The sequence below is a fragment of the Acidobacteriota bacterium genome (assembly GCA_039028635.1).
GTDB lineage: Bacteria > Acidobacteriota > Thermoanaerobaculia > Multivoradales > JBCCEF01 > JBCCEF01.
In genome coordinates this window covers 57,672-99,063 of record JBCCHV010000017.1, presented here as the reverse complement: position 1 = coordinate 99,063, position 41,392 = coordinate 57,672, and the positions used below count along the sequence as shown (strand labels likewise).

The following is a 41,392-nucleotide window of genomic DNA, read 5'->3' as shown; positions in this document are numbered from 1 at the left end:
GGGGCGCGCAGCCCCTCTCCGGCCCAAGAAGCGCGGTTCTTGGGCCTCCTCTCCCGTCGCGGCGGCTGAGCCGCCGCCGAGCCCTTCTGGGCTCGGTCGCAGGTTGCCGATGAGTTTTTCAGCAGCCTGCAAAAGAACTGCTCGATCGTCCGTTCGGGATGTGATGCTGGGGCGCCGATCCTTGCAGGCAATGCGAAAACCGCCTCGGTCGGGTACGGAGATGTTTCGCCGTTGGTGAGGGCCGGATAGGATCCGCGGCATCGTGATCAGCGCCGAAGAGACCGACCCGCTGCGCCGCGAGAGGGCCGTGCCCGCGGCGCGATCCCTGGTGGCGCTGCTGCGCCTCGGGGACTGGTGGCCTCACCTGGTGCCGGTGATTCTGGCCTGCCTTTACGCTTGCCTGGTGCTCGGTGCCGAGGCGGTGACGCTGGCACGGCGACTCCCCTGGTTTCTGGTGGCGCTGGTCGCGCTGGCCAGTTTCGGCTACCTGCTCAACGATCTGGCCGATGCCGAGCAGGATCGGCGCGTCGGGCGCCGCCGGGCGGCATTCCTGCGCCCCGCCCAGCACCGGGCACTGGTGGTGCTTTCGCTGTTGGTTGGGCTGCTCGGCTGGACGTTGCTCGCGGCGCCGCCGGCGGCGTCGCTGTTGTTGGCGCTGCAGCTCGCCCTGTTGGTCGCCTACAGCGTTCCGCCGCTTCGCCTCAAGGAGCGCGGTCTCCTCGGCGTGATCGCCGACGCCCTCTACGGACACGTCCTGCCGGTCGCCATCACCCTGCTGGTCTTCGCACCCGCACCGGGCGTCGCTCCGGTGGCCCTGGCGGTGGTCCTGTGGTCTCTCGCCAAAGGGCTGAGAAATATCCTTTTGCACCAGATCGAAGACCGTAAGCGAGACCGTCGGGCAGCGGTCCGCACGCTGTTGTCGCGTCGTCCTCCACTGGCCGTTCTGTCGGCGATCAACCGCGGGCTACTGCCCCTCGAGATTGTCGCCCTGTCGGTTCTTCTGGTGGTGCTGGCGCCGGCTTGGTGGGGGTTCGTGGCGTTTCTGGTCTTCACCTTCCTCAAGTTCTCGGCTTGGAAGCTCTGGTCCTTGCCGAAGCGTTACCGTCGGCTCAAGTTCCTCTGGTTCCTGAACGATTTTTACGAGGAGTGGATCGGCCCGATCTTGATTCTCATCCTGGCGGCTACGGATGGTCGTTGGCTGCTGCTGCTGCCGCTCCACCTGCTGCTCTTTCCGCGGCTACTGCGCCGCATGGGCCAGGACTTGCCGACCATCGGACGCAACCTGCAGTGAGTCGCGAGAGGGCCTGATCATGTGCGGCATCATTGGCGAGATCGCGCTGGCCGGAGCCATCGACGCGGTGGCCTTCGATCGACGGCGCGATCTGCTGAGCCACCGCGGGCCGGACGATGCCGGCACCTGGCTGTCGCCGACGGCGGCGGTCGCCCTGGGGAACCGGCGCCTCGCCCTGTGCGATCCCTCGCCCGCCGGCCGGCAGCCGATGGCGAGCCAGGACGGGGCGCTGCAGGTCACTTTCAACGGCGAGATCTACAACTTTCGTGAGCTGCGGCGGCAGCTCGAGGCTCTCGGCCATCGCTTTCGCTCGGCCTGCGACACGGAGGTGCTGGTGCACGGCTGGGAGGCCTGGGGTGAAGGCCTGCTCGCCAAGCTCGAGGGCATGTTCGCCTTCGGCCTGTGGGACGCGCGGCGAGGGCGGCTGGTGCTGGCCCGCGACCGCTTCGGGATCAAGCCGCTCTACTACTACCGGGACGACCGCCGCTTCGCCTTCGCCTCCGAGGCGCGGGCGCTGGTGGCGCATCCGGAGATTGCTGCCGAGCCCGACGCCGGGGCCCTTTGCGACTTCTTGGTCTACCGTTTCGTGCCCAGCCCAAAGTGCATTTGGCGCTCCCTGGCGAAGCTGCCTCCGGCCCACGCCCTGACCTTCGAGCCCGCCGGCGGATCTCTGCGCCTGTGGTGCCACTGGCAGCCCCCTTCGCGGTCGATGGAGGCTGCGGCCACCAGCGTCGAGGTCGGAGAATTGCTGGCCGATGCGGTTGCTTCCCACGGCACCGCCGATGTCGCCGTCGGGTCGCTGCTGAGCGGCGGGATGGACTCGGCCGCGATGGTTGCGAGCGCCGCCAGCCGGGGCATCTCCTTGCCGACCTTCTCGTTGGGTTTTTCCGACTGGCCAGCCAGCGAGCACGGCGCCGCGGCGGCCGTCGCCGCGGGCCTCGGACTGTCCCATCGCCAGTGGCTTCTCGGTCCCGAGAGCCTGGCCCTGGTGGAGCGCATGGCGACTGTTTTCGACGAGCCGTTGGCGGACATCTCGACCATCCCGACCTTCGCGGTCTGTGCCCTGGCGGGTGGCCACGTCAAGGGCGTGCTCTCCGGAGAGGGGTCCGACGAGCTTTTCGGAGGTTATGACTGGCACCATCGTCTCGCCGCCCGAGAGTCGCCGCCAGATCTGGTGTCCTTCTACGGCGAGGCCATGGCGATGGGATCCTTCGCCGGCGATGAGCTCGCGACATTGATTCATCCACGCCACCGCGAGGCGATTCCGGCGGACCCCCACTGGTTCTACCGCGCCTGTGCCGAGGCGGTGGCGGACCGACCTCTCCTCGAACGGCTGCGCTGGCTCGACCTGCGCTCTTTCATGGGGGAGCTGGTTCTCACCAAGGTCGACCGGGCGAGCATGGCGGCCTCCCTCGAAGCCCGGGTGCCGTTTCTCGATCAGCGGTTCTTCGACGCCGTGTTCCGCTTGCCGGCCGAGAAGCTCTGGCGCCGGGGAGAGCAGAAGCCGCTGCTGGCGGAGCTGTTGCGCCGCCTGCTGCCGGCGCGGCCGCCGGCGCGGCCGAAGCAGGGCTTCGTCGGTCCGGACCGCTACTACCGGGTCGGCGGACGCTGGCTCGACCTGCTGCGGCGATCGGCCCTGGTACGCGACCGCTGGTTCTCTGCCGGCGGCCTCGCGACGCTCCTCGAGCGGGGTGGACCATGGCGTCTCTGGAAGCTACTGGTCCTCGAGCTCTGGTACCGCCGCTGGGTGGCGCCATGAGGGCGCGCGAACGCTTCGTGCTGGCGGTGTGCGGCGAGTCGGCATATCTCGACCAGCTCGATCGGGCCTTGGAACATCTGGCTCGCTTCGCCGACCGGGAGGTGGTGGTGGTGACCGATGCCGGTCGCAACCAGCGGCCGATCCGCCACCACCGGGTCGTCGAGGTGGCGACGCCGGAGGCCCTCGACCACCGCCGCGCCGCCATCTGGCTCAAGACCTCGCTGCCGAAGCACCTCGATCCGACCTACCGCTACTGCTATCTCGACGCCGACGTGCTGGCGGTGAAACCTGGCGTCGAGCAGGTCTTTCTCTACGACTTCGCGCCGGCCGTCTTCGTCTCCGATCACTGCCGCCTGGACTACTTCAGTCCCTGTGCCGTCGACTGCGGCTGTTGGAACGCCGAGAAGGAGGCGCGGGCGCGCCAGCTCGACGCGCTGATCCAGTCCTTCGAGGCGGTGGAACCGGAGTTGCGCCCGCTGCGCCGGCAGGTGGAGGAGGCCCTTGAGCGCCACGAGCGCCGCTACCTTGAGCCGCCGCCGGAGATCGCCTGGCGGCGCGATCAGCTGCGCGACTATCTCGGCCGCTTCGAGGGTCGGCCGATCGCCCTCGCCTGGGGCATGATCACGCGCGTGCTGCGCCGCATCGGCCTGCAGCAGACCTGGGAGCTGTGGCGTCGGCGGGATCCCAACCTGGTCATCGACGCTCACCTCGGCCCGGTGACCGAGCGGATTCGCCGTCAGCTCGACGTCCACTGGCAGGAGTCCGAGCGTCACTGGCTGGACCGCCAGGGCCGCGTCGTGTTGCGGGATGTGCCTTGGCACGTCGCCGCCAGCAGCGAGTTCCGCCACGACGGCGCGCGGGAACGCTGGCTCGATGGCGGCGGCGAAGAGGTCTTTCACCGCCGCTGCGATCATCTGCGCCGCGCCATCGCCGAGCGCTTCGGGATCACCATCGCCGACGGCGACTGGCGGCACTGGAATGGCGGCGTCTTCCTGTTCGGGCCCGAGGCGGACCCTTTTTTCGAACGCTGGCACCGCATGACCTGCGAGATCTTCGACGACTCCCACTGGCTCGACCGTGACCAGGGAACCCTGGTGGCGGCGGCCTGGTCTCTCGGCCTCGAGGGGCAGAGCACCCTGCCCATCGAGTTCAACTTTCTGGCCGACTACCAGCGGCCGGATCTCGAGTTCGACCCCCGGCGAGGATTCTCCCTCGGCGGACGGGAAGACTGGGTTGAGCCCTTCCTGGTGCACGTCTACCACCACTGGGGGGACCGCGACTGGCCGGTCTGGCGCTGGCTCGATGAGCGCCTCGAGGGGGTTTCGTGAAGCGGGTCTACGACGGCCGCTCGAGCCACCGCCAGCTCTGGCGAGGCATGTTGCGCGATCTGCGGCGGGCGCCGCCGATGGCTCGCCTGTGGTTGCGGCGGGGCTTTGCCGCCGATCTGCGACCATCGCTCCTCGGTGGTCTGCTGCTCTTCCTACCGCCCCTCGGCCTGGTGCTCTGGGCGCTGCTGGCGCAGCGCGGTGAGCTGCTTCAGCCCGGTCCCCTCGCCATGGCCTTCCCGGTTTTCGTGCTGGTCGGGGTGGTTCTGTGGCAGACCTTTCTGGAAGCGCTCAATGTCCAGATCGAGACCCTCGGTCGGGAGCTCCCGACCCTCGCCAAGCTCGATCTACCGCCGGAGGCCTTCATCTTGGCGGGCCTCGGCCGGGTGCTGGTCCATCTGGCAGTCAAGATGCTGCTGGTGGTGGCGGCCCTGGCCTGGCTCGGCGTTCGCCCCGGCTGGGGACTACTGGCGGCACCCTTGGCGCTGGCGGCGCTCCTCGCTCTCGGCACCGCGTTGGGTCTGCTGCTGGCGCCCTTCGCCGCTCTCTACCGCGATGTCTCGCGCACGCTGCAGGCGGTCACACTGCTCTGGCTCTTCCTGACGCCGGTCTTCTACCAGGCGCCGGGGCAAGGCCCGCTGGCCGTGCTGATGCGCCTCAATCCGGTGAGTCCACTGCTCTCCCTGACGCGCGATCTGCTGGTGCTCGGTCGGCCGACGGCTTGGTCCTGGGAGCTGAACGCGGCGATTGGCCTGGTTGTTCTACTCCTTCCCGTCGGCTGGTTCCTCTATCGCCTCGCCCTGCCGATAGTGATCGAGCGCACCGGTGCCTGACAGCAGGGCGTGCAGCCGGCGATGGAAGAGCGGTTCGCAGACCCGAACGTCGAAGCCCCGACGAATCGTCTCGGCGGCAGCCTCCGCCAGCCGGTGGCGGCGATCGGGATCGCTTTGGAGGAGGGTGAGGGCGGCGGCGAGGGCCCGCGGATCCCGCGCCGGCACCAGCAGGCCGTCGTGGTCGTGGGTCACCAGCTCGGCAATCGAGCCTTCGCGGGTCGCCACCACCGGCAGGGCGGTGGCCATCGCCTCCATCAGGCTGGTCGGGATGCCGTCCTTGTCGCCGCTGGTAGTGGCGGCATAGGGGGCGACGAAGACATCGGCCTCGGTCAGCTCTCGGTAGACGCCGGTCGTCGGCTGAGCACCGAGGAAGTCCACCTGCTGCACGATGCCGAGGTGCTCCGCCTGGCGCTGTAGCTCGGCGGCGTGGTCCGGGGCACCGCCGTCGCGGCCCCCGACCAGGCGCAGCCGCCAAGGGAAGGGCAGCTGCGCGACCGCCTCCAGTAGTGTTGGCAGGCCCTTCTTGGGCTCGAGTCGGCACACCGACAGCAGCCGGAGAGGCCGAGACCCGGAGGGTGGTCGGCGCGGCACCGGGGAGAAACGCCGGCCATCGACGGCGTTGGGTTTGACCAGCAGACGCCCCGCGTCGATCTCCGGGGCCAGGGCTTGCAGCTCGTCGCGAACTCGCTGCGAGGTGGCGACCACCAAGGAAGCCTCGGCGAGCTGGAGGCGGACGGCTTTGAGGGCGTAATCGTCGAGCTGGTGGTCGGCGTAGCAGGTCATGCCTCGGGGCAGGTCGAGGAGGCGGGCGGCCACGAAGCAGGCCAGGCTGCCCTCGTAGAAGAAATAGCTGTGCAGGTAGTGAGCGCCGAGGTCTTCCGCCAGGCGGGCGAACAACAGGCCGCGGCCGAAGTCGCAATGGTTTTGAACTTGGTCCGGCTCGAGGCCGCTGGCGCTGGCGAGGTCGACGATCACCTCGGCGAGGCGGTCGGGATCGCGCCGGCGCCAGTTCTCGAGCTCCCGGCGCGCCACCGCAGGGGCCGAGGCCAGCCAGACCTTGGCCTGATCGAGGCCGCGGAAGGCGTCGTCGAGCTCCCAGCCGGCGCCCCTGCCGGAGTAGGCCATGTGGAGATCGAAACCGGCAGCGGCCAGGGAGCTCATTTCCTGGTACACGAAGGTTTGGGAATGAACCGGGAAGTTCCAGCCCGCGATGGTCAGCACTCGGGGTCCCGATCGGCGGGCGCGGCGCAGCCGCCATCGGCTGAGGCGGTGGCCGAAATGATGCCCGAAAGTGCGGGCGGCGCGACCCAGGCGGTGGCGTCCTGGAATGCTCAGGAGGGTCCGGCTTTCCGATCCGTTGCGAGGCCTCAAGGCGAGGTGGGCCCCGGCGCGCTGCCCAACAGGCTCCGTTCGATCTCGCCGAGGCCGGCGGCGGCGGCCGGCGGCGCTAGCCGTCGGGCCCTTGACAACACTTCACGGGCCTCCTCTCGGCGTCCGAGGGCGGCGGCGAGCAGAGCCCAGTCGCGCAGTGCCTGCCAGCGGGGAGGCTGGGCCGAGGCCATCGCGCCGAGGGTGTCCCGAACCCGCTCGTGATCGAGCTCGAGGGCCCGTCGCAGGGCGCTCTCGGCAGCCGTCGCTTGCTCCAGGTCGAGCAGAGCGCGGGCCCGCAGCAGGTGGCCGTCGGCGCTGCTCGGGCTCAGGGCGACGGCTGCGTCGAGGAGGGCGAGGGCTTGCCGCGGCTGGCCCTGCTCGAGCTCGAGGTTGGCCCACAGCCGCCGCAGTCGGGCGTCCGTCGGTGCGAGGGTGGCGGCGCGGGCGAAGTGCTCCCCGGCGCGCGACACCTGGCGGGCTCGGGTCTGGGGATCGCGGGCCCTCGACGAACGCCGCGCGGCGAGATAGGCGCGCTCGCGCGGGAAGCGGGCGTCGAAGCGGTTGCTCTTTTCGGCGGCGGCGATCTCGCCATCGAGATCGCGCTCCTCGCCCTGTCGAATTCGGGCCCGGAAGCTCGCCAGGCGACAGCTGTCGCAGTCGGGGAATCGCTCCACCGCCATGCGATAGAAGTCCGCCGCCGCCGCCATTCGGCGCTGCTCGAAGGCGGCATCGCCCCGGCGCATTTGGGCGAAGGCGTCGAACTTGGGGACGACCAGCCAAGCGCCGGCGAGCAAAGCCAGAGCCACCGTTGCGCCATTCCAGAGACGGTGAGGTGGAGCGTCCTCGACGCGGCCGCGAGTCGCGGTGGCCGGCGGCGCCAGGTGCCGGGCCCAGGCCCAGCAGGCGAGGACTAGGGTGGCGAGGAGGAGGCCGTGGAAGGTGCGAGGCGGAGCCTCGAGGGCGGCGCCGAAGCAGGCGATCGCTGCCAACACGGCGGCGGCACTCCAGGGGATCCAGCGCCGCCACGAGACGGTGAGGAGAGCAGCCGGCAGGAGGGTCGCGACAAGGGCGATCAGAAGGCCGAGGTGAGGCCAACCGTCGGCGCCTTCCTGGGGTGGCGTCCAGAGGCCGAAGGCGAGGGCCGTGAAACCCAAGGCGATCCAGGGGAAGGGCAGGCGGGCCGGGGCCGCCTCGGCCGGCGGCGGGGCCGACTCCCGGTCCGCGGCGTCCCCTCGGCGGCCGAGGGGGACGAAGACGGCGAGGAGAAGGAACAGCAGGGTTTCGGTGCCGGCGGTGCGGGGAGCGAAAAGGCCATGGACGAAGGCCGCCACCAAGGTGCCGAGGAGCGCTGCCTGGAAGGGGGCGAGGCGAGGATGACGCGTCAGGACGATAGCGAGCCCCGCCAGCAGGCCGAGGCCGCCGCCGAGGCCGACGAGGGCGGGCGCTTGCCAGAGGGCGAGACCGCCACCGGCGAGGGCACCGGTGGCGAGAATGGGCAGCCAGGCACGCGGTCGGCTCGCCGGCAGCAGTCGATGGAGCGCCGCCGCCAGCAGGGCGAGCCAAGCGAGCACACCGAAGGCGCCTTGCTCGATGGCGAGCTGCCAGCCGGTTTGGTGGGCGCGGTCGTAGGTGGCGTCCGGCCGGGCGGCTTGCGCCGGCAACTCCGCCGGAAGCCGGGGGCTGACCACCCAGAGAAAGGTCTCGGGACCGAAGCCGAAGACTTTTCGCTTCGCCGGCGCCTCGGCGTAGGTTTCGAGGGCGGTGTTCCAGATCAGCTGGCGCTCGCTGACGGTGCGCCAGCTCCGACCCGGTTCGGTGATCGCCAACAGGGTGGCGAGGAGGACGCCGGCGACGAGGCCGAAACCGAGCAGCCGACGAAGCCTTGGGCCGCGGTAGACGGCCACCAGGCCGGCGGCGAGGCCGAGTAAGGCGGCGAGCTGGGGTCCGCGGCTTGCGGTCCAAAACAGGGCGAGTCCCTGGAGCGCCAGCAGCAGCCCGAGGGCGAGACGCCGGCGTGTGGTCGTGGCTTGCGCCAGCAGCAGTGCGCTCCACGGCAGCCCAAGGGCCAGCAGGGCGCCGAAGAAGATGGGATTGCCCTGAGTACCGGTGACCCGGTCGGGCCAACCTCGGGCCAGGACGACGGGGTCGAGACCGAGGCGCTGGAAGAAGGCGTAGAGGGCCGCCGCGCAGAGGCCGAAGACCAGACCGACGGCGAGCCGACGTTGCCTCTCTGGATGCTTCGCCAGCGGTCGCAGGGCGAGGACGAGAACCGCCAGGGCGGTGATCGAGACAGCGCCGTGGAGGCGGGGAGGAACTCCCCACAGGCTGCGACTCGGCAGAATCGAGAGGGCGCTGCTCAGGGCGGCCACCGAGACCACGAGGAGCGCTGACCAGGCCAGCGGATCGCGCTGCAGCAGGGTCAGGGTGCGACGCGGGTCCTGGATCGTTGGCAGCAGCGCCAGCAGGGCCATCAGCCAGAGGAAAAGAAAGCGGTTTCCCTCGAAGCCTTCGGAGCTGTAGGGGTTGGTCCACAGCAGGGCACCGACCAGGGTGAGGCCGGCGACGGCCTCGAGCCAGCCCGCGGGGCGCCGGTTCACGCCGTCTCCGGAGGCGTCGCTCGCGGTGGCCCCGGTGCGACCGGAGGCGAGCCGGCTGGCACCGGGGTCAGCAGCGAGCGCAGAAAACCCGAGCCCCAGGCGAGGTGGAGAATGGCGAAGACCAACGGCAAGCGAACCACCGTGGCGGGGGCGTGCCGGCGCAGCGCCCACAGGCTGCTGAGGGCGGCGGTCAACGACCAGAGCAGGATCGGCAGCAGCGCCGCCCAGGCGAGCAGCGGCCGGGACGACAGCAAACCGAAGAGGCTCCCGGCGCCGCCGCCGGCGAGACTCGCCACGAAGGCTGGAGGCGCCAGCTGGCGCAGCTTCAGCGATTTCGGATGGCGGCGCAGCATGCGCCACTTCCAGAAGCCGTAGCTGGAGAACTGCGCCCACAGGGAGCGGCCATCGGGGCGGGTGAGGTAGCGGCAGTCGATGGCCGGGTCGACCACGATGCGTCCGCCGGCCTGGCAGATGCGGTAGTTCATCTCGTAGTCCTGATTGCGCAGCAAGCCCTCGTCGAAACCGCCGAGGCGGTCGAAGAGATTCATCGGGAAGGCTCCCAGATAGACGGTGTCGACCTCGCGGCGGCGGGTGGCGAAGCGGAAGGGCGCCGTGCCGATGCCGAAGCGGCTGACCATGGCGATGGCGACGGCCCGACCGAAGGCCGTCGAGCCGACCGGTCGCATCGGGCCGCCGACATTGTCGGCGCCGGTCTCGGCGAGCACCGCGAGACAGGTGCGGACGTAGTCCGGCGAGAGCAGAGTGTGGGCGTCGACGCGCACCAGGAAGTTTCCTCGCGCGACGGCGATGGCGCGATTGAGGGCACTCGAGACCAGGCCGGCGGGATTCTCCAGCAGTCGAAAGCGAGGATCTCGGGAACAGCGCTCGGCGACCCGCTCGCGACTACCGTCGCGGGAACCGCCGTCGACCACCAGAACCTCGTAGGCCGCGTCGAGATCCTGATCAGCGATGGTGTCGAGGCAGGCGTCGATCGAAGAGCGCTCGTTGAGCATCGGCACGACCACCGACACGTGTGGCTCTCGGTTGCGGGCTGACGGCGTGCCCGTTGGGCTCGGCGGCGTCTGGTGGGGGGTGCTCACCTCAGCTTCCGATAGACGGCGAGGGTGTCGGCGGCGATGGTCGGCCAGGCCCAGCGCTGCTCGGCCCAGGCGGCGCCGGCGGCCCCCAGGCGGTGGCAAAGGGAGCGATCCGCCAGCAGTTCCGCCAGCCGCTCTCCCAAGGCTGGGGAATCTGCCGCTGGCACCAGATCCCCGGTCTCCCCGCTCACGACCTGCTCCGGGAAGGCGCCGACGGCGGTCGCGAGCACCGGCCGGGCGAAGGTGTAGGCCATGGCCGGGATCATACTTTGGGAGGCCGCCGTGTAGGGTAGGACGACCAGGTCGGCGGCTTCGAACCAGAGCTGCGTCTCGGCGAGGGAGAGGTAGGCGAAGCGGCGATGGATGGCGTCTTCGAGCCTGTGGGTCGCCAGTCGGCCCTCGATGGCGCCGAGGGAGCTGCGTAGAGCGCCACAGAGGGCGAGCCGGGCGGCGGGTAAGCGCTGGCGACAGAGGGCGAAGGCGTCGAGCAAGGGGAGAATTCCCTTGTAGTCCTTGAGGAGACCGTAAAAGAGCGCCAGGGGAGCGTCGGGGGAAAGGCCGAGACGTTCCCGGGCCGCCGCCTGGCCGTGCCGAGGCCTGCTCCAGGGGCGATGATCGCCGAGCGGAATGACGGAAGTGCGGGGAGCCGTCTGCGGCGCGATGGCGGCGACCCGCGCGGCGGTGAAGCGGCTGGGAGCGATCAGGTGATCGGCGCTCGACCAGAGCCGGGCCCAGGCTCGTCGTCGCGTCGTCGGGCGGTCGTGCGGCAAGGCGTTGTGGGCGGTCAGGACCAGCGGCAGACCACGGCGCCGCAACGACTTCAGGGCGCCGCGGTCGAGCCACGGCAGCAGAGACCACTGCAGGTGGACGACGTCGGGCGGTCGCTCGGCCAGGAGGCGTCGCAAGCGCCGCCAGTCGCCGGGGTAGGCCAGGCCGCGGCGCAGTCGCCGCGCCCAGCGTTGCCCCGACGGCCCAGGTTTGGTGGCGAGAAACCGAGCGAAGGCATGATGGCGGCGAAACCCGCGGGCCGCCGGCAGGGGGAGATGGGGGAAGGGCGCCGTGTAGAGATCGACCTCGGCACCGGCCGCGGCGAGGGCGCTACAGAGGGCCTCGTCATAAAAGGGCGTCATGGCACCGGGATCGATCATGGCGATCTTCACGATGCCCCTCCGGCGCCGCCGGCGAGCAAGCGATCGTAGACCTCGGCGACGGCGCGTGCCATCGCCGAGGCGCTGTAGTGCTCCTCGACCCGCTGCTGCGCCCGCGAGGCCAGGTGGCGTCGCTCCGCGGGAGAGTCGAGGAGGGCCTCGAGGGCGTGGGTCAGGGCCTCGACGTCATCGGGCGGCACCAGCCGGCCGCAGCGCCCGTGGTCGAGCAGTCGTGGCAGGCCGCCGACCGGCGTGGTCACCAGCGGACGGCCGAGGGCCATCGCTTCGAGAGCGGCGTAGGGCAGTCCCTCCTGGCGCGAGGGCAGCGCCACCACCGTGGCGATGGTCAGCAGGTCGGCGACATCGCGGCGATGGCCGAGGAAGTGAACTCGTTCTGCCACCCCCAGCCGCTCGGCTTGTCGGCCCAGGGCCCGGCGTCGCGGACCCTCGCCGGCGAGCAGCAGTTGCACGCCTGGCGCGAGGCGGGCGATGGCCGCGATCAGGGTCGAAAAGCCTTTCTGCCGGCTGAGGCGGCCGATGCCGACGATTCGAGGCTCGTCCGCCGGTAGGCCGAGCTCGCGCAGCAGGTCGCGACCGGGCCTGCGACCGGCCGAGAAGCGTGCGCCATCGAAACCGTTCACAGCTCGATGCAGCCTCCCCCTGGTGACCCGCGCCAGGGCCGGGTCCTGTTGGCCGCGGTCAGCGATGTCGACGACGGCGTCGAAGCGGGCCAAGCGGCGGCGGTCGCGGTGGGCGTGGAGGACCAGGCGCCAGCTGCTCCGGGTGTGCAGGTGATAGGTGGCGACGGCCGGGATGCGGTGCCGCCGCGCCAGCCGCAGGGCCCAGTGATTCGCCTTGTAGCCGTGGCTGTGAACCAGAGCCGGTGCGAGCGCTTCGCAGGCCGCGTCGAGGGCGGCGTCGAAGCGATCGGGGACCCGCAAGGGATCGAGCTCGGCGAGGCGCTCGAAGGCCGTTACCGGCTGGCGGGTGAGCAGGACCGGGCGCAGGCGGTAGCCGGCAGTGGCCAGTCCCGGGGCGAGCTCCCAGAGATGGCGCTCCGGGCCGGCCCAGCCGCTGCTGGCCCGCAGGTGGAGGACGGTTCTCAAGCGGGCGGAGGTCATCGCTCGCCCTGCGCTTCCTGCCACCAGGCCAGATACTGCGCCTCCAGGGCCGCGGTGGTGCGGTCGGCGGTGAAGCGCTCGGTGAGGGTGCGTCGACCGGCGGCACCGCAGGCCTGGCCGCTCGCCGGCGCCCGCAGCAATTCGCTGAGGGCGTCGGCGAGGGCCTCCGGATCCCGGGGCGGAACCAACCGCCCTTCGCGACCGTCGGTGAGGGCCTCGGGGACCCCCCCAACGGCCGTGGCGACCACCGGTCGAGCGGCGGCGTAGGCTTCGAGCAGGGCCGCCGGGAGTCCCTCGCGATGGGATGGCAGGCAGACGACATCGGCTTCCGCCAGCAGTGCCGGGAGATCGTCGCGATGGCCCAAGAAGTGGATGCTGTCGCCGCAGCCGGCGGCCGCCACGGCGGCCTCCAAGGCGCTCCTTTCGGGTCCATCGCCGGCCAGGATGAGACGGATTTCGGGGACTTTGCGCTGTACCCGGCGATGAGCCGCGATCAAGTCGACATGGCCCTTCATGGGATGGAGCCGGGAGGGCACCAGAACGACCGGCCGCTCGCCGATGGCGTACTGCCGGCGCAGTGGCCCTTGGCGCGCGGTGCGAGCCGGCAGGTGGGCGAAGGGAGCCGGATCGATGCCGCTGTAGACCACCGCGATCGAAGCGGGATCGATGCCGGCGGCGATCAGCTCCTGGCGATGGAAGCGGGAGGTCGCCAGATAGCGGGATCCGCGGTTCAACGCCGCGTCGGCCCAGCGCCGCCGGCGGCGAGGCGGGGTCGGTCTGCCGAGCTCATGGGCAACGACCAAAGGAACGCCGGCGAGGCGGGCGGCGAGGCGGAAATAGGGAAATGCGCGCGAGTACAGCGGCAGGTGCAGGATCTCGGTTCGCCAGCGGCGCAGGTGGCGGCGAGCGTGGAAGACCGCTGCTGCGTCCCAGGAGCCTTCGAGGCGTCCCAGGGTGGCGACCGGCAGCTCGGCTCGGCGGGCCCGAGGGAGCCATCGTCCGCGGCCGCGAAGACACAGCAGGTGGGGCGCGAAGCGGCCGCGGTCGAGATGTCGGCAGGCGGTCAGGACGAGCTCCTGGGCGCCGCCGGCGGCAAAGTCCAGAAAGCCGAAGGTCAGGCGTCGGGGAGGGCCGTGGGAGTTGTCGTGCTGGGCCAAGGGGGAGTCGCCGTGAGGGGGTCTGGGTCGCAAGGGGGGACGGTGAATACGGGAATCTCGAAAGGTCGAAAAGAGACTACTAAATAAGGGACTTTCCGTGGCGATGACACTTGACAAGGGCTTTTTGCGATTCTATAAGTGTGATGATTTCTCTTGGAAGTTTGTGGTCTTGCAGGACACTTCGGCGCGTTTGTCGATCGAGTCTCGAAGGTTTCGTGGGAGGGCTGCACAGGTGTTGAGGCGTGTGACGGCAGGGGTGTCCCTGCAGCGCTGGATCTGGGTCTTCGTGGCCTGTTGTTTCGCAACCGGCTCGGCCCTCGCCGACGTCGAGAGTCTCCGCTCCGACCTGTCCGTCGAAAAGATCAACTGCAGTAACGCGGCGAGCTGTGCCGCCACCGAGCTTTCCACGGTGGTGCCCGGCGCTGCCGCCGGCTTCACCTACCAGGTGACGGTCACCAACGACGGCATTCATCCGGTCTTCGGAGCAACCGTCTCGGATCCGCTGCCGGCGGCCTTCAGCCCGACCTCTTCCTGGTCCTGTAGTGCCTCGCCGTCGACCAGCAGCGGCGAGATCGCCTTCGTCGATGTCCACAGCGGCGCGACCGGGGCGCGCGATGTCCTGATCAGCCCGGACGGCGCCTTCGTCTACGTCGCCGAAGCCGGCAACGATCGTGTCAGCGTTTGGAGCCGTGATGCCCTGTCCGGCTCCCTGACCTTCAGCTCCTCCCTGGCCCAGAGCGATCTCGGCTCCGGCGAAGACGGCCTCGACGGCCCCGCGGCCTTGGCCTTCAGCTCCGACGCCAGCTACCTTTTCGTCGCCGCCGAAGTCGGCGACACCATCGCCGCCTTTGCGCGCAACTCGGGCACCGGTGTCCTGACCTATTCCGATCACCGCACCAACGGGGCGATGGAGGGCTCGACGACGATCATCGGCCTCGAAGGTGCGCGCGGCGTCGCGGTGACCTCCGACGACGCTTTCGTGCTGGTCGCCGCGGGGGATTCCGACGCCGTTGCCTCCCTGTCCTTCTCGGCGGGCTCCCTGACCTGGGAGAGCTCCTTGGCGGACGGCGCGATTCAGGGCGTGAACATCGTCGACGGCCTGAACGGAGCGCGCGGGATCGACCTCTCTTCCGACGACGCCTTCGCCTACGTCGCCGCTGGCGACGACGACTCGGTCAGCGCCTTCGCGGTTTCCTCGGCGGACGGCTCTCTGACCTGGCTGCAGAGCCTGAAGGACAACTCTGTGGGCGGTACGGTGCCGCAGCTCAACGGTGCTCATGGGGTCTTGGTCGGCCCGAGCGGCTCGCAGGTCTACGTCGCGGCCGACGTCAACGACGCGGTGTCGTGGTTCAGCCGGGACTCCGGTACCGGCTTGTTGACCTTCGTCGATGACATCCAGGAATCGGACGCGGGCGTTTCCGGCCTCGAAGGGGCCGCCGGCCTCGCCGTCGACGATGCGGGTGGTCATCTCTTCGTGGCCTCCCAGGCCAGCGACGCCTTGGCGGTGCTCGCTCGCGATGGCTCCGGCGCCCTCAGCTTCGTGCAGGCGGTGACCGATGGCGACAGCCTCGGCAGCTTGACCGTCGACGGCCTGGACGAGGCGATCGCCGTGGCTTTCTACGGCGGCAGCGGCACCGGCAGCGACCTCGGCGACCATGTGGTCGCCGTCGGCGCCACCGACAACGCCGTCTCGACCTATCTGCGGGACATCGCCAGTAGCTGCTCCGGCGGCTTGGGGAGTGGCAACCTCTCGACCAGCGGCGACCTCGCCGTCGGTGGCTCGCTGACCTATCAGATCACCGGCACGGTGGGGGCGGCCGAGACCGGCACCCTCTCCAACACGGCGAGCGCTGCGGCGCCCACCGGCTACAGCGATACGGCCGGCAGCGCCAACGCCGGCTGCGACGGCGATGCCGACAACGATTCCTGCACCGACTCCGATGCCTTGATTCCGTCGGTCGATCTCGAGGTGGTCGGTTTCACTTCGACGCCCACCTCGGTGACGCCTGGCGAACGCCTGTCCTACAGCCTTACGGTGCGCAACAACGGCCCCAGCGTCAGCTCCGGGTTTCTGCTGCCGGCGCCGGTTCCGGCGGAGTTGTTGAGCCCGGTGTTCGCGGCCAGCGATGGCACCATCCAGCCCTTCGATCGTTGGGTCGACCTGAGCTTGGCCTCGGGCCAGCAGGTGACCTTGACGATCGAGGGCGTGGTCTCTCCGGGCATCGATTACCGGGTGACGCCGAGCCTCGATCACACCGTCACGGTCAGTGCCCTGGGCAGCGAATCGGACCCCTCGACGGGCAACAACAGCGGCAGCGAAAGCGACTCCTTGACGCCGGTGGGCGACGTTTCGATCACCAAGGACGATGGACTGACCTCGGTGCAGCCGCTGCAGGTCGTGTCCTACGTGATCGAAGTCTCGAACAGCGGTCCGAGTGATCTCTTCGGCGTGCGGGTGGTCGACGACTTCGACGACACGCTGCTGTCGGCGGTGTCCTACACCTGCAGCACCGGCGCCGCGCTGCTCACCCGCGGCGAGGCGCAGAACGGCATCGGCGGCGTCGATGGTCTGGGGTCGGTGACGGCGGTTGCGGTGGCACCCTCCGGTGACTTCATCTACGCCACCGGTCAGAGCGATCACGCGGTGGCGGTCCTGTCGCTGGCGAGCGATGGCAGCCTGGGCTTCGTCGAGAGCCGCACCGACGGCGTCGGCACCCTTCCCGATCAGCCCAATGGCCTCGAGGGCGCCACCGGGGTGGCGGTCTCGCCGGACGGTGAGCACGTCTATGTCACCGCCAACCTCGATCACGCCTTGACGGTGTTCGATCGCAATGGCACCGATGGCACTCTCACTCTGGTCGAGGAAAAGATCGACGGCGTGTCCGGCGTCGATGGCCTCGAAGGCGCCGCCGGAGTGGTGCTGACGCCCGACGGCCGATTCCTCTATGTCGCCGGCCAGGACGACGACCTGATCGCCCGCTTCGAGCGCACCGCCGCAAGCGGGGCGGTGAGCTTCCTCGGCACCACCGCCACCGGCAGCCTCACCGGCGTCGCCGCCCTCGCCATGCACCCGAGCGGTCGATATCTCTATGCTGCGGCGCCCACCGCCTCGGCGGTCAACGTCTACGCCATCGACTCGGCGAGCGGCGATCTGACGCTGGTCGAGACGGAGCTCGACGACGCCGGCCGGCGGCTCGGCGGGGTCACCGCCATTGCGGTCAGCCCGGCGGGCGACAACCTCTTCGCCAGCGGTACCTCGGAAGACGCCGTCGTCTCCTTCGACATCGCCTCCGCCGATGGCTCGTTGACCTTCCGGTCGGAGCGCTTTGCCGGTGACGGCGGCCTCGGCGGCTCGCCGACCAGTCTCTCCGGACCCGTCGGTCTGGCGGTGATCCCGGACGGCACCCAGGTGGTCGTCACCAGCCCCGGGAGCAACTCCGTCGTGCTGTTCTCGCGGGTCGGCCACGAGCTCACTTTCGTCAGCACTCAGACCGCCGGCGAGGCGGTCTCGACGGTGTTCAGCCCGGGCGGTGAGTTCCTCGTGCTGGCGGATCGCGGCGGTAGCTCGGTGTTCAGCCTGCGGGACACCTTCGGAGCGACCTGCCCGGCCGCCGGTAGCGGTGATCTCGATGCCGGCGTCGATCTCCCGGCAGGCGCCACGATCACCATTCAGGCCGATGCCACGGTGGCCGCCGGGGCGACCGGGACGCTCGTCAACACCGCCACTGCGACGGTTCCCGACGCCATCGTGACGGACGCCGCCAGCGCCCATCCGGCGGGTGTCTGCGATGGCGCCGCGAACAACAACGAGTGCACCGACACGGATGACATCGGGATCCTCATCGATGTCCAGATGACCAAGCTGGCACTCACCGATCCGGCGGTGCCGGGGCAGCCCTTCCAGTGGCAGATCGTGGCCTTCAACGCCGGCCCCTCGGCGGTCAGCGGAGCGCGCTTGGTCGACGACTTCGACGACACCCAGTTCACCGCCGTCACCTGGACCTGCACCGGCAGCGGGAATGCCAACGCGGTCTGCGGCACCACCACCGGTAGTGGCGATCTCGACATCAGCCTCGATCTCGAGCCCGGCTTCGGCGTCACCGTCATCGCCACCGGTGAGCTGCGCTCGAGTGCCGGCCTGCCCTGCACCTACGACGCCAGCCTGCCCTGCATGGTCAACACCGCCGAGGTGGAGCTGCCGGTGACCCATCTCGACAGCAACGGATCGAGCGTCACCACCGAGGTCGAGCTCTCGCCCCAGGGTGACCTGCAGATCGTCAAGACGGCGGGCAGCGTCGACGAGGACACCGGTGCCCTGGCCTTCGAGATCCGGGTCAAGAACTGCGGTCCGAGCGACGTCGTCGGCGCCGTCGTGCGCGACGACTTCCCGGGTACCTACAGCTCGCCGACCTGGACCTGTGCGGTGACCGGCGGCAGTGCCCCGGAGACCGCTTGCCCGGCCTCCGGCAGCGGCAACATCAACCTCACCGTCGACCTCGAAGCCGGCGACCCGAGCGACTGCAGCGGTGCCGGCGAAGTGACCTTCACCATCGACGGCACGGTCTCGGTGCTCAGCGGCGTGCTCAGCAACACCGCGACGGTGACCTCGCCGACGGGCTTTTTCGATCCCAATCCGGACAACTCTTCCTTCGTCAACGTCTTCCTGTCGGCGGAAGCGGATCTGTCGATCATCAAGGACGACGGCACCACCTCGGCGGTTCCCGGAGAGACTCTCGAGTACTCCATCGTGGTCAGCAACGAAGGGCCCGACGACGCCTTCCTGGCGACCGTCGAGGACCTCTTCCCGACGACGCTGACGGATGTCCGCTGGATCTGCTCGTCGGAGGCCCCGCCGCGTGGAACGCTGACCCTGATCGAGACCGAGATCCCGCTCGAAACGGCGCGTCAGGTCGCGATCAGCCCGGACGGCGGCTTCCTCTACCTGGTGCGTTCGCCAGGGGCGGTGGAAGTCTTCGAGCGCGATAGCGACAGCGGCGAGGTGACCTTCGTCGAGTCCCGCCTCGACGGCGTCGAAGGAGCCGGTGGCTCGAGCGATGTCGCCAATCATCTGGTCGGTGCGGCGGCGGTGCTGGTGAGCCACGATGGCGCCCATGTGCTGGTGGCCTCCGAGACCGATGGCGCGGTCACGGTCTTCGTGCGCGACCCCCTCGATGGCACCTTGACCTTCCTATCGGAACGGGTCGACGGCATCGCCGGTGCCGGCGGCACGCCCAATCTGCTGCTCGGTGCCAACGGTCTCGCCCTCTCCGCCGATGGCGATTTCCTCTACGTCAGCGCCCTCGGTAACGAGACCACCTTCGCGGGCTCGGGAATCACCGTCTTTGCCTTCGATGCCGGCACCGGCACCCTGAGCTTCGTTCAGGAGGTCGCCGACTCGGCTCCCAGCGATCTCCTCCTCGGGCTGCGTGCCCTGGCGCTGGCGCCGGACGGCGAGAACCTCTACGTCACCGCCGAAGAAGACGACGCCGTCTCCGCCTTCGCCATCGACGACAGCAGCGGCGAGCTCACCTTCCTGCAGGCCCTCGATACCGGCACCGACTTGGTCGACGGTGCCTTCGACCTGGTGGTCAGCCCGGAGGAGGGCCGGCACGTCTATGTCACCGGCCGCCTCGACCAGTCGATCGCGGTCTTCCAGCGCGAGAGCGACGGCACCCTGTCCTCGACCTCCCTGAGCCGGGTCAAGGGAGATTCGGGAGAGGGCGGTTCGGCGCAAGGCCTCGAGCAGCCCACCGGCATCGCCATGAGCCCGGACGGGATCCATCTCTACGTCGCCAGCACCGGCGACGACTCGGTGGGTGAGCCGAGCTCGATCGCCGTCTATCAGCGCAACCAGACTTCCGGCAGCCTGAAGTTCATCGAGGTCCTCAACGACGGCGCCGCCTCGGCCTTCATCAGCGGTGTGGTCGGTTTGGCTCTCGACGGCGACGGCGTGCACCTCTATGCCGCCTCGGTCTTCGACGACTCGCTCACCGTCTGGGAGCGCGCTCAGGCACCGCCGACCTTCGCCTTCGTCGACGCCATCGCCGATACGGACAGCGGCGCCGACGGCCTCGACGGCGCCTCCGATGTGCTGGTGGTCGGCGATCTCGGCGAGCACGTCTACCTGGCGAGCTCCTCCGAGAGCGCCGTCTCCGCCTGGGAGCGGGATCGCGACACCGGCGATCTCAGCTTGATCGAGGTCGAACGCGACGACCTCGGGGCCGATGGCCTCGAGTTCCCGGTGGCCTTGGCCGCCACTCAGACCGGCGGCACCGTCTACGTCGCCAGCCAGGGCGTGGCTTCTTCCGCCAACGGGCTGGCGGTCTTCGAGCGCAACGGCACCAGCGGCGAGCTGACCTTCATCGAGGTGCAGCGCGACGGCGCCGTCGAAGGCGACGGCGATACCGTCGACGGCCTCTTCGGGATCGCCGGCTTGGCGGTCAGCGCCGACGGTCGCTTCCTCTACGCCGCCAGCCGCTTCGCCGGCTTCGGTGGCGGCCTGACGGTGTTCGAGATCGTCGGGGCGAGCGGTGAGCTCGACTGGATCACCACCTACACCAGTGGCGTCGGCGGCATCGAAGGGCTGCAGGGAGCCCACGACGTGGTGGTGACCGCCGATGGTGAGCACCTCTATGTCGCCGCCTCGGAGGCCGACGCGGTGCTGGTCTTCGCGCGCGACACGGTGACCGGCGAGCTCACCCAGCAGCAGGTTCTGCAGGGGCCGTCTTCCCCCAGCCCGGTCGCCGGTTCGACGGCCATCGCGGCTCTCGATCGTCCCCTCGGCCTGGCCTTGAGCCCGGACGACGGCAATCTCTATGTCGCCAGCGGCGTCGCCGACTCCCTCGTCGCCCTGCTGCGCGCCACCGATTCGACCGGTGACGACTTCGGCGATCTGAGCGAGCTGCAGGCGGCGACGGATGGCGGGGTGCTCGGCTCGTCCACCGTCGACGGGCTCAACGGTGCCCGCGGCGTGGCAGTCGCCGACGACGGCAAATTCGTCTACGTGGCAGGTCAGGACGACCAGGCCCTGGCGGTCTTCGCTCGCGAGGCCACCACCGGCTCTTTGACCTTCCTCGAGGCCCGCGTCGATGGCTCCGACGGCGTCAGCGGATTGACCCAGCCCTACTCGGTGGCCGTCACCCGCGACACCCGCCACGTCTACGTGGCGGCCTTCCAGAGCGACAGCGTGGCGATCTTCTCGCGTTCGTCGGGCTCGCGCTGCACCAGCAGCGGCGTCGGCGATCTCGTCGACCAGGTGGATATCGCCGCCGGCGGCTCGGTGGTCTACACGATCAGCGCCACCGTCGATCCGGCGGCCACCGGTAGCCTGGTCAACACCGCCACCGTCGCCGCCGGCAGCAGCAGCGCGGTGAGCGACCCGGCGGATCCCCATCCCAGCGGCATCTGTGTCGGCGCCGCCGACAACAACACCTGCACGGACACCGACCTGCTGACTCCCGAGGCGGACCTCGAGGTGAGCAAGTCGAACCGCGTCGACGGCGTGGTGCCCGGCGAAGAGACCACCTACGAGATCGAGGTCTTCAACCGCGGACCGAGCAACGTCGTCGGCGGTACCGTGAGCGACGATCTCTGCCGCGAGTCGGACGGCGCTTGCACCCTGTTCGAGGGGGTGGCGCAGTGGACCTGCGTCGCCGAGCCCTCCGGCACCCTCGACTTCCGCCAGGCGCTGGTCGACGAGGAGGCCAGCGTCGCCGGCCTCGACGGCGCGGCGGCGACGGCGATCGATCCCAGCGGTCAGAACCTCTACGTCACAGGTCTGCTCGACGACGCGGTCAGCGTCTTCGAGATTCAGGGCGACGGCAGTCTGCTGTTCGTCGAGTCTCTCGCTCCCGCCGGCCTCGACGGTGCCAGCGCAGTCACCGTCAGTCCCGATGGCGCTCACGTCTATGTGGCGGCCCGTACCGACGATGCGCTGATGGTCTTCAGTCGCGCCGGCGACGGCACGCTGACCTTCGTGGCGCTCTTCCAGGACGATTCGGTGGCCTTGCCGGAGGCCGGCGCGACGGTGGTCGACGGGCTCGATTCGGCGGCCGGCCTGGCCTTCGATCCCAGCGGTCTCCATCTCTACGTGGCGGCCTCGAACGACAACTCCGTCAGCCACTACTCGCGCGATGCCGGCACCGGCGCCCTGACCTTCGAAGAGCTGGTGCGGGACGATGTCGCGGGCGTCGACGGCCTCGCCGGAGCGCGGGCGCTGGTGGCGACGGCGGGCGATGTCTACGTCGCCGGCGAGGCCGAGGATGCTCTGGCCCGCTTCACCCGCGACGGCACCAGCGGCGCCTTGAGCTTCGCCGGCCTCGAGCGCAACGGCTCCGGCACGGTCACCGACATGGTCGAGCCGCGCGGCCTGGCCCTCGCCGACGACGGCCTCAATCTCTACGTCGCGGCGGCCGGCTCGAATGCCCTGGTGGTGTTCAGTCGCGACACCAGCACCGGCAGCCTGAGCTTCCGTCAGAGCCTGGTGAGCGGAACCGACGCCGAGGGTCTGACCGGGGTGACGGCGTTGGCGGTGAGCGCCGATGGCTTCAACGTCTACACGGCGGCGACGGAGGGTGCGGTGGCGGTGTTCCGGCGCGAGTCGACGGCCTTCGGCGATCTCACCTTCGTCGAGCGCCAGCGCGACGGCATCGAGGCCGAGGGCCTGGACGGAGCCTCGGCTCTGGCCCTGACCCCCGATGGCCGGACGGTGCTGGTGGCCAGCCGCTTCGACGACAGCGTCGCGGTGTTCGACCGGCCGGCGGATTCGAGCTGCAACAGCGGCGTTTGCGATCCTGGCAGCTCGGGCCTCGACTGCGCCCTCGATGACACCATCGACGTCGCCGCCGGCACCCGCCTGCGGTACGAGGTGACGGGAACCGTCGCCGCCGATGCCTGTGCTCCGCCCTACCCCTGCGAAGACGAGCTGGTGAACGAGGTCTTCGTCGACGTGCCGCTGGGCACCACCGAAACCGATTCTTCGGACAACCGCGATAGCGACAGCGATCCCTTGTCGCCGCGGGTCGATCTCGAGATCACCAAGGCCGATCAGTTCGTCGAGGTCGTCGGTTTGGCCGGCGCCGCCGATGTCGCCATCGCCAGCGACGGGGCTCACGTCTATGCCGTCGGCGAGGTCGACGACGCGGTGGTGGTCTTCGAGCGCGACGGCCTGACCGGCGAGCTGACCTTCCTCGAGACTTACCGCGACGACACCGATCTCGACGGCCTCAACGGGGCACGGGCGGTAGCCCTCTCCCCGGACGGTGAGCACGTCTATGTCGCCGGTGCCGGCGACAACGCCTTGGCGGTGTTCCGTCGCGATGCCTCCGACGGCACTTTGAGCTTCCTGCAGCTGGTCCAGAACGGTCTCTCCGGGGTGACCGCTCTGCTCGCCCCGAGCGATCTGGTGGTGAGCGCCGATGGCAGCTACCTGCTGGTGGCGGTGGAGGGCAGTGATGCGGTCAGCGTCTTCGCCCGCGACACCGACTCGGGTGCGGCGACCTTCGGTGAGCTCAGCCAGGTCGAGGTCTACGAGGACGGCATGGCCGGCGTCGATGGCCTGGCCGGCGCGCGCGCCCTGACTCTGGTGGGGAGCGACCTCTACGTTTCCGGCGCTCTCGACCAGGCGGTGGCCCACTTCACCGTCGCCACCGGCGGATCGCCGGTCCTGACCTTCGATCGCGCCTGGTTCGAGGGTGCCGACGGCGTCTCTTCGCTGCTGTCGCCGGCCGGTCTGTCGGTCTCACCGGATGGGCTCCAGCTCTACGTCGCCGCCACCGGCGCCAACGGCGTGGTGGTCTTCAGCCGCGACACGGCAACCGGCTCCCTGACCTTCCTGGAAGCTCGGGTGGACGGCGATGGTGGCGCCGGCGGCAGCCCCGACGCGCTGCTCGCTCCGGCGGCGGTGCTGGTGACGCCGGATCCCGCCGGTGCCGATGCCGGTGGCCAGCACGTCTATGTCGCGGCGGCCGGCAGCAGCGCCGTGGCGGTGTTCGCTCGCGACGCCTCCAGCGGCGCCTTGACCTGGATCGGTGCCCTCGCCAATGGCGATCTGTCGGGTGGAGAGACGGTTGCCAGTCTCGCTGGGGTGAGAGCCCTGGCCTTCGCCGAAGACGGCATCTTCCTCTACAGCGCCGCGGCCACCGATGCCGCCGTTTCGGCCCTCGAACGGGACTGGGATTCGACCAGCGAAACCGGCAGCGGCGAGCTCGCCCTGGTCGCCGCGCAGAGCAACGGCGGCGGCGGCGTCGCCCCGGGTGCGACGGTGAACTACGTCATCCGGGTGACCAACCAGGGTCCGAGCGCGGTGGTCGGGGCTCGGGTGACGGACATCTTCCCGGTGGAGCTGGTCGACGTCAGCTTCACCTGCTCGATCATCACCGCGGGGGCGAGCTGCTTCGGTGGCACCGGCGACATCGTGCAGGACGTCAGCCTGCCGGCCGGCGGCATCATCGAGTTCCAGGCCACCGCCACGGTGCGGCCGGACGCCACCGGATCGGTGGTCAACACCGCCACCGTCGAGGCGCCGGCCGGGGTGATCGAGCTCGACACCAGCAACGACTCGGCGACCGACGACAACACCATTCTGACGGCGCAGGCCGATCTCGAGATCTCCAAGATCAATTGCGATCTGCCGCTGCCGTCGGACCTCGCGACCTGCACTGCCGACGAGTCCACCACCTCGACGCCGGGGCGCGATGTCGCCTACAAGATCACCGTCGACAACCGCGGGCCGAGCGATGCCTCGGGCGTGTTGGTGCGGGACATCTTCCCGGAGGTCATGAACGACATCTCCTGGACCTGCAGCGCGACCCCGATCCCCGGACTGCTCGGCGTGCCGACCTTCAGCCCGGTGCTGTTCACTGAAGGGGATGCCGTCTCGCTGTCGACCTGCGGTGGCCCGGTGACCGCCCTCGAGGGCCTCGAAGGGGCCGCCGCGGTGGCGGTGAGCGCCGATGGCCGCAGCGCCTACGCGGCGAGCTTCGACGACGACGCGGTGGCGCTGTTCAGCCGCTCCGCCAGCACCGGCGCCCTGACCTACCTCGGGGCCATCAGCGATGGCCAGACGGCCTACGACGCGAGCTGCAGCGACCTCGGCACGGTGGATGGTCTCGCCGGAGCTTCCGATGTGGTGGTCGATGGCGACGGCAGTCACGTCTACGTCGCCGGCGCCACCGATGACGCCATCGCGATCTTCACCCGCGACAGCCTCACCGGCGAGCTCACCTTCGCCGCCTTCGTGCAGGACGGCGATCCGGCCGGTGGCGGCTTCGTCGACGGCCTCGGTGGGGTCGCCGCGCTGGCGCTGTCTCCGGACGGCTCACATCTCTACGCCGTCGGCCGAGCCGACAATGGTCTGGCGGTCTTCGCCGTCGAGGCGGACGGCACCCTGACCTTCCTCGAAGCCTGGATCGATGGCGTCGACGGCGTCGACGGTCTTGCCGGCGCTGCCGACTTGGCGGTGGCCGACAGCGGTCAGCGGGTCTACGCCGTCGGTTCCCTCGACGACGCGGTGGCGATCTTCGACCGCGCCGGCGACGGCCGACTGACCTTCGTCGACGCCATCGAGGATGGTGATCTGCTCGATGGCGCGGCGGTCACCGGCCTGGCCGGCGCCGCGGCGATAGCGGTCAGTGAAGACGGCGATCTCTATATCGCCGGCAGCACCGCCAACGCCGTGGCCGTGTTGCGCGATGGCGCCGGTGGACAGAGCTTCATCGCGGCGCTGGTCGACGATGTCGCCGGCGTCGATGGACTGGCCGGCGTCGCTTCCTTGGCCCTTTCCGGCGACGGCGAGCACCTCTATGCCGGGGCTCCCGGCGAAGATGGTCTGGCGGTTCTGGCGCGCGCTGCCTCCGGCGAGCTGACCTTCGTCGAGGCGCTGCTCGGTCCCGCCGACGCGGGTCTCGCGGAGATCAGCGGCCTGGTGGTGAGCAGCGACGGCGACCAGCTCTATGCCACTGCCGCCACCGGTGACTCTCTGGTGATCTACGAACGCCAGGCCGGCTCCCGTTGCGACGCCACCGGCAGCGGACGACGGTTGGTGGAGTCGATCGATCTGGTGGCCGGTGGTCAGGCGGTCTTCGCGCTGCAGGGAACGGTGGTGCCTTCGGCGACTGGAACCCTGCGCAACGAAGCGACGGTCGAGGCGCCGATGGGCGTGATCGACGAGGATCCGGACGACAATTTGGCGGTCGACGAGAATGACCTGGTGCCGGAGGTCGATCTGGTCTTGACCAAGGACGACGGCGCCACCACCTCGGTGCCGGGAACGGTGACCTCCTATGTCATCACCGTCGAGAACCTCGGCCCGAGCGACCTGCTCGCCGGCGAGCTCGAGGATCCGCTGGTGCCGGAGGTCGTTTCGGCGACCTGGAGCTGCAGCAGCGATACCGCCTTGACCTTCGTCGCCGCCGAGCTCGACGCCGTCGAGATGGCGGGGGCGGCTTCGGTGTTGGTGAGCGACGACGGCGAGCACGCCTACTTGGCGTCGCCGGCGGCGAGCACGATCAGCGTCTACGACCGCGATCCGGCGAGCGGCACCCTGCTGGGACGCCTCCAGCTTCTGCGCGACGGCGAGGACGGCATCGACGATCTCGCCGGCGTTGGCGGCTTGGCTCTGTCGGCGGATCAGAAGACCCTCTTCGCCGTGGCCGGCGACGACGATGCTCTGCTGGCCTTCGAGCGTGACAGCGATCCGGCGTCGCCGGACTTCGGTCAGCTCAGTCTGGGCACCACGGCGCGGCAGAGCGATGGCACCCTCGACGGCCTCGACGGCGCCGCCAACCTCTCGCTCCACCCGCAGGGCGGCTTCGTCTACGTCACCAGCGTCGACGACGAGGCGGTGGCGGTGTTCTCCTGGGACGGCGCCGACCTGACCTTCGTCGAGCGCGAGAAGGACGGCTTTGGAGACGTTCCCCTCGGCGTCTTGGCGGGCGCCTGGAAGTCGGCGGTCAGTCCCGACGGTGCCTTCCTCTACGTCGTGGCGCGCACCTCCCACGCGCTGTCCGTGTTCGCCATCGACGACGCCAGCGGTGCGCTGACCTTCGTCGAGGCCCTGCAGGACGGCGATGCCGGGGTCGACGGCCTCAACCTGTTGTCGGATCTGGTGATCAGCCCGGGCGGCGAGCATCTCTACACGGCGGCCCTCGGCGATGACGCGGTCATGCTCTTCGAGCGCGACGCCAGCAGCGGCGAGCTCACCGCGGTAAGCCTCTATCGCGACGGCGACGCCGGCTTCGACAGCTTCGACGGCGCCAACGGTCTCGCCATCTCCAGCGATGGCCAGGACGTTGCCGTGACCGCCCTCAACGACGACGCCCTGGTGGTGTTGCGGCGCTCCGCCAGCAGCGGTGAGCTGACGGTGGTCGCCACCGCCAGCGACGATGCCGGCTTCGGTCTCGACGCGCCGGCGGACGTTGCCTTCGATGGTCCCGGCGGCTTCCTGCAGGTGGCGGTCTCGGCCTCGGCCGGGGTGTCGATCTGGGAGCGACGGGCCGCCGGAGTCTGCAGTCCGTCCGGCAGCGATGCCCTGAGCGATGTCATCGATCTCGAGGTCGGAGGCGAGCTGGTCTACGCCTTCGACGCCCTGGTCCACCCGGCGGCGACCGGCAGCCTGACCAACACGGTGACGGTGGAGGTGCCGGCGCCGACGGTCAACAGCGGCGACACCAGCGCCTCCGACACCAACACCTTGACGCCGCAGGCGGACCTCGCCATCGACAAGGACGACGGCGTCACCACCGCCGTGCCGGGCGCCCAGGTGCTGTACTTCATCACCGCCACCAACGCCGGACCGAGCGACGATCCCGCGGTCCAGGTGACGGACAGCTTCCCGGCCGAGATCGTGGCCGTGTCTTGGAGCTGCTCCGGCACCGATGGCGGCGTCTGCGGCAATCCCTCGGGCAGTGGCGACATCGCCGAAACGGTGGCTCTGCCGGTCGGCGCCGCGGTGACCTTCCAGGCCCTGGCGACGATCGATCCGGCGGCCACTGGCAGTCTCGACAACACCGCCATGGTGACTTCTGCGGGCGGGTCCACGGATCCCAACCTCGATGGTCGGGAAGAGGATTCGGACAGCGACCTCCTGACCCCGCGGGCGGACCTCTCGGTGGTCAAGACGGCGGACGTCGACATCCTCGGTCCGGGTCAGCCCTTCGAGTACTTCCTCGAGGTGGCGAACGGTGGGCCTTCGGTGGCGCGCGATGTCGAGGTGCGCGACGTGCTGCCCACGGGAGTCACCTTCGGCAACGTGACGGGCAGCGGCTGGTTCTGCAGCCAGTCGGCCGGCGAGGTCCTCTGCGAGCTCGCCAGCCTGGCCCCTGGGTCGGCCTCGGTGATCACCTTGGGGGTGGCCTCGCCGCTGATCGATGGTGCCTTCACCAACACCGCCACGGTGGCCGGCAGTGGGACCGACCCGGTCTCCGGCAACGACAGCTCGAGCGTCGACGTGACGGTTGATGCGATCTCACCGCAGGTGACCCTGATCGGCACCGACGAGGACACCGCCGACGGCGAGCTGACTTCGATGGAGTCGCTGCGCGTCGCCCTCAACCGCTTCTTCGTCACCTTCACGGAGGAGCTGGCGGATCCCGCCGGCAATCTCGACCCGGGTGATGTCACCAACCCGGCGAGCTACCGGGTGTTGGCCGCCGGTCCCGATCGGCGGGTCGACACGGCCGGCTGTGGGACTCTTGTCGGTGACGACCGCGAGCTGCTGGTGACCGCCGTCGACTGGGATGCCACTGCCAGCGTCGCGACGTTGATCCTCGCCGACGGCGAGGCCGACGAAGACGGTCTTTACGCCCTGTTCGCCTGCGCTGCCCTGAGCGACCTCTACGGCAACGCCCTCGATGGCGATGGCGATGGCACCGGCGGTGACGACTTCGGGCGCTACTTCCGGCTGCAGCGTCACAACCTGCTGCTCAACGGCGATTTCGATTTCGACCTCGGTGCCTGGGCGCAGAGTCTCGGTGCCGCCGGCGCCGTGACCTTCGACGGCCTGCGGGACGGCTGGGGTTGGCCGCTGTCCGGCGCGGCTCGCTTGACCAACCCGGAGGGCGACTTCTTCATCGCCCTCAGCCAGTGCATCGACACCCAGACGACGGAAGTGCTGCGTCTGCTCTGGCAGGGGAACCTGCTGGCGGCGCTCGATGCCGACGTTCGGGTGGGCCTCGAGATCACCCAGTTCGACAGCCCGGGATGCACCGGGTCGGCCGCCAGCACGACCCTTCCGGAGCGCACTCCGGGGGATATGGCGCCGCCGTGGATGTTGTTCGACAGCTTGGTGGTGCCGGAGCCGGATCTGCAGTCCTTGCGCGTCGAGATCCGAGTTTCGACGCCGCAGGGCGATGCCTTCGAGGTCGGTGTCGACAGTCTGGAGCTGGCGCCGCGGCGACAGATCTTCAGTGATGGTTTCGAAAGTGGCAACACCGATTCCTGGTCGGCGGTGACGCCATGACGACCGCCGGGTGGAGAAACGCCATGAAGCCTTGGATCACGGAGAGAGTGATGAGGGAGATGCCTGCAATGCCACGCCTGGTGGCCCTGATGCTGCTGTCCTCGGCGATCTTGGGGTCGGCGCTGCCGGCCGCCGCCATGGAGCGCACCCAGAGCTTCGATCTGCAACCGGGATGGAACGCCATCTATCTCGAGGTCGAGCCGGCCGATGTCTCGCCGGACACGGTGTTCGCCGGTCTGCCGGTGGCGAGCGTCTGGACCTGGATCGGTAGCGACTCGGCGGTGCAGTTCATTCAAGATCCCGCCGACGGTCTGAGCGATCGGGCCGGCTGGCTGGGCTGGTTCCCGCGGCCCCGGCCGGAGTCGATCCTGACCAATCTGTCGGCGATCTACGCCAATCGGGCCTACCTGATCCATCTCGAGGGGGCGGCTCCGGTGAGCTTCTCGGTCACCGGCGAGCCGCGGGTGCGCGATCGCGGCTGGATCACCGACTCTTTCAACCTCGTCGGCTTCTACGTCAACCCGGCCCTGCCGTCGACCTTCGGCGACTATCTCGCCGCTTCGCCGGCCCACACGGGGCAGCCGATCTACCGGCTCGGCACTAACGGCATCTGGAGCCTCGTCGCCAGCCCGTTCTCGGAGCGCATCCAGTCGGGCGCCGCCTATTGGGTCTACACCGATGGCCCCTCCGACTATCCGGGACCGCTCGAGATCGACCTGCCGCAGGGCACCGACCTGGCCTTCGGAGGCTCTCTGAGCCGCCTGCGCCTCAGCTTGATCAACCGCGGCGCCGCCACCTCTGTCACGGTGCGCCAGGTCAACGGCTCCGACGTGCCGCTGACCCTCTTCCGCTTCGACACCGACACCGGCGAGCAGAGCTGGCCGGAGCTGCCGGAGGTCTACTCCGTCGCCTTCGGCCCCGGCGAGGAGGTCCAGCTCGAGCTCGGCGTGCGCCGCAGCGAGCTGACCAGCGCCCTGGCGGAGGGCATTCTCGAGATCACCAACGGCCAGGGCTTCCGGCGCTTCGTTTCGGTGTCGGCGGCGGCGGTATTGCCCTCGGTGGTTTCCCAGAGCCGGGCCGGCAACCAGCGCTCCGGCGCCGCCCGCCTCGGCGGCTTGGCGCCGGCAGCGACGGCGGGCCTCGAAGGGCTGTGGATCGGCGCGGTGCGGGTGACCGGCGTCAGCGAGGCCCAGAACGGCTCCCTGGTGCCGACCAGCACCGGCTCGAACTTCGGCTTCAAGGTGCTGATTCACGTCGACTCGGCGGGTCAGCTCCGCCTGCTCAAGGAAGTGATCCAAATGTGGCAGGAAGGCACCATGGTGACCGATCCGGCCACCGGCGATCTGGTGGTCGAGACGCCCGGCTACTTCGTGCTGCTGACGGACGACAGCCTGATCCCCAACTTCGACGGTGCATCTTCCCGGGACGGCCAGCCGGTGGGGATTCGAGAGAGCACCGCCGCCTACGATTTCGACGGCAACGAGCAGCTCATGGACGGCAACTTCTCCCTCGGCGGCACGGTGACCACCACCCTGCTGTTGCCTTCCGAGTTTCCGACCAATCCGTTCCGTCACAAGTTCCATCCGGACCACGACAACAAGGATCTGCGATTTGTCGAGTTCAGCCCCGAGGCCTACGAAGTGACGCGCAGAATGACCTTTGAGTTCGCCTCCACCGAGCCCTTCGACCGCGAAGTGCCGGAGTGGGGCTCGGAGCTGATGGGCGGTACCTATCGCGAGACCTTGAGTGGCTTGCATCGCAACGACATTGCCGTCGAAGGCACCTTTCTCCTGCGGCGCGCCTCGGCGCGGGCCCTGCTGAACGAGTAGCGAGAGGGAAGAGATGATCGGCTTCAAGACCAAGCTGGCGACCCTGACCCTCGTCGGTCTTCTGACCGCCACCGGGGCCTTTGCCCTGTGGCCCCTGAGCACCGGCAGTAGCGACGCCGACGATGCCCGCGTCATTCGCACCGACGACCGCGGCAACGTCTACGTGGCGGGCGTGTACCAGAACACCATCACCCTGCCCGGGGCGGTCAGCGGCGACCCCACCATCGGCGCCCAGGGGCTGACCGACTTCTATGTCGCCAAGTACGACGCCGACGGCGAGCTCGAGTGGGTCACCACCGCCGGCGGCGCCTCCGTCGACGAGGTCTACGGCTTGGCCGTCGACGGCGGCGAGAACGTCTATGTCACCGGTCTGTTCGTCGGTGAGATCGACTTCCGCAACCAGCAGCTCGCCACCATTTCGCTACCGCCCGTGGGCTTCGACGACACCGATTACGAAGGCTTCGAGATCGTCAATCCGCGCAGCGACCTGTTCGTCGCCAAGATCGATGCCGACGGCGACTGGGAATGGGCCCGCATGGTCGGCGGGCCGGGCCACGACCGCGGCTTCGATATCGAGGTGATCTCGGGATTCGCCGGCGGCACCGATCCGATTCCCGATGGTGTGGTGATCGCCGGTGAGGCCAACTGCCCGGTGTTCCTCGACGAAGGCGGTGAGCTGGTCGGCGACGATGGCTCCGAGCCGCAGCTCCACTTCCAGTGGCTGTTCCAGCAGAACGATGTCGACGACGCCACCTCCGGCTGTGGCGAGGCCTCGGTGATGGTCGCCAAGATCGACACCTCCGGCACCTGGCAGTGGGTGCGCCGGGCCGGCACCAAGGGCAGTCGCGAGTGGGCCCAGGACATGGCCATCGACGACGAGGGCCGCATCTTCATCGTCGCCAACTTCCTCGACGACACCACCGTGCAGACGCCGATTCCGGAGACCTTGACCTTCTCCGGCGTCGCCGGTGGCGGCGTGCTCGAGTTCTACCACCGCTACGTCCTCGACTTCACCGGCTTCACGGGCCACGACGGTGGCGTTCTCGAGTACAGCGCCGACAGCGGCGCCAACTGGTACGACATCCTCGCTGGCGAGGCCGACAACGATCCTTCGAGCACCGCCGGAAATCCGCTGCGCTTCATCACCGGGGGCTATCCCGAGAACGACTCCAACGGCGATATCGATGCCACCGGCGGCGACAATCCCCTCGAGGGCCGGGGCGCCTGGGCCTGCGACATCGACTCGCCGATGGTGGGCGGCTGTAACACCAGCTTCGGCCTGGTGCAGGTCAATCTCGACGACTTCAGCGGCCTCGACGTGCGCTTCCGCTGGCGCCTCGGAACCGACAATACGGCCGGCGGCGACGGTTGGTGGGTCGACGACTTCGAGGTGCGCGACGCGGTCGGCAACGTGCTCTTCGAGGACGACGTCGAAGGCGCCACCTCCCAGTGGCAGGTGGCGGCCCCCCTCGGCGGCATCGAGGTGTGGAGCCCGGATACGGCCTTCGCCAACGGCGGCAGCCAGTCCTGGAAGGCCGGCGTCGACGCCTCGCCGCGGGACCACCGGCTGGAGATGGCGGACTCTCTCACCATCCCCGAGGGTGAGCCTTCCCAGTACATCGCCAGCATCGGCGACACGGACACCGAGAACCCGACCTGGAAGTGGGCCTACAAGCTGCCGGATGACGTCGAGATCAACGACATCACGGTCGATAACTCGGTCAATATCTATGTCGCCGGAACCTCCTCAGCGACCAACCAGGTGTTCAGCACCGACTTCGGCTCGGAGACTCTCACCACCAGCGGTGCCTTCCTCGGCAAGCTCAGCGAGGACGGCGGCCAGCAGACCTGGGAGTGGCTGAAGGGAGCCACCGGCGGCGAAGGTTTGGCCGTGGCGCTGGACGACAACGGCTACGTCTATCTCGCCGGTGCCTATGAGGGCAGCGCCAGCTTCGCGGACGTCCTCAACGATCCCCTCGACACCGGATCCGGTTCCCAGACCGTGGCGCTGACCACCGATGCCGGCGCCGGGGCCGATGTGCTGGTCGCCAGCCTGGACGTCTCCGGCACGCCGTGGCGCTGGGTCCAGGTGGCCAACAGCGACGAATCGCCGGACGACGACCGCGCCCTGGCGATCGCCACCGATGGCAACGACGATGTCTTCATCGCCGGTGAGTTCGAGACCGATCTGCGCCTCGGCCCGGACGTTGGCCAGGAGCTCTCGGCGGTGGGCGACAAGGACGCCTTCTTCGGCAATCTCGACCTCGACAGCGGTGACTGGTTCGAGGTGCCCTTCGAGAGCTGGGTGGTCGGAGCCGAAGTGCCGGCGCCGGCCGGAGCCGACGTCAGCGACGCGATGAACTCGACGCCGGAGATCATCGTCACCGGCCCCGGCAACGCCATCGGCGACTACTTCTTCTGGAGCCCGCCGGCGGCCAACAGCTCGATCGGTCCCCTTGGCCAGGGCGACGACCAGGGGCATCTCTATGTCCTGCAGCCGGTTGCCGCCGAGATCCGCTGGAAGGTCGACGCCAGCGACTTGACCAACCTCGATCGCATCACCACCGTCGGAGCGTCCGATTGGCCGAGCGACTACTGCGGCGAATCGGGCTCGACCCGACCCTGTCGCCAGGTTCACATCGCCGGTACGCCGGTGGAGGTGGAGCCCGAGGCCATCGACCTCGACTACGTCAACTCGGTGACCGTCTTCACCGATCCTTCCGGTGCCGAGGTCAATCCGCAGACCAAGGTGTTCACCGCCGACACCGCCGGCTTCGCCGTCTTCGGCTACTCGGAAGATCCCGGCAACCTCGATCCGACCACTGCCCCGATCGTCTTCGAGATCGTCGAAACGGTGGTTTTCGACACCTCTCTGGTGCTCGATGATGGACCGGTCTTCCGGGACGACCAGACCTGCGAGATCGGCGAGGCGTTGACCGACGTCGACCACGTCGACTATCCCGGCAAGAACGGCTATGTGCTGTTCGAAAAAGCACCCATCGACGCCGATGGTCCGGACCGGGCTCACGATCGCGAGACCCGTTCCGGCAGCATCGTGCCGGTCAATGAGGTACCCCTCGACTCCGCCGGCGACGATCTGATGGTGGTGGTTTGGTACGAGCTCAACGACCGCAACGTCGCCTGGTCGACGATGCCGACGCGCTACGACTGCCAGTGGCCGGCCAACCCGCTCACCATCGTCATCGCCAGCGAGACGGGCTCCGAGATCGCCGGCCAGCCGGAGCTCGATCCGCTGATCTACACCGGTGTGCGCATCTACAACCAGGACGACCCGACGAAGCCGGGCTTCAACCCCAACGACGAGCACGCCTTCTTCGCGCCGGCCAACGGCTCCTCCGGCTTCAACGCCGTCTTCGCCCTGCGCTCCGACTTCACGCCGGTGGAGCGCACCTCGACCTCGAAGCCCTACACCATCCTCAAGTGGTTCGACGAAACGGCTCAGGATTGGGATTACCTGGTGTACCAGGTGCTGGCCACCGGCCAAGGCTTCGACAGCTTCCAGTACTCGGGCACCGCCGGCACCAAGATCAACGCCCCCTATCCGGTGCGCCTGCTCGGCGGCTGCGAGGAGACCAGCGGCGCCGGCCCGCCCTTCTACCAGGATTACCAGAAGTCCGTCTGGGCCCGTTCCGCCGGCCAGGTGATGGTGGAGTACTGGTATCCGCTGCAGCAGACCTTCTACTTCGATCGCGACGCCGACGACGTCGTCGAGAAGCCGGCCGGGGAGTGCATTCCCTGGCTCGGTGGCGATCCCGACGATGGTGATCCGGTCGACACCCTGTACAACATCTCCTGGCCGGCCGATCCGCCGGTGCTGCTGGTCGGCGAGACCCTCGCCGAGCCTAAGTTCGGATTGCCGGACATCCTCAACCAGGCCGGGGTCAAGATCGTCTACGACGAGCTCCAGGACCGCCTGCTGCAGAGCGGCACCTACGATCCCTTCGCCACCCTGGCGCGGATCATCGATCCGCTCAATCCGCGGTCGGTGATGATCGACGATCTGCCGGAGACCATCTCGACCTCGATCGACACGGCGACCGGCCAGATCCAGCCGGAGTCGAACATCGAAGGCACCATCCGGCTGCCCTTCAGCGTGCGCTCCCGGATCATCTACGACGGGCTCAACAATGAGCTCAAGTGGAAGGGCATCTTCGAGAAGGCCACCACCGGCGAAGACCTGCTGATGCTCAACGTGCTGACGGTGCGCGAGCGCCAGCTCCTCAAGTCCCTCGACGGCGGTGACGGCACCGAGGCCGAGGACTCGACCAAGACCTGCCAGAGCCTGGACGACGACTGCACCTGGGACGAGGCGATTCAGGCGCTCTACGACCTGAGCCAGAACCCCAACCAGCTCGAGATCATCGAGCCCGACGACGAGTGCACCGTCGATCAGCTCCAGACCGAGGTCGAGGAAGCCTGCGTCTTCCTCGAGAACCCGGCCGATCCGTTCTGCAACAACCCGACGATTCTGACCACCATCGAGGAACAGGTGGTGAGCTGCAACCCGGTTCCGCCGATCATTCCGGACGAGAGCCTGATCGGTCTGCAGGACGAGAAGACGATCTCGATCGTCAACGGCCGAGTGGTCGAGGAACCGGGGTCCGACGGTATCCCGGAGGCCATCGAGGTGGTCGGCCTGCAGGCCGCGCTGTCGGCCGGCAACGCCCAAGGCACCGGCTACTTGACCTTGGCTTTCAACGAGGACGAGACCCTCAGCCCGCTGCCGGTGGATCTGCAGGTGATTCGGGTCGATTGCCTCGAAGTGGCGACCACGCCGCCCACCCAGAGCACCTACCAGGGCGAACTCGACGTCATCTTCCCGGACAACGTCTTCGACGAGCAGCTCACCCTGCGTCACAGCGGCGACTTCATGGGGCGCTCCGGCGACTATCGCTTCGAGTGGTACTTCCACCCGGACGAGGACGGCACGCCACCGGAGCCGCTGCCGGACCCGGATGGCGGGCAGCTCAACGGCTGGTTCCAGTTCTTCCCCGAGGACGGTGACATTGGGGCCAACAGCATCACGATCAAGGGCGCCAACCTGCAGACCCTGTCGGACAACTGGTTCGTGGCCCGCTACCGGCCCCTCGACCCGATCGTTCCGCAGGGCGAGACGGCACCCCTGTGCGGCGGTGGCTGGAGCTTCTATGCCGGTCAGCCCGGCGGCACGGCCCTCGACCAACGGGCGCAGCTCGCACCCGGCTGGGTGGCGCGGGTGATCGATGGCCTCAATCCCTTCGAGGCTCGGGTGCAGGACTTCCACGCCGCTCCCACCAACACCTTCGCCAGCATGCTGGTACAGCTCGGCGAGCGTTACGAGGGCGACATCTCCTACAACCCGACGGCCGACAACCTGAACTCCATCGGCTTGATCGAAGCCTACGAGACGGTGTTGCGGCGCGCCCTGGAGCTGAGCGTCGACGGCACGCCGCCGGTGGACTACGCGCCGGTCAACAAGGAGATCCTGCGCATCTCGTCGCGCCTGTCGGACTTCTACATGCTGCTCGGCAACGAGGCCTACGGCGATGCCCTCGACCCCACCATCGGCTTCGACGTGGCGAGCGAGGAGTACGGCACCTTGGCGCCGGCGATCTTCTCCTTCCAGAACCAGCTCGCCTCGCTGCTCGAAGAGGAGCTCACCCTGCTGCGCGGGCGCCCCGACGACTTCGGCGCGGTGACGGCGCGGCCGCACTACAACCGTCTGCTGTGGAACTTCACCACCGGCGATGGCGAGCTCGCCTACGCCCAGAACTACAACATCGCCGACCAGGACTTCAGCGGCGTAGTCGACGAGACCGACGCCCAGATCCTCTTCCCGCAGGGCCATGGCGATGCCTGGGGTCACTACCTGACCTCGATCAAGACCTACTACGACCTGTTGCGCCATCCCTTCTTCACCTGGCTGCCGCGCACCGGCGCGGTGCTGGTGGCGAACTCGCCGGTGACGGTGGACTTCCTCGACGAGCAGAAGTTCGCCGAGGCGGCGGCGGCCAAGGCCCGGGCTGGCGCCGAGATCGTCGACCTGACCTACCGCGAGAACTACGTCGAAGATCCGGCCGGCCAGTGGCAGGGCTACAAGGATTCGGACGAGGATCGCGCCTGGGGTCTCTCCGGCTGGGCCCGCCGAGCCGGCCAAGGGGCCTATTTCGACTGGGTGGTGGCGAACGCCATCCTGCCCTTCGAAGACCCCGATCCCAGCCACGTCGGCATCCAGCGCATCGACCGTCAGAACATCGAAGGGCTGGACGAGATCGTCGCCGAGTACGACACCATTCAGGTGCAGCTCGACGAGGCCGACAGCGGCCTCAACCCGCTCGGCCTCGCCAAGGGCGTGGTTCCCTTCGATATCGATCCCGATCTGGTCGACAACGAGGCCGAGCCGTCGGCGGCGAAGACCCACTTCGAACAGATTTACGACCGTGCCAGCTTGGCCCTCGACAACGCCTCGGCGACCTTCGACTACGCCAACCAGCTCAGTCAGCTGCTGCGCCGCAACCAGGACACGGTCGACGCCCTGACCACCAACGTCTTCGAGCAGGAAAAGGACTTCAACGGCCGCCTGATCGAGATCTTCGGCTATCCCTACTCGGACGACATCGGGCCGCCAGGGACCTACCCGGCGGGCTACAACGGTCCCGACCTCTACCACTACATGTACGTCGATCAGACCAACCTGACGGGCACCCGGGACGAGCCGACGGACGTCTTCACGGCAGAGTTCTCGGCCCTGCCGGTGATGGAGTTCTTCAACTTCAACCCCGGCAATCCGGACTGTGACGACGATCCCTTCGACACCGGCTGCTCGTTGTCCGATCCGCGCAACGACACCCTGTCGGTGGACTACCACGTGTCGCGTTCGCGGCGCACCAATTCCGCCGGCGAGCCGGTGACAGCGGACTCCTTCTTCTTGGTCAAGCCGGAAGAGTGGACCGGCAGCCGCCGCGCCACCGGTGAGCTGCAGGACCGCCTGTCGGACCTGCTGGTGGCGATCAACAACTACGACCAGACCCTCGAGCAGTACGACAACCTGCTGCTGTCGATCAACGACCAGCTCGAAATTCTCGAGGCGCAGCATCGCCTCGACCGCAGGAAGATCAGAATTCGCAACGGCCAGCGCGAAGAGCTCGCCACCATGAACGCCTTCCTCGGCACCCTGCAGACCACTTCGACGACCTTGAAGCGGGTCGCCTTGGGGATCGAAGAGTTCGGCAAGAGCACCTCCGAGTGTGTGCCCAAGTCCCTGGTGGTGGGCTTGTCCTCCGGCGGTGACGTCTTCGCCGGCGTGCGCTGTGCGGTGGAGCAGACCAAGTCCCACACCAAGTTCTGGGTCGAAACCGCCGCCGACGTCACCGACACCGCTGCCAACCTGCTCAGCCTGGCGAAGGAGGATGTCGGCATTCAAGCGGACATCGAAGTCCAGGCCTTGGACGCCGAGTTCGCCGCCTTCACCAAGCTCAAGGAGCTCGAAGCGACGTTGCGCCGCGAGCCTCTGCTGCGCCTCGAGGCCTATCAGCGGCGCGAGATCATCGATCAAAACCGCGGCAACTATCTGGCGGCCCTGGCCAAGGGGCAGCGCACGCTGCAGGCGATGGTGCGCTTCCGCAAGTACACCGCCGCCGACGTCCAGCTGGCGCGCTATCAGGACCTCACCTTCCGGGTGTTCCGCAACGACGCGCTGCAAAAGTACCGGGCGCAGTTCGATCTGGCGGCGCGCTACGCCTACCTGGCGGCGACCGCCTACGACTACGAGACCAACCTCCTCGGCACCGATGCTCAGGGCGGTCAGGACTTCCTGGCGGACATCGTCAAGGAGCGCGCCATCGGCCAGATCCTCGACGGCGAGCCGGTGCCCGGATCGCGCGGCTTGGCCGACCCCCTCGGGCGCATGAAGGAGAACTTCAACGTCTTGAAGGGTCAGCTCGGCTTCATCAATCCGCAGAGCGAGACGAATCGTTTCTCGCTGCGCCAGGAGCTCTTCCGGATCACCGATTCGGATCCGACCAGCGATAGCGACCAGGACGACGTCGACTGGCGGACGGTGCTGCGCGACCACTATGTCGCCGATCTCAACTCGCTGCCCGAGTACCGACGCTATGCCCGGCCGTTGGCGCCGGAGAGCGCCGGGCCGCAGCCGGCGATCGTGATTCCCTTCGAGACCACCGTCACCTTCGGCCTCAACTTCTTCGGTTGGCCGTTGGCCGCCGGTGACAGCGCCTACGACGCCACCCATTTCGCCACTCGCATCCGGACCGTCGGCACCTGGTTCCAGGACTACGAAGGCCTGCCGCTGTCGAACACGCCGCGGGTCTACCTGCTGCCGGTGGGCGCCGACGTCCTGCGGCCGCCGAGCGGTGATCTCTTCCAGACTCGCGAGTGGACGGTGGTCGATCAGGTGCTGCCGGTGCCCTTCAGCATCGGTGAGTCGCAGCTCGACGATCCCGACTGGATTCCGGTCAACGACAGCCTGAGCGGCAGCTTCAACGACGTCCGTCGCATCGGCACCTTCCGGGCCTTCCACGATTCCGGCGACTTCTTCGAGGGCGAGACCACCGCCGACAGTCGCTTGATCGGGCGCAGCGTGTGGAACCGCCGCTGGCTGTTGATCATCCCCGGCGGCACGCTGCTCAACGACGCCGACGAAGGGATCGACGTCCTGATCGAGGGCGATGATCCGGACGGCGACGGTACCCGCGATGGCGACGGCATCGACGACATTTTGATCTTCTTCCAGACCTATGCCTACACAGGAGTGTGAGGAATGGTGAAGCCGACTCGAACTCATCCCCGACGGCTACCGATCCGCTGGCTCGCCGGCGTCGCCCTGGGACTGCTGCTGGTGCCCCCGGCGTCAGCTCGCCTGCCCGAGCCGGACCACATCTTCTACGGCCGGGCGCTGCGCGGCGGTGAGCCGGTGGAGCAGGGTCTGGTCGAGGTTTTCCTCGATGGCCAGGCCACGCCCCTGAGCAGCTACATCCTCGGCACCGAGGGTGAAGTCGGCCAACGCTACGTGCTGCGGGTCCCCATCGACTCGGTCGATCCCCAACTGGCGGGGACGGCGCGACCCGGGGATGCCGTCACCTTCACCATCGACGGCGTGTTCGCCGGCGAAGGGGTGGTCGGCGCTCTCGGCGAGGCCCAGATCCTCGATCTCGACGAGCTGGCGGCTTTGCCCGGCTTGTCGATCGACGATGTCACCGTGATCGAGGGCGATACGGGAAGTGTCGACGCGATCTTCACGGTCACCCTGTCGGAAACCTCCCTCAGCGCGGTGTCGGTCGATTACGAGACGCCTTCCGGGCAGGGCACCGCCACCCAGGGCCTCGACTACACCCTGACCAGCGGCACCGTCACCATCGATCCCGGCGATACGGAAGGCACCATCACGGTGCCGATCCTGGGCGATTTCGAGGAGGAAGCGGACGAGACCTTCGTGGTGCAGCTCTCCAACGAGAGCGGCGCCATCCTGTCGGACGCCGAGGGTGACGGCACCATCGTCGACAACGAGCGGCCGCCGGATGTCGCAATCGGCGATGTCGCGGTGCTCGAAGGCGACGCCGGCTCGACGCTGGTCGAGCTCACGCTGGTGCTGTCGCGGCCGATCACGCCGGTGGTGACGGTGCAGTGGTCGACCACCGAGGCGGTCGATGGCGCCACCGCCGATGTCGACTTCGCCGCCGCTTCGGGCACCGCCACCTTCGCGTCCGAGACCACCACGACCACCCTGATGGTGGAGGTCTTCGGCGATGTCGAGGACGAGTCGGACGAGCTCTTCTACGTCGATCTCGACTCGGTGAGCGCCGAGGCGACGATCAGCGATGGCCAGGCCGAGGTGGTGATCTGGGACGACGACGGCTTCCTCGAGTTCGTCGAGGCGGTCGGTCTCGGCACCATGCCGGGCCTCGACGAGGCCTCGGCGGTGGCGGTGACGCCGGGCGGCGGCTGGATCGTGGTCAGCGGCAAGGTCAACGACTCGCTGCTGACCTTCGCCCGCGATGCCGTCGATGGCAGCTTGACCTTCGCCGATCAGATCTCCGAAGGCGATGACGGCGGCAACGTCGTCGGTCTCGACGGCCCGGAGGACATCGTGGTCAGCCCCGATGGCGCCCACGTCTATGTGGCCTCCTTCATCAGCTCGGCGGTGTCGGTCTTCGCCCTCGATGGCGGCAGCGGTGCGCTCTCCTTCCTGGAAGCCCAGGTCGACGGCGCCGGCGGCGTCGACGGCTTGCTCGGTGCTTCGTCGCTGGCCTTCGACTCGACCGGTGACTTCCTCTATGTCGCCGGTGAGACGGACGACGCCGTGGCGGTCTTCGAGCGCGATGAGACCACCGGCCTCTTGACCTTCGTCGAAGCCCACTTCGACAGCGACGATGCGGTTGACGGCCTCGG

Annotated in this window: 14 protein-coding genes (1 of these 14 running past the window's edge); 8 read left to right on the top strand and 6 right to left on the bottom strand. The window is 68.8% G+C overall.

Annotated features, from left to right (window positions below; translation table 11 throughout):
- The first annotated feature begins 262 nt into the window (after window positions 1-262).
- Genes AAF604_09530 through AAF604_09515 form a run of 4 tightly spaced genes read left to right on the top strand, consistent with a single transcriptional unit; the run spans window position 263 to window position 5,208 of the window.
- Window positions 263-1,291, top strand: a complete 1,029-nt coding sequence (locus AAF604_09530; protein MEM7049891.1) for a UbiA family prenyltransferase — start codon at window positions 263-265, stop codon at window positions 1,289-1,291.
- A 19-nt stretch (window positions 1,292-1,310) separates the two neighbouring features.
- Window positions 1,311-3,050 carry an asparagine synthase (glutamine-hydrolyzing) gene (gene asnB, locus AAF604_09525; protein ID MEM7049890.1) on the top strand — a complete coding sequence of 580 codons (1,740 nt, stop codon included), beginning with the start codon at window positions 1,311-1,313 and terminating at the stop codon, window positions 3,048-3,050.
- The gene (locus AAF604_09520; GenBank protein ID MEM7049889.1) at window positions 3,047-4,378 is read left to right on the top strand and encodes a hypothetical protein; all 1,332 of its coding nucleotides are present in this window, start codon (window positions 3,047-3,049) and stop codon (window positions 4,376-4,378) included. The genes asnB and AAF604_09520 overlap by 4 nt, the downstream gene beginning before the upstream one ends.
- Window positions 4,375-5,208: an ABC transporter permease gene (locus AAF604_09515; GenBank protein MEM7049888.1), complete on the top strand. Its 834-nt coding sequence runs from the start codon at window positions 4,375-4,377 to the stop codon at window positions 5,206-5,208. Before AAF604_09520 ends, AAF604_09515 begins: the two co-directional genes overlap by 4 nt.
- Here the strand turns inward: AAF604_09515 and AAF604_09510 are convergent.
- The 6 genes from AAF604_09510 to AAF604_09485 form a co-directional block, all read right to left on the bottom strand.
- Entirely contained in the window at window positions 5,137-6,429 is a 1,293-nt protein-coding gene (locus tag AAF604_09510) for a glycosyltransferase family 4 protein (GenBank protein MEM7049887.1), read from the bottom strand. The two genes, AAF604_09515 and AAF604_09510, sit on opposite strands and share 72 nt — an antisense overlap.
- A 146-nt stretch (window positions 6,430-6,575) precedes the next feature.
- Window positions 6,576-9,176 carry an O-antigen ligase family protein gene (locus tag AAF604_09505; protein MEM7049886.1) on the bottom strand — a complete coding sequence of 867 codons (2,601 nt, stop codon included), beginning with the start codon at window positions 9,174-9,176 and terminating at the stop codon, window positions 6,576-6,578.
- Complete coding sequence (locus AAF604_09500) at window positions 9,173-10,276, bottom strand: glycosyltransferase family 2 protein (GenBank protein MEM7049885.1); 1,104 nt, start codon at window positions 10,274-10,276, stop codon at window positions 9,173-9,175. The genes AAF604_09505 and AAF604_09500 overlap by 4 nt, the downstream gene beginning before the upstream one ends.
- Window positions 10,273-11,433: a glycosyltransferase family 4 protein gene (locus tag AAF604_09495; protein MEM7049884.1), complete on the bottom strand. Its 1,161-nt coding sequence runs from the start codon at window positions 11,431-11,433 to the stop codon at window positions 10,273-10,275. Before AAF604_09495 ends, AAF604_09500 begins: the two co-directional genes overlap by 4 nt.
- Entirely contained in the window at window positions 11,430-12,542 is a 1,113-nt protein-coding gene (locus AAF604_09490; GenBank protein MEM7049883.1) for a glycosyltransferase family 4 protein, read from the bottom strand. The genes AAF604_09495 and AAF604_09490 overlap by 4 nt, the downstream gene beginning before the upstream one ends.
- Complete coding sequence (locus AAF604_09485; protein ID MEM7049882.1) at window positions 12,539-13,699, bottom strand: glycosyltransferase; 1,161 nt, start codon at window positions 13,697-13,699, stop codon at window positions 12,539-12,541. Before AAF604_09485 ends, AAF604_09490 begins: the two co-directional genes overlap by 4 nt.
- A 232-nt stretch (window positions 13,700-13,931) precedes the next feature.
- Between AAF604_09485 and AAF604_09480 the strand changes: the two genes are divergently transcribed.
- The 4 genes from AAF604_09480 to AAF604_09465 form a co-directional block, all read left to right on the top strand.
- The gene (locus AAF604_09480; GenBank protein ID MEM7049881.1) at window positions 13,932-29,156 is read left to right on the top strand and encodes a beta-propeller fold lactonase family protein; all 15,225 of its coding nucleotides are present in this window, start codon (window positions 13,932-13,934) and stop codon (window positions 29,154-29,156) included.
- 68 nt (window positions 29,157-29,224) lie between these two features.
- A complete protein-coding gene (locus AAF604_09475; GenBank protein ID MEM7049880.1) occupies window positions 29,225-30,985 on the top strand; it encodes a hypothetical protein in 1,761 nt (586 codons plus the stop codon).
- Window positions 30,986-30,998: 13 nt separating this feature from the next.
- Window positions 30,999-39,761, top strand: coding sequence for a hypothetical protein (locus AAF604_09470; GenBank protein ID MEM7049879.1), 8,763 nt, complete (start codon window positions 30,999-31,001; stop codon window positions 39,759-39,761).
- 3 nt (window positions 39,762-39,764) lie between these two features.
- On the top strand, window positions 39,765-41,392 hold the 5' portion of the coding sequence (locus tag AAF604_09465; GenBank protein ID MEM7049878.1) for a beta-propeller fold lactonase family protein. Its footprint extends 2,212 nt past the window's final position; 1,628 of the gene's 3,840 nt are visible here — the first part of the coding sequence; its start codon is at window positions 39,765-39,767; its stop codon lies off the right edge, out of view.

Bases quoted from the DNA above. Each gene is read 5' to 3' on its own strand.
- asnB (MEM7049890.1), top strand. From the start codon at position 1,311: ATGTGCGGCATCATTGGCGAGATCGCGCTGGCCGGAGCCATCGACGCG.
- AAF604_09520 (MEM7049889.1), top strand. From the start codon at position 3,047: ATGAGGGCGCGCGAACGCTTCGTGCTGGCGGTGTGCGGCGAGTCGGCA.
- AAF604_09490 (MEM7049883.1), bottom strand. From the start codon at position 12,542: ATGACCTCCGCCCGCTTGAGAACCGTCCTCCACCTGCGGGCCAGCAGC.
- AAF604_09475 (MEM7049880.1), top strand. From the start codon at position 29,225: ATGCCACGCCTGGTGGCCCTGATGCTGCTGTCCTCGGCGATCTTGGGG.
- AAF604_09470 (MEM7049879.1), top strand. From the start codon at position 30,999: ATGATCGGCTTCAAGACCAAGCTGGCGACCCTGACCCTCGTCGGTCTT.